At 46.3% G+C, this 47,197-nt stretch carries 46 protein-coding genes and 2 pseudogenes; 25 read left to right on the top strand and 23 right to left on the bottom strand.

Annotation, left to right across the window (positions count from 1 at the left end; translation table 11 throughout):
• Positions 1-628 precede the first annotated feature (628 nt).
• Positions 629-1,243, top strand: a complete 615-nt coding sequence (locus tag QUB44_RS21585) for a hypothetical protein (RefSeq protein ID WP_333370636.1) — start codon at positions 629-631, stop codon at positions 1,241-1,243.
• A gap of 70 nt (positions 1,244-1,313) precedes the next feature.
• Here QUB44_RS21585 and QUB44_RS31245 read toward each other — a convergent pair whose 3' ends face one another.
• A complete protein-coding gene (locus QUB44_RS31245; protein ID WP_445299916.1) occupies positions 1,314-1,697 on the bottom strand; it encodes a transposase in 384 nt (127 codons plus the stop codon).
• 301 nt (positions 1,698-1,998) lie between these two features.
• Complete coding sequence (locus QUB44_RS31240; RefSeq protein ID WP_445299915.1) at positions 1,999-2,250, bottom strand: helix-turn-helix domain-containing protein; 252 nt, start codon at positions 2,248-2,250, stop codon at positions 1,999-2,001.
• 168 nt (positions 2,251-2,418) lie between these two features.
• Between QUB44_RS31240 and QUB44_RS21580 the strand changes: the two genes are divergently transcribed.
• From QUB44_RS21580 to QUB44_RS21560, 5 genes are all read left to right on the top strand, one after another.
• Positions 2,419-3,000: a group II intron maturase-specific domain-containing protein gene (locus QUB44_RS21580; RefSeq protein WP_333370634.1), complete on the top strand. Its 582-nt coding sequence runs from the start codon at positions 2,419-2,421 to the stop codon at positions 2,998-3,000.
• Positions 2,931-3,110 carry an HNH endonuclease gene (locus QUB44_RS21575; protein ID WP_333370632.1) on the top strand — a complete coding sequence of 60 codons (180 nt, stop codon included), beginning with the start codon at positions 2,931-2,933 and terminating at the stop codon, positions 3,108-3,110. Before QUB44_RS21580 ends, QUB44_RS21575 begins: the two co-directional genes overlap by 70 nt.
• Positions 3,111-3,830: 720 nt before the next feature.
• Positions 3,831-5,474, top strand: a complete 1,644-nt coding sequence (gene ltrA / locus QUB44_RS21570; protein ID WP_333370630.1) for a group II intron reverse transcriptase/maturase — start codon at positions 3,831-3,833, stop codon at positions 5,472-5,474.
• A 143-nt stretch (positions 5,475-5,617) separates the two neighbouring features.
• Positions 5,618-5,767: a hypothetical protein gene (locus QUB44_RS21565; RefSeq protein ID WP_333370628.1), complete on the top strand. Its 150-nt coding sequence runs from the start codon at positions 5,618-5,620 to the stop codon at positions 5,765-5,767.
• 32 nt (positions 5,768-5,799) lie between these two features.
• Positions 5,800-6,507, top strand: a complete 708-nt coding sequence (locus QUB44_RS21560; RefSeq protein WP_333370626.1) for an ROK family protein — start codon at positions 5,800-5,802, stop codon at positions 6,505-6,507.
• A 178-nt stretch (positions 6,508-6,685) separates the two neighbouring features.
• Here QUB44_RS21560 and QUB44_RS21555 read toward each other — a convergent pair whose 3' ends face one another.
• Complete coding sequence (locus QUB44_RS21555) at positions 6,686-6,970, bottom strand: WGxxGxxG family protein (RefSeq protein ID WP_333370624.1); 285 nt, start codon at positions 6,968-6,970, stop codon at positions 6,686-6,688.
• Between the two features lie 292 nt (positions 6,971-7,262).
• On the opposite strand from QUB44_RS21555, the gene QUB44_RS21550 reads away from it, so the two are divergent.
• Together QUB44_RS21550 and QUB44_RS21545 are read left to right on the top strand one after the other, a co-directional pair.
• Positions 7,263-8,435 (top strand): histidinol-phosphate transaminase, encoded by a 1,173-nt coding sequence (locus tag QUB44_RS21550; protein ID WP_333370622.1) that lies wholly within the window; start codon positions 7,263-7,265, stop codon positions 8,433-8,435.
• Between the two features lie 53 nt (positions 8,436-8,488).
• The gene (locus QUB44_RS21545; protein ID WP_333370620.1) at positions 8,489-8,884 is read left to right on the top strand and encodes a VOC family protein; all 396 of its coding nucleotides are present in this window, start codon (positions 8,489-8,491) and stop codon (positions 8,882-8,884) included.
• A gap of 34 nt (positions 8,885-8,918) precedes the next feature.
• Here QUB44_RS21545 and QUB44_RS21540 read toward each other — a convergent pair whose 3' ends face one another.
• Positions 8,919-9,533 (bottom strand): hypothetical protein, encoded by a 615-nt coding sequence (locus tag QUB44_RS21540; RefSeq protein WP_333370618.1) that lies wholly within the window; start codon positions 9,531-9,533, stop codon positions 8,919-8,921.
• A 53-nt stretch (positions 9,534-9,586) separates the two neighbouring features.
• Between QUB44_RS21540 and QUB44_RS21535 the strand changes: the two genes are divergently transcribed.
• The 3 genes from QUB44_RS21535 to QUB44_RS21525 all read left to right on the top strand — a co-directional run bounded on the left by QUB44_RS21535 (position 9,587) and on the right by QUB44_RS21525 (position 11,863).
• Entirely contained in the window at positions 9,587-10,759 is a 1,173-nt protein-coding gene (locus tag QUB44_RS21535) for an RNA-guided endonuclease TnpB family protein (protein ID WP_333370616.1), read from the top strand.
• Between the two features lie 99 nt (positions 10,760-10,858).
• Positions 10,859-11,284, top strand: a complete 426-nt coding sequence (locus QUB44_RS21530; RefSeq protein WP_333199006.1) for a DUF2358 domain-containing protein — start codon at positions 10,859-10,861, stop codon at positions 11,282-11,284.
• Between the two features lie 165 nt (positions 11,285-11,449).
• Positions 11,450-11,863 (top strand): fasciclin domain-containing protein, encoded by a 414-nt coding sequence (locus tag QUB44_RS21525; RefSeq protein ID WP_333370614.1) that lies wholly within the window; start codon positions 11,450-11,452, stop codon positions 11,861-11,863.
• 189 nt (positions 11,864-12,052) lie between these two features.
• On the opposite strand, the gene QUB44_RS21520 is transcribed toward QUB44_RS21525, so the two are convergent.
• Complete coding sequence (locus QUB44_RS21520) at positions 12,053-13,519, bottom strand: glycoside hydrolase family 13 protein (protein ID WP_333370612.1); 1,467 nt, start codon at positions 13,517-13,519, stop codon at positions 12,053-12,055.
• A gap of 126 nt (positions 13,520-13,645) precedes the next feature.
• On the opposite strand from QUB44_RS21520, the gene QUB44_RS21515 reads away from it, so the two are divergent.
• From QUB44_RS21515 to QUB44_RS21500, 4 genes are all read left to right on the top strand, one after another.
• Positions 13,646-13,984 carry a hypothetical protein gene (locus QUB44_RS21515; RefSeq protein ID WP_333370610.1) on the top strand — a complete coding sequence of 113 codons (339 nt, stop codon included), beginning with the start codon at positions 13,646-13,648 and terminating at the stop codon, positions 13,982-13,984.
• 302 nt (positions 13,985-14,286) lie between these two features.
• Positions 14,287-15,576 carry a glucose-1-phosphate adenylyltransferase gene (locus tag QUB44_RS21510; RefSeq protein ID WP_333370608.1) on the top strand — a complete coding sequence of 430 codons (1,290 nt, stop codon included), beginning with the start codon at positions 14,287-14,289 and terminating at the stop codon, positions 15,574-15,576.
• A 624-nt stretch (positions 15,577-16,200) separates the two neighbouring features.
• Complete coding sequence (locus tag QUB44_RS21505) at positions 16,201-16,377, top strand: hypothetical protein (protein WP_333370606.1); 177 nt, start codon at positions 16,201-16,203, stop codon at positions 16,375-16,377.
• A gap of 519 nt (positions 16,378-16,896) precedes the next feature.
• Entirely contained in the window at positions 16,897-17,913 is a 1,017-nt protein-coding gene (locus QUB44_RS21500) for a J domain-containing protein (protein WP_333370604.1), read from the top strand.
• A gap of 168 nt (positions 17,914-18,081) precedes the next feature.
• Here QUB44_RS21500 and QUB44_RS21495 read toward each other — a convergent pair whose 3' ends face one another.
• The 5 genes from QUB44_RS21495 to QUB44_RS21475 form a co-directional block, all read right to left on the bottom strand.
• Positions 18,082-18,357: a DUF1816 domain-containing protein gene (locus tag QUB44_RS21495; RefSeq protein ID WP_333370602.1), complete on the bottom strand. Its 276-nt coding sequence runs from the start codon at positions 18,355-18,357 to the stop codon at positions 18,082-18,084.
• Positions 18,358-18,623: 266 nt separating this feature from the next.
• Positions 18,624-18,914 (bottom strand): DUF1816 domain-containing protein, encoded by a 291-nt coding sequence (locus QUB44_RS21490; RefSeq protein WP_333159422.1) that lies wholly within the window; start codon positions 18,912-18,914, stop codon positions 18,624-18,626.
• Between the two features lie 235 nt (positions 18,915-19,149).
• Positions 19,150-19,905: a DUF2993 domain-containing protein gene (locus QUB44_RS21485; protein ID WP_333370600.1), complete on the bottom strand. Its 756-nt coding sequence runs from the start codon at positions 19,903-19,905 to the stop codon at positions 19,150-19,152.
• A gap of 128 nt (positions 19,906-20,033) precedes the next feature.
• On the bottom strand, positions 20,034-20,627 hold the full coding sequence (locus tag QUB44_RS21480) for a pentapeptide repeat-containing protein (RefSeq protein WP_333370598.1): 594 nt from the start codon (positions 20,625-20,627) through the stop codon (positions 20,034-20,036).
• A gap of 94 nt (positions 20,628-20,721) precedes the next feature.
• Positions 20,722-22,134 (bottom strand): HD domain-containing phosphohydrolase, encoded by a 1,413-nt coding sequence (locus tag QUB44_RS21475; protein WP_333370596.1) that lies wholly within the window; start codon positions 22,132-22,134, stop codon positions 20,722-20,724.
• Between the two features lie 438 nt (positions 22,135-22,572).
• On the opposite strand from QUB44_RS21475, the gene QUB44_RS21470 reads away from it, so the two are divergent.
• Positions 22,573-23,310, top strand: a complete 738-nt coding sequence (locus QUB44_RS21470) for a DUF2993 domain-containing protein (protein WP_333370594.1) — start codon at positions 22,573-22,575, stop codon at positions 23,308-23,310.
• 237 nt (positions 23,311-23,547) lie between these two features.
• Positions 23,548-24,120 (top strand): DUF6658 family protein, encoded by a 573-nt coding sequence (locus QUB44_RS21465; protein ID WP_333370592.1) that lies wholly within the window; start codon positions 23,548-23,550, stop codon positions 24,118-24,120.
• 460 nt (positions 24,121-24,580) lie between these two features.
• Here the strand turns inward: QUB44_RS21465 and psb35 are convergent, their stop codons facing one another.
• On the bottom strand, positions 24,581-24,793 hold the full coding sequence (gene psb35, locus QUB44_RS21460) for a photosystem II assembly protein Psb35 (protein ID WP_333370638.1): 213 nt from the start codon (positions 24,791-24,793) through the stop codon (positions 24,581-24,583).
• Positions 24,794-25,004: 211 nt separating this feature from the next.
• On the opposite strand from psb35, the gene QUB44_RS21455 reads away from it, so the two are divergent.
• The gene (locus QUB44_RS21455; RefSeq protein WP_333370590.1) at positions 25,005-28,043 is read left to right on the top strand and encodes a glycerol-3-phosphate acyltransferase; all 3,039 of its coding nucleotides are present in this window, start codon (positions 25,005-25,007) and stop codon (positions 28,041-28,043) included.
• Positions 28,044-28,409: 366 nt separating this feature from the next.
• On the opposite strand, the pseudogene QUB44_RS21450 reads toward QUB44_RS21455, so the two are convergent.
• Positions 28,410-28,847 (bottom strand): annotated as a pseudogene (locus QUB44_RS21450) (transposase); the annotation flags it as partial.
• A 107-nt stretch (positions 28,848-28,954) separates the two neighbouring features.
• On the opposite strand from QUB44_RS21450, the pseudogene QUB44_RS21445 reads away from it, so the two are divergent.
• Both QUB44_RS21445 and QUB44_RS21440 read left to right on the top strand, forming a co-directional pair.
• Positions 28,955-29,089 (top strand): annotated as a pseudogene (locus tag QUB44_RS21445) (IS630-like element ISMae26 family transposase); the annotation flags it as partial.
• Between the two features lie 104 nt (positions 29,090-29,193).
• On the top strand, positions 29,194-29,511 hold the full coding sequence (locus tag QUB44_RS21440) for a hypothetical protein (protein ID WP_333370588.1): 318 nt from the start codon (positions 29,194-29,196) through the stop codon (positions 29,509-29,511).
• Positions 29,512-29,557: 46 nt separating this feature from the next.
• Here the strand turns inward: QUB44_RS21440 and QUB44_RS21435 are convergent, their stop codons facing one another.
• The gene (locus tag QUB44_RS21435; RefSeq protein ID WP_333370586.1) at positions 29,558-30,346 is read right to left on the bottom strand and encodes an SDR family oxidoreductase; all 789 of its coding nucleotides are present in this window, start codon (positions 30,344-30,346) and stop codon (positions 29,558-29,560) included.
• A gap of 221 nt (positions 30,347-30,567) precedes the next feature.
• On the bottom strand, positions 30,568-31,494 hold the full coding sequence (locus QUB44_RS21430) for a nuclear transport factor 2 family protein (protein WP_333370584.1): 927 nt from the start codon (positions 31,492-31,494) through the stop codon (positions 30,568-30,570).
• A gap of 218 nt (positions 31,495-31,712) precedes the next feature.
• On the opposite strand from QUB44_RS21430, the gene murG reads away from it, so the two are divergent.
• Complete coding sequence (gene murG / locus QUB44_RS21425; protein ID WP_333370582.1) at positions 31,713-32,777, top strand: undecaprenyldiphospho-muramoylpentapeptide beta-N-acetylglucosaminyltransferase; 1,065 nt, start codon at positions 31,713-31,715, stop codon at positions 32,775-32,777.
• A gap of 60 nt (positions 32,778-32,837) precedes the next feature.
• On the opposite strand, the gene ureG is transcribed toward murG, so the two are convergent.
• The 5 genes from ureG to QUB44_RS21400 all read right to left on the bottom strand — a co-directional run bounded on the left by ureG (position 32,838) and on the right by QUB44_RS21400 (position 36,335).
• The gene (gene ureG / locus QUB44_RS21420) at positions 32,838-33,434 is read right to left on the bottom strand and encodes an urease accessory protein UreG (RefSeq protein WP_333370580.1); all 597 of its coding nucleotides are present in this window, start codon (positions 33,432-33,434) and stop codon (positions 32,838-32,840) included.
• 37 nt (positions 33,435-33,471) lie between these two features.
• A complete protein-coding gene (locus QUB44_RS21415) occupies positions 33,472-34,182 on the bottom strand; it encodes an urease accessory protein UreF (RefSeq protein WP_333370578.1) in 711 nt (236 codons plus the stop codon).
• An 85-nt stretch (positions 34,183-34,267) separates the two neighbouring features.
• Positions 34,268-34,705: an urease accessory protein UreE gene (gene ureE / locus QUB44_RS21410; RefSeq protein WP_333370576.1), complete on the bottom strand. Its 438-nt coding sequence runs from the start codon at positions 34,703-34,705 to the stop codon at positions 34,268-34,270.
• Between the two features lie 430 nt (positions 34,706-35,135).
• Positions 35,136-35,627: a DUF4168 domain-containing protein gene (locus QUB44_RS21405; protein ID WP_333370574.1), complete on the bottom strand. Its 492-nt coding sequence runs from the start codon at positions 35,625-35,627 to the stop codon at positions 35,136-35,138.
• Positions 35,628-36,152: 525 nt separating this feature from the next.
• The gene (locus QUB44_RS21400) at positions 36,153-36,335 is read right to left on the bottom strand and encodes a hypothetical protein (protein WP_333370571.1); all 183 of its coding nucleotides are present in this window, start codon (positions 36,333-36,335) and stop codon (positions 36,153-36,155) included.
• A gap of 331 nt (positions 36,336-36,666) precedes the next feature.
• On the opposite strand from QUB44_RS21400, the gene QUB44_RS21395 reads away from it, so the two are divergent.
• A complete protein-coding gene (locus QUB44_RS21395) occupies positions 36,667-37,092 on the top strand; it encodes a DoxX family protein (protein WP_333167769.1) in 426 nt (141 codons plus the stop codon).
• A complete protein-coding gene (locus QUB44_RS21390; RefSeq protein WP_333370569.1) occupies positions 37,089-37,604 on the top strand; it encodes a DUF4385 domain-containing protein in 516 nt (171 codons plus the stop codon). Before QUB44_RS21395 ends, QUB44_RS21390 begins: the two co-directional genes overlap by 4 nt.
• Before the next feature lie 103 nt (positions 37,605-37,707).
• Here the strand turns inward: QUB44_RS21390 and QUB44_RS21385 are convergent, their stop codons facing one another.
• Together QUB44_RS21385 and QUB44_RS21380 are read right to left on the bottom strand one after the other, a co-directional pair.
• The gene (locus QUB44_RS21385) at positions 37,708-38,175 is read right to left on the bottom strand and encodes a regulatory protein RecX (protein ID WP_333370567.1); all 468 of its coding nucleotides are present in this window, start codon (positions 38,173-38,175) and stop codon (positions 37,708-37,710) included.
• 90 nt (positions 38,176-38,265) lie between these two features.
• Complete coding sequence (locus tag QUB44_RS21380; RefSeq protein WP_015177612.1) at positions 38,266-38,676, bottom strand: AbrB family transcriptional regulator; 411 nt, start codon at positions 38,674-38,676, stop codon at positions 38,266-38,268.
• A 954-nt stretch (positions 38,677-39,630) separates the two neighbouring features.
• On the opposite strand from QUB44_RS21380, the gene QUB44_RS21375 reads away from it, so the two are divergent.
• Entirely contained in the window at positions 39,631-39,777 is a 147-nt protein-coding gene (locus QUB44_RS21375) for a hypothetical protein (protein ID WP_333370565.1), read from the top strand.
• 516 nt (positions 39,778-40,293) lie between these two features.
• Here QUB44_RS21375 and QUB44_RS21370 read toward each other — a convergent pair.
• The gene (locus tag QUB44_RS21370; protein WP_333370563.1) at positions 40,294-41,991 is read right to left on the bottom strand and encodes a CHAT domain-containing protein; all 1,698 of its coding nucleotides are present in this window, start codon (positions 41,989-41,991) and stop codon (positions 40,294-40,296) included.
• A gap of 4 nt (positions 41,992-41,995) precedes the next feature.
• Positions 41,996-42,250 carry a hypothetical protein gene (locus tag QUB44_RS21365; RefSeq protein WP_333167776.1) on the bottom strand — a complete coding sequence of 85 codons (255 nt, stop codon included), beginning with the start codon at positions 42,248-42,250 and terminating at the stop codon, positions 41,996-41,998.
• A gap of 1,414 nt (positions 42,251-43,664) precedes the next feature.
• On the opposite strand from QUB44_RS21365, the gene QUB44_RS21360 reads away from it, so the two are divergent.
• On the top strand, positions 43,665-47,197 hold a 3,533-nt coding region (locus QUB44_RS21360; protein ID WP_333370561.1), incomplete at its 3' end, for a cadherin-like domain-containing protein.

Raw genomic sequence — 47,197 nt, 5'->3', positions numbered from 1 at the left:
TTGTTCCATACTTAGAAAGGAGACGACAATTATTTATCAATGCACTGTTCGGTTATTTTGTCAATGCGTAAGTCCTACTTATGATCAATCTTATGAGCTATAAGATTGCGGCATCGTGATTTTGAGCTTGGGGTATTGACACTCTCAGGTCTGAAGACACGCTAGATTCTTGAATAGACCAGCAACATGGGAAAACGAAGTACTATACCAGATCATATTCGCCATCGGAATGTACCAGTTCGCCTCAACTGAAGTGAGATCGCAGCCAGATTGCAAGAATTGCTCCCAGAGTCACACGTTACAGACCAGATTACCTTTTTGGCTCTGATGAAGTTCAGGCGAGCGGCATAAAATGACAAAGAGGCATCGTATTGGGCTGAATCTTGAGACTGCAAATGGCTCAAACCTTGTAAATAAAAAGGTTGTAAACATTCTCCAGACATTTGTAGCCCATAGCCATAAATGCTTCAATGGCTGTTGGCGTTACACAGCAAGGCCTGGAGGCAAGCTCAAGTTCTCCCCTTCGGGGAACTTGAGCTTAAGTTGTCACCAATGGGGTCTTCCTAGTAACGAGAAGCGCTCAATTAGCAATTAGCAAATTAGTAATTACATATTCTTTGGTTTGAAAATGTCTGTTAAACAATCACATTACGAGACTTTACTAGCAGAGTACAGCGAATCTTCTGCCGCGATCGCCCTGCTGAAAAAATATCGGGTTTACATGGAAATGATTCCGAGTATCCGCCGCGCCCATGAGAGTTTAATCACAATTCCTTTGCCAATTGCCCGCTTGCGAGACGGGGTTTCTTATGCCGGAAGCAGCGGCACTAGCATATCGCCCGGACAGGCAGTTTGTTTGCCCTGCGATTTGGCGATTTTGATGTGCGATCCTGAATGGAAAGTTAAAATTGGAGTGGAAATTTTGATTTTCATTCATCGTCCGGGCGAAGAGTTTTCTGAGTTGCTTGGCCGCTGGCGGCAGTCTCAAGTTTGGCTGGATAAAGGTTACGAATGGGTGATGCCGCAGCGCTACAGACATATTTACAGCGATGAAGCGGAGGCTGTTCATCCGCTATTTGTTTTGTTTGAGGAAACGCCGGAACTGATTCAACGGGGTTTGATGGCGGCTGGTTTGCCGTTTGTGGTGGAAAGTTTCGAGTCGGGGAGTGAGGAACTAGAGGAAGAAGAGTTTCTGGGTAGCGGGGAACTGGGAAGTATTGGTGAAGAGAGTTTTGATTTGTAGGGTGGGTGCGATCGCAAATAATACCAATTTCCTAAAGTTCTGCTACAGATATAGCCTCTAAAATGAATTGCTATCCCGTCAAAGAAGCAATGACTTCATTCATCAACTTGTTTAACTCTTTTTGCACCGCTGCTCTCAACTCCTCTATGTGTTCAAATCTTAACCCTTTTAATTGTCTTTTTACATACCCCCACAGTCTTTCTATTGGATTTACTTCCGGACTGTAGGCGGGCCCAAAGAGCAAAATTACATTTTCTGGTATACTGAGATTTAAAGAGTTATCAAACCCTCCATTATCTACTTGTATTATATGTAAATACCTAGGATACTTACTGGCAAATAGCTCTAATAATTTCTCAAAGCATACTATATCTAGATGCGTAAACTCGTAAAAAAACTCTCTCCTGTTAGTGTTTCTACTGCACCGTACAGCCAGAAACAAATAAAATTCCATTGCACTTTTACTTGCGATTGTATGCCTCGACCTGTTAACTTTCTTCTTTGAATTGTATGCAAACCAATTCGACTTTCATCTTCACTCCTATATCGCACTTTTCTCCATTGATTTAAAAAGCTCTCAGTCTGACGAGCGACTGCTTTTTATTAGAGATGACAGTTTTTTTAAATTCTTCTACTGCCCCGGTTTTCTGTTTTTAAATCACGGGATGCGGTACTTTTAATTTTCCTTTTAGTCGATATCTTGCCCACTAATGTACTGTCCTGTATGCCACTTTTACTTCACAGCAGCTTGTCAGCTATTGGTGTATTTCTTTGTCACTACTGAATCCTTCGGGTTCTTGTGATTCCTTTGATAATCTCTCGACAGTTTCAGGATTCATGATTCTTGGTCTTCCCGAACGAGGTTTCTGCAATAACAATTTTTCTATTCCCCCTTGTCGATAACTAGACAACCATCTTTGTACTGTGGTACGATGTTTCCCTAACCGTACAGCAGCAGACAATACGGTTTCTACCGTTTGGCTTTTGAGCCTATACAGAACTTTCAATTTTTCGTGGCGGTGAGCGTCTTTCTCTCTCCCCAGAAGAGCTTTTAGTTCTTGTTCTGTTTCCCGAATCTCAATTTTGACGCAGGAGTAACATTTTTTTCCTTGTGTTTGGGTACTAACTTACAAAAATGACCTTGACTAATTGTAGGACTACTTTAGGAAAAGGGTATGAGGGTACGCCACAGGGTGGGGTCATTTCCCCGTTACTGGCAAATATCGCCCTTCACCCCATCCCTGAAGGCGAGTAAGGTTCATCAAGAGGAGATTGGAAGAATCATCAGAAAACATAGGTGTGCGCCTCAAGCGGCATTAATCAAACACCTCAACCCTGTAATAAGGGGATGGGCTTCCTACTACGCAAACTCCGATGCCCAAAGCGTTGGAGTATTAACCAAACAAGATAACCTCGCATACCTGAAACTTCGTACATGGGGAAAACGTCGGTGTGAAAGCATCAACTCCGGTCATATTAAATACTGGACTTCCATAGGCAGCAATAACTGGGTATTCGCAACCAAGAACGGGGATGATCCCCTTCGGTTACTTAAACATAGTGAATTTGGCAGCAGTAGCACCAGCTATGTGAAAGTTAATGGCGATAAAAGCCCCTACGACGGCGACACAGTTTATTGGAGTTCCCGACTATTAAAAAACCTTGAAATGCTAGTCGTAAGGCTAAGTTGCTCAAGGAAAAAAAGGGTAAATGCCAGGAGTGCGAATTACACTTTTTTCAGGAATGGGATGTATTAGAAATAGACCACAAAATCCCTAGAGCACTAGGCGACAAGGATGAGTGGAAAAACCTACATACAACTCTTGCATCGGCATTGCCAGGATGGGAAGACTGCCAGCGATGGTAGTCAGAAGTCCTGTAATGACAAAAGGAAACACATTGAGTAACCGGATGAAGAAAAATTTTTAAGTCCGGTTTCGGAAGAGAGGGGCGGGATGGTAAGCGCGACCTGAAATGGTCGTTTTAGTACGGGGAGCCTACTCCCCTAGAGGATTCACACCCTCTACCCCTGTGTAAAAGACTCCTCATTGGAGTCCGGTCACGTCCCGGTATGGTAACAGAAAGGATGGAGTGCAGACCACAAAAGTAGCCGATACTGCAAGCCTAATGTGGTAATGGAGCAAAGGGGAGTTTTCATAAGGTGAACTAAAGTGAACTGCTGATTAAACTGCGTCATCGCCCAAAGAGCCAAATCAGGCTGACAGGCTCTAACCAAAAGGTATGTGGGTAGATTTATAGTTTTATCTTCTCTAAATCGTGTGAATATAATCCCACCGCAGAAAAGGCAGCACCTAAAAGAGAACAGACAACTAAAACGACAAAACAGGGTAAGTCCTACAGAGTCTACAAGAGGTCGAATACTTGTAGTAAGTCTGAGGTAACAAAGACTGAACTCTCCGGAGGATAGAGGATGAGTGAAAAAGCGAAAGACAGCCTGTAATCGGTTGTATAGAAGTTCAAAATTTGCTTCTGACCGAAAGGAAAAGCCGACTTCACTTGGGTTTTGTACGATAGATGAACTGACAAAGAAATCACATCTAATGATAAGTTAGATACCGCCATGCAAATGACAGTAAACGGACAAAAGAAGCAGCTAGAGAACTGGAGCGATATTAATTGGCGACAGATGACCAAGGTTGTTAGAAATCTACGTCAAAGAATCTTTCGTGTCCGTCAACTTGGTAACTTTCGCAAGTTACGAAGCTTGCAGAAGTTATTGTTACGAAGTTACGCCAACTTATTACTGTCTGTAAGACAAATTACTCAAACCAACACTGGTAAAAAGACTGCTGGGATTGATAAAGAGGTGATAAACACTCCCACACAACGAGTAAAATTTGTCCGTTCTTGGAAAGGAGGAAACTTCAAACCAGTACGACGGGTAGCAATACCCAAGAAGAACGGAAAAATGCGCCCTCTCGGAATTCCTACCGTAAGGGATAGAGTCATGCAGGCAATAGTAAAGAATATGCTAGAACCCGAATGGGAATCCCAGTTCGAGCCTAATTCCTATGGGTATCGACCTGGAAGAAGTTGTCAAGATGCAATTGCACAAAGCTGGATCAGACTAAACTCTAGTCCTAATGCTAGACATACTTGGGTTTTAGAAGCTGATATTAAGGGATTCTTCGACAACATTGCACATGAATCCATCCTCAAGAGTATTGGTAATATCCCTCACAGAGAACTAATAAGAGGATGGTTAAAAGCTGGATTTATGTTCAACGGGAAATACAACCCAACTGAGCAGGGTACACCGCAAGGAGGAGTTTTATCACCTCTGTTAGCCAACATCGGATTGCATGGATTAGAAACATTCATAAAATCCACCAATCCCAAAGTTGGTGTGGTGCGTTACGCGGATGACTTCATTGTTACCGCTAGAGACAAGGAAAGTCTTGAAAAGACCCAAATTCAGATTCAACAATGGATGTCAGAACGAGGACTTGAACTCAGTCCTGAGAAGACGATAATCACGTCAATGGAAGATGGTTTCAACTTCCTTGGGTTCAACCATAGACACTATAACGGTAAACTGTTAATCAAACCGTCCAAACAGAAAGTCCTCGACTTTTGCCAGCGGATTGGAGAGATAATCAAAGGTCTTAATGGAGCGACACAAGCAGCGGTTATAAGTAAACTCAATCCTATTCTCAGAGGTTTTGCTAATTACTACAAAGGGGTAGTTAGCAAAGAAACCTTCTCCTACATAAAATCAAGAGTGTGGGAATACCTTTGGCGGTGGTGCAAGCGTAAACACCCCAACAAAAACACCTCATGGGTACGGAAGCGTTACTTCCATACTATTAAAGGCAACAAATGGACGTTCGCCACTTATACTAGCGGCCGCCAGGGGAAAGAGAAGATTATTAGTCTCTACCCCATAGCAGACACGTCTATTGAGCGTCATATAAAGGTACGTGGTAACGCATCTCCAGACGACCCCTCACTCAAAGAATACTGGGAAAAACGTCACCAAAAACAAGGCAAATCACACTGGGAGAAGAACTCCAAGTATTACTTGGTAGCTCAGGCTCAAAATTGGAAAGGCCCTATGTGCGGTGAACCTTTATTCAATGATGAGGAGTTAGAAACCCATCACAGAGTGCCTGTGGCTCAAGGTGGACTAGACGACGTAGAAAACCTTGAACACCTGCACAAAACGTGCCATAAGCAGGTACATTCAAAAACCAAATTGAAACGGGCTTGAAGCAAAGCTTGAGCGCAGTGAGCTGGAAACTCTCATGCTGCGTTCTTAGGGGAGGGGACAGAGGTGACTCTCGAACCTTACCCGACCATCCCCCTCGACTCTAGCGTCTCACGTCCGGTTCTGAAGTAGAGGTAGGTGTAGAAATGCCCCTATCGACTCTAACAGCTAGCAGAAATTTTGCCGCTAACCGTCCCTCGGTGCAATTAATCGAATTAGAAGATGATCATTCTGTGGGAACTTTCCTAGCGGAAATGTGGGAAGCGATTCAAAAGTTTTGCCAATTCAAAAATTAAAATTTTACCAACTTGCAAGTCTCAACAATCAAATGACTGAACAAGATCGATCGACTCGCACCTTAGCCGTTGACATTGGCGGAAGCGGCATCAAAGTTATGGTGTTGGACAATGAAGGCGAACCCCAAACGGAACGCAGCCGTTTAGAAACGCCTCAACCACCGAAACCGGAACCCGTACTAGAGGCGATCGCCTCTTTAGCCAGCGGACAAGGGGAATTTGACCGAGTATCCGTCGGTTTTCCCGGCGTCGTGCGTCTAGGCGTCATCAAAACTGCAGTGAATTTAGATCCGTCTTGGATAGATTTTGACCTAGAAACTACCCTCAAAGATCGCTTGGGGAAACCTGTGCGAGTGGCTAACGATGCCGATATTCAAGGATTGGGAGCAATTGCTGGGACGGGGGTAGAATTAGTAATTACCCTTGGCACCGGTTTCGGTTCTGCCTTATTTGTCGATGGTGTCTTGGTGCCAAATCTAGAGTTAGGACATCACCCTTTTCGTAAAGGGGAAAGTTACGAACAGCAATTAGGGCGATCGGCATTAGATATAGTGGGTTCCAAAAGATGGAATCGCCGTCTGGAAAAAGCGCTCACCTCTGTGCAAAATCTCTTTAACTGCGATCGCATTTACATCGGCGGTGGCAATACTAAAAAGATTGCTTTTGAGTTGCCGCCACAGGTTAAAATAGTACCAAATGTGAGCGGTTTATTGGGCGGGATTGCTTTGTGGCGTGATTGAGTAAACTGGGTGGGAAAAATTCCCATCAATATCAAAGAAACCGGATTTTTTGCTCTGATTAAAGGCAATAATCCCGTCTTTCGGTAAAAAACCCGGTTTCTGAATCCACGATGGTTGATTAGGTTTTTGGCTTGTGCGTTAGCGGAACCCTCGAAGAGGATCGCCCTTTTAAAAAAAATTATTCGCCCATCGGATCGCGGTAGCGTTTGGGTTCATCCTTGCGAAACAGATTCGCCAAACCGAGGATGCCTAACAAACCCAAAGCACCCCAATGATTGTTGTCTTCTTGGCTTTCTTGAAGGGGAGTTCTGTCTAGAACAACTCCATTAGACTCAGTATTGTTCTGTGCCGGAGCTGAGTTAGTTTGAGCGGAGGCAGGCATAGCTGAAGGGAGAACAGCCAAACTCAAAGCTATGAGGGTAGCGGCGGCATTTTTAGATATATCGGAAGGCTTGACTTTCATACTCGGTTTCCAAATATCAGCAGTTACTTTATCAAAATAATCAATTTGCCGCAGCCGACGCATCAATCGAGCGACAGAAAATCACTTCCCTCTCTCCTCTTGCTTTCGAGATAGAAAAGGCTATATCCTAAGTTTAGACGCCTTTGATACAGCAGAAGTAAGTCGGCATTAGGCAGAAATTTCAGCAGGGAGGTAAAAAATGAAAATTTTTGCCTTCTTAATTTTTCTTGACTTTTGCCTTCTGCCTTGCTTTGTAAGGTGACAATCTAAATCAAAAGTTTAAAATCATACCATGCTTCCCTTTATCCGAAAAGACTTAGCCGAACTTACTGCATACACTCCCCATCCGGGGGGCGCGTCAGGAGAATCAGCACACTCGGAAAGTGTACTAGATCGCCTCGATACCAATGAATGCCCCTACGACTTGCCAGAAGAATTAAAAAAAAAGCTAGCTTGGACTTACCAGCAGTTAATTGAGACAAATCGCTATCCCGACGGAGGCCACGCAGCGCTCAAAGAGGCGATCGCCCAATACGTCAATGAATCAATCACAATCCCCCCGCTAGGGGGGGTTACACTGCCAAAAACCGCCATTACAGCCGACAATATTTCTGTGGGCAACGGTTCCGACGAACTAATTAGATCCATCTTAATAGCTACTTGCTTGGGCGGCGCAGGCTCTATTTTCGTTGCGAATCCCACCTTTTCGATGTATGGAATAATCGCCCAAACCCTCGGCATTCCCGTTGTGAGTGCTCAGCGGAAAGAGGAAAATTTTGAAATAGATATCGAGGCTGCTAAAAGGGCGATCAGCCAAAACCAAAATCCCCCCGTGCGCGCCGTCTTTGTCGTTCATCCCAATTCCCCCACAGCCAATGCTTTGACAGCAGATGAAATAGAATGGTTGTCAACTTTACCCGAAGAGATATTAGTAGTAATTGACGAAGCCTATTTTGAATTCAGCCAAAATACTTTAGCATACCAATTGCACTATCATCCGAATTGGATAATTTTGCGAACATTTTCCAAAGCATTTCGGTTAGCATCAATGAGAGTCGGATATGCGATCGCCCATCCCGAACTCACAGCCACCTTAGAAAAAATCCGCCTCCCCTACAACCTTCCCAGTTTCTCCCAAACTGCAGCCGAGTTAGCTCTAGCGCAGCGGCAGTTATTGCTAGCAACCATTCCCGAAACTCTATCAGAAAGAGCCAAATTAATTGCAGCGCTAACTCAGCATCAAAAATTGCAAGTTTGGCCGAGTGCGGCTAACTTCGTTTACCTGCGGGTGAAAACCGACGAGGGCGAATCTGCCGAACAGGAACACAAACAAATCATGCAGCAGCTAAAAGAGGGAGGTACTTTAATTAGGCATACTGGAGGAGGTTTGCGAATTACGGTGGGTAGCCCGGAGGAAAATCAGCGGACAGTCGATCGAATAGGAGAAATTTTTGATAACTCATAATATTAGGTATCCAGTTTCTGCTTAACACAAAAATAACTTTGGAGAAGATATATATGCTTCAAGGAAAGGTTTTACGGGTTGCTCGTCCAACGGATTGCCTCGATCGAGTTGTTCATTTCTACACAGAGGGTTTAGGGCTGCAAATCCTCGATGGTTTTGAAAACCATGAAGGTTTTGACGGAGTAATGGTTGGGATGCCAGGAGAAAGCCACCACTTTGAATTCATCCATCAACGGGGACATATTGTAGGTGGCGCTCCAACTCAAGACAATCTTATCGTCTTTTACCTTCCTAACCAACAAGAATGGCAGCAGGCTGTTGAGCGAATGAAAGCAATGGGATTTGAGCCTGTAAACTCCTACAATCCCTACTGGGACAAAGATGGAGTGACCTTTGAAGACCCAGATGGCTATCGAGTCGTTTTGCAGAATGCCGAGTGGAGCTTGTAGCAGCGCGATCGCAGCATAAGGTATCTACACCAATTTATAACTGATCATTTCCTTGCCGTGCCGCCCGAATGGTTTGGGGAAATACGCCTACTAAAAGTGCCAAAGCTTCATCGGGAATGTGTGCCACAGTTTCCGAATCCAAATATTGTTCAAACTGAGTTAAAACCATTTGTGCGCGTTCCAAAGCTGCCGGCTTTGCCGTTAACTGTTCCATTAACCGCACCCACTGCCGCCGAATTCCAAAAGCTTTCTGTATTTCTTCGGGAGATTGAGGGCAAACCAAACAAAAATCGCCCACAGGAATCGCCTGCTGAGAGTCAACATCAAAAGCGCCCCCAACGGCAGCCCCAGGCCCGGCAAACTCCGCGTGGAAATGTTTAATCAAAATTAGGCCGTTCCGGCGACGGCTATCTACCATCAACAGCTTGCCGCTGTTGATTTCTGCGAGAATTTCAGAGGAGTGGGGGTGTTCTGTCAAATCTGTGCCAAGGTTTCGATGTCGCAAGTCCGGGTCAGCAGAAAGGCCGAGGCGGACAATATAATTAGAGGTAAGATTAGAGCTGGTTGAAGTATCAATTTTTTTCTCCTCCCGCTGCCGATCGAGATTATCCATCGAAAATTGTGGGTGGAAACCCCGTGCTTCTAGCACGGCTTTACATTAGAACCTAGATATCTCACGGAATAATTGCTATAATGTGAGACATGACACAGAGAGCCTTTAAGTACCGCTTCTATCCCACGCCTGAGCAAGAAACCTTGCTCAGATGCACGATGGGCTGTACTCGTTTGGTCTACAATCGCGCCCTGGCTGTGAGAACACAGGCTTGGTACGACGAGAAAAAACGAGTCGGTTACAGCGATACTTCGGCATTGTTGACTGAATGGAAAAAGCAAGATGACTTGCAATTTCTGTCGGAGGTTAGCTGTGTACCATTGCAGCAAGGATTGAGACATCTTCAGAAAGCGTTCTCGAATTTCTTTGACGGACGGGCGAAATATCCAACCTTCAAGAAGAAACGAAACGGTGGGAGTGCAGAGTTTACCAAATCTGCATTCAAGTTCAGAAACGGGCAAGTGTTCCTTGCCAAGTGTTCTGAGCCGTTGCCGATTCGCTGGAGTCGAGAATTGCCCAAAGGCGCAACACCAACAACTATCACGGTGAAGCTCTCGGCTGCTGGAAGATGGACAGTTTCTTTGCTGGTGGATGTTGAGATTGAACCATTGCTTCCATGCTCCAACGAGATTGGGGTTGATTTGGGTGTCACAAGTCTGGTTGCTTTGAGTGACGGTGAAAAGATTGCCAATCCCAAAGGTTTTAATGCAAAACGCCACAAACTGAAGAAAGCTCAAAAGGCATTGAGTCGAAAGCAGAAAGGGTCCAACAATCGCCACAGAGCACGGCTCAAAGTTGCAAAGGTGCATCAAGAAATTGCTGATGCCAGAAAGGATTTTCTTCACAAGCTGACGATTCGATTGGTACGTGAAAATCAAACGATTGCCGTCGAAGATTTGGCTGTGAAGAATATGGTCAAGAACCGGAAGCTTGCTCTTTCTATCACTGACGCAAGTTGGGGTGAGTTGGTCAGGCAGCTTGAATACAAGTGTGACTGGTACGGTCGCACGTTGGTCAAAATTGACCGATGGTTTCCGAGTTCTAAGCGATGTGGCAAGTGTGGTCACATCGTTGAAAAACTGCCGTTGAATATTCGTGAATGGGACTGCCCGAATTGTGGCGCACACCATGACCGAGATATCAACGCCGCACAAAACATTCTTGCCGCAGGGCTTGCGGTGAAAGTCTGTGGAGCGAACGTAAGACCGGATAGGCATAAGTCTGATGGCAGTTGCGATGAAGCAGAAATATCTAAGAAGTGATTCTTGGAATCACCGTGGCGTAAGCCCGGTGAGGATGTCAATTAAAGTTATAAATTAATACTGTCACAAGGTGGTAGTTTGAGCGCGATCGAATATCAAATGCAGGTAGAACAAGCGGTAGACACCCTGAAAGCGGATCTCCCGACGCTTTTTGAGAAAGACATCTCCTACGACATCTACACAAAAGATGTTTATTTTCAAGACCCTGTTAACAAATTTAAAGGAAAAATCAACTATCGCATTATTTTTTGGACTCTGCGATTTCACGGGCAGCTATTCTTTAACGAGATTTACTTCGACCTGCACGACGTAGGTCAGACAGCCCCTGATACTATTGTGGCAAATTGGACTGTTCGTGGGACACTGCGGGTTCCCTGGAAAGCTCGGATTTTTTTTAACGGCTACTCTACTTATAAACTGGATAAAGACGGCTTAATTTACGAACATATCGACACCTGGGACAGAGAGCCCGGAGAGATTTTAAAGCAGTTTTTCCGCAAAGGGGAGGAGGCGACCCAAGTATAAGCCACAAAGGTCGATCGCGCCGAGCCATCAGGGCCGGCAACCGAATTAACTTATAATGGCTAAAATAATCATCATCCCTCCGATTCATTTTCTGCTATTTGTAAATTGCTAAAATGATTGTCGCCTCTGATTCATTTTCTGCTATTTGCACTCCTGAAAAACATCATGGCTGATATTGTCGAGACTGCCACAAATGCCGGTTCTTTCAAAACCCTCGTGACTGTTATTGAAGCGGCTGGTTTGTTAGATTTATTGCAAAGTCCGGGCCCCTACACCGTCTTAGCACCAACTGATGAGGCATTTGCCAAAATTCCTACGAACACTATTGCCTCTTGGCTGGAAGACATACCCAAGCTCAAGAAAATTCTGACCTATCACATTCTGTTTGGCGAGGTACTAACTGAGAACTTGCTTGAGTTAAGTTCTGCTGAAACAGTGGAAGGTTCTGTGGTAGGAATTGATACTTCTGACGGCATTAAAGTCAATGATGCTAAAGTTATCACTCCAGATATTCTTGCCGACAATGGCGTCATTCATATCATTGATGCGGTGCTAATACCAGCATTGGTTGCAGCATAATCAAACTTGTGGCATTTCTAAATTTAGTAGGGTGCTTATGGGCGCACCTTACATTTTAAACTAGAGAACTTACGCAAGTGTTACAATGAGTAAGATGCGTCAGAGTCCAAACCATCGCTCATCCGTCCATAACTCGGTCTGACGCACCCTAAAAGTCGATTGGATCGTGACACTTGCGTAATTGCTGAACTAATTATCCGAACCTAAAATCAATCCTGAGCGCCCCGGCAGCATCAATTCTAAAAGGCGAGTTTCCCCGTCACCTTTCCAAACAAACTCGCCTTTACCAAACAGCAATTTATCGTGAGGAGATTTCAGATTAGCTGGCTCAAAGCTAATATTAGCTTCTTCGGTCGCGACATTGACAGCAACAACTATTTCCTCATCCCCCAAAATTCGGGCAAAAACGTAAACCGTTCTTTCAGCAAACAGAATTTGGTACGAACCAGTGCGGAGGGCCGCGTATTTGTGCCGCAAAGCTATCAACTGCTTGTGGTAATCTAAAACATCAAGTTCCCAGCGAGCTTCTAAGGGAAAACCGCGGCGAGAATCGGGATCGAGAGCTCCGGGCAAACCAACTTCATCGCCGTAATAAATGCTAGGAGCTCCGGGAAAAGTTAACAGCAGCAAAGTTGCGAGTTCGACGCTAGCTTTATCGCCTCCTGCAATTGTTAACAACCTCGCAGTATCGTGACTGGCCAACAAATTAAGTTGAGTTAGCTGTATCGGCCACGGGTACATTTCCAAAACCTGCTGAATTTTGTCGCCGTACTCTTTAGCAAAAAGCGGCGGATAGGGATGGTAAGCACGGCCTTCAATTTGAGTTAAATCAACCCTGTCGCCCGCTGCAAAAGCAATAGTCGGTGCAGCAAAAAGATAATTCATTACCCCGTCAAATTGAGTACCGTCGAGCCATTCTGTCGCATCTTCCCAAACTTCGCCCACAATATAAGCTTCGGGATTAACTGCTTTAACTCGGTCTCGAAATTCCTGCCAAAATCCCGGGGTTTTAATTTCAAAAGGAACGTCCAGGCGCCAGCCATCGACGCCGAATTTAATCCAATATTCGGCGATTTCCATGATGTATTCTCGCACTTCTGGATTCTCGTGATTGAATACAGGAAGGGCTCGATTCCCATCCCAACCGGCATAATTAGCAGGAAAATTGCCGTCGTAGGCAGATAACGGCCAGCCTTCAATTTTAAACCAATCGAGCCAAGGAGAACCGGGGCCGTTTTCGAGGATGTCGTGGAAGAAGAAAAAGCCGCGGCTGGCGTGGTTGAATACGCCGTCTAGGACGATTTTGATATTGCGATCGTGAGCTGCGTCTAGAAGCTCTTTAAAAGCCGGATTGCCACCCAACATCGGATCGACTTGATAGTAGTCGTGGGTGTGGTAGCGGTGATTGCTGGCCGACTGAAATATGGGGGTGAAATAAATTGCGTTAATGCCTAAGTCTTGCAAGTAGTCTAGCTCTTCCATCACGCCCCACAAGTCCCCGCCTTTGTAGCCTTGCAGGGTGGGGATTGCGTGCCATTCTTCCCACATGAAGTTTTGCAGCATGCGTTTGCGAGGCTGTTTGCTTTTGGCGAAGCGATCGGGGAATATTTGGTAGAATACTGCGTTTTTAACCCAGTCCGGCGTTTGAATTTGCATACACTTTTTCTAGCTTTTACGGCTTAGGCTACAGTAGCAGAGGTTTCTAGGGAATCTAACTTTTGGTAGAGAATAGACACTTTATCCCATTTTGTCGATCGACAAATTGTAAAAAATTACACAAATTTGCACTCAATCCAAGATGGAAAACTGACTCTACCTAAAAATTTATCGTCCCGGCGGGCGGCGCTTTCTGACTGGTGTGGAGTCGGACAAACTCAGATAACAGGAGCGCCAGCCAAAAGAACCGGATCAAATTCCAGCAGAACCAGAGCGCGAAGAAGGGCTCATACAGAGCGTCAGCGGGCGTGGCGGCGCGATCATCGACCTGCCTTGAAAAAGAACAACAGCCCCATGAGCCTCGATCGAGAAATTGCCAAAACGGGGAATTTACCCAAAAAATTTGTAATTAACAGCCAAAACCCCGAACCTTATTCTTTTGTTAAACTGCCCTTATTTATTTAGGGGTGTTTTAACTCACAACTCCCAAATTTTTAAAATATCCATTATTGATTGAGGGGTATTTAAACTCATAACTCAAAAGCCATAACTCCAGCCCCGGCCACACTCCAACTCTTCTAAACCGGTTTTTTTTAACTCTTATTGAGGGTGTGAAGAAGTATTTGGATTAAACAACCCGGTTTGTGGGTAAGCGACTCAACTCATCACTCAAAACTCAAAACTTCCTTGCTCCCCCCCCTTGTCAAGAAGCCCTCACCATCCGACACTGTACTTGGAGAGTTAATCGACCCTAGGGAGAAAGTTCCTTGAAAAAAGTTTTAGCCATCATCCTCGGTGGCGGTGTAGGCACCCGCCTTTACCCCCTAACCAAACTGCGAGCCAAACCCGCAGTTCCCCTCGCAGGCAAATATCGCCTCATCGATATTCCTGTCAGCAACTGCATCAACTCGGAAATAGTCAAAATCTACGTCCTCACCCAATTCAACTCCGCATCCCTCAACCGTCACATCGCTCGCACCTACCAGTTTTCCGGCTTCACCGACGGATTTGCCGAGGTGCTCGCCGCCCAGCAAACTCAGGAAAACCCCAACTGGTTTCAAGGGACAGCCGACGCAGTTCGCCAATATCTCTGGCTGCTAGAAGAGTGGGACGTTGACGAATACTTGATTCTTTCGGGCGATCACCTCTACCGCATGGACTACCAGAAGTTTGTGCAGAGACACCGCGAAACCAACGCCGATATCACCCTCTCGGTTTTGCCAATGGACGAGAAGCGGGCCTCGGATTTTGGTTTGACGAAAATCGACGACAACGGTCGCATTATTTCATTCAGCGAAAAGCCAAAAGGCGATGCGCTCAAACAAATGCAGGTGGATACTACTAAACTGGGACTGACACCGCAGCAGGCTCAGGAAAGTCCTTACATTGCTTCGATGGGGATTTATGTCTTCAAAAAAGAAGTTCTGATTAAACTCCTGAAGGAATCTCCCAACCAAACAGATTTTGGTAAAGAGATTATTCCGAATAATGCAAAAGACCACAACGTTCAAGCTTATTTGTTTGACGATTACTGGGAAGATATCGGAACCATTGAGGCTTTTTACGATGCTAACTTGGCTCTGACAAAACAGCCTAAGCCGCCTTTCAGTTTCTACGATGAAAATGCGCCGATTTATACTCGCCCGCGTTTCTTGCCGCCGACTAAGCTTTTAGATACTCACGTGACGGAATCGATTATTGCTGAAGGCTGCATTCTCAAACAGTGCCGGATTGACCATTCTGTGTTGGGAGTTCGATCGCGCATTGAAGCTGGATGTACGATTCAAGACACTCTAGTCATGGGTGCTGACTTCTACGAACCCGACGCCGAACGGCATTCGAGTTTGGACAGCGGCGGCGTCGCCCTCGGTATCGGTGCAGATACTACAATTCGGCGCGCGATTGTGGATAAAAATGCCCGCATCGGCCGCAATGTTCAAATAATTAATAAAGACGGAGTGGAAGAAGCCAACCGCGAAAACCAAGGTTTTTACATCCGCAGCGGCATTATCGTAGTTCTGAAAAATGCCACGATTCCTGATGGAACTATCATTTAGTTATTAGTCATTAGTCATTAGTCGTCAGTCATTAGTTTTTTAAGTTAAAATCTGTTACCTCTCAGCAAGTGACTGATGATAAATAAGTAAATTAGTGACAGATCACCAATGACCGATGACTGATGACTGATGACGAAATTCATTCTTTTTTTTGTTGATTATTAATTTTCACCGCTGATGCGAGGTTGTCGAAATAGTTGGCTTTGTTTAAAGGCTCGCGCATTATCAATAAGCGACAGTCTCTGTTACTGTCTGCCGTGATATAGATATGTCCGATCGCCTGCGTCTGGCGAATAGCTTCTGATTCTTGTATTTGCGCTGGTAGCACGACTGACAAATGCGCTGCCCGTTTCTGAGTAACACAGAACTCTCGGAACTATCTTTCCAATCGTCGCAGCAGCCGCAAGGCCAACTTAGCAAATAATTCATAATGTTATGACCCTGGTAGCGTTAAAAGCTTATCGCTCTACTATCCTATCTTAATGTTTTATAAAAGTGTGTGATGTAGCTAACAGACAGGAGAGAACTTATGTTATATTACTTGGCTTAAAATCTATTCAGAGGTCGTAAAAATAAAATTGTATAGTACGGGTCTGGGGTGAATAAAAAACATCTAGAAATTTTGTGGAAGAACGGCGCAATTTAGGGTATTATATAGTCACAATTCAGACACCAGATTTGACCGAACTTGCTGATGAAAACCTGCTAAGATTGGGATTGGGTGATAAAGCTCATATCGAGAAGTTTGTAGGCGTAAGCCGGGGCGTAGCCATCGCACCGCGCCCCGGAAAAAAAGACTAAAAAAAGATCGATCGTCCGCGCCAGACAACCCTCCTGGACTCGCGCCCGCAACAGCAGCAGCTTTTCCCGCCTCACCTCAATCGGGCTGCCGCCTCCCGAAAGCCCTAAGCCTCATAACTCCCCAAAAGCTTGCGCCGCAGGAGTTTCACCGTCTCAAAGCTCACAGGTATAGCAACGGCTCAGATGGTAAAAACGTTCTTAATTGATGAAAGCATTGTTTTTGCTGTCGAATGCCAAAAGCATTTCTAGAGGCGGCTGCTCCGGCTCCCTTCAGCACGAGAGAGCCGAATGCTATAAAATCTTAAACAGCAGCGGAGTGCGGAAATTGCGATCGAACGCCAAGCAACAACCGAACTCGATCGAGTCCAAACCTTTGATAACCTATAATTTGAATGAGATGCCGCAGGCACTTCGGCTCCTGGCATTATACTAATGCGCCATCCTGCGGCTAATTTGGGATTTATTCTTTCTAACAACTAACAACTAACAAATAACAACTAATAAAGAGGGGATTGGTTAATGGCTGCAACAGATTTTAAAGACTATTACGCTATTTTGGGACTCAACAAAAGTGTCAGTTCTGACGAAATTAAAAAAACTTTCCGCAAACTAGCCCGCAAATATCACCCGGACATGAACCCCGGCAACAAAGAAGCCGAAGCTCGTTTTAAAGAAGTAAACGAAGCTTACGAAGTGCTCTCTGACCCTGAAAAACGCAAAAAATACGACCAATACGGTCAATACTGGAAACAAGCTGCCACAACTCCAGGCGGATGGCCGCCAGGCGGGGGCGGTACGACTGTAGACTTTGGCGGGGTTGACTTCAGCGAGTACGGCAGTTTTGACGAATTTATCAATGCCTTGCTCGGCCGCGCAGGTAGCCCGGGCGCTAGTGGTGGCCGCAACGGTAAGTGGAATTACAGTAACTACCGCACCAGCAGCGGCGGGCCCACCGGGTTTGGCGGCTTTGAAGATTTCGCGGGGTACGAAAACCGCACCGCCGGAAGCTCTCTCGACACCGAGGTCGCCATTTCCCTGACTCTAGGGGAAGCATTTCGGGGAACTTCTAAGCGAGTCGCCACGGGCGAAGTTTCGATTCCAGCCGGAGTGAAAACCGGCAGTAAAATTCGGGTAAAAGGCAAAGGCCAAGTTGACCCGTACAGCAAGCAACAGGGAGATTTGTACCTAAAATTAGAAGTTTTGCCTCATGCTTTCTTCCAGTTTGAGGGAGAGAATTTGGTCTGCGAAGTGCCGATAACTCCCGACGAAGCGGTGTTGGGAGCTTCAATTGAAGTGCCGGCGCCTGAAGGTATGATCAATGTGAAATTTCCCGCCGGGATTCGTTCGGGTCAGTCTTTGCGGTTGCGGGGCAAAGGATGGCCGAAACCCAAGAAAAACGAGCGGACTGATTTGTTGGTAAAAATTGCGATCGTGACACCGAAAGAAATTAGCACTGTAGAACGCGAATGCTATGAAAAAATCAAAGCCAATCGCACTTTTAATCCCCGGAGCAATTTAAACCAAGCGCTACTTTGAAAAAACTTGCATTGCTCGTACAAAACAAAATTAGGAAGAGGAGCGAATCATCCCTTGGGTTTAGGCGGGTTTACAAATATCCTGGCTCTGAACTCATCGATATTGGTGAACCCGCGCCCGAGGAGATTTAGGTTGATAAACCTATTCATAGTTGAGCATTCCACTTTCTCAAGACTCTTCGCTAGCTTTTAGCTGACTTGGTTGGCGACCTTGCTTGATGTTGATGCTAATGTTTTTAGCTCCTTTCTTTTCCAAGTCTGTGATGTAGGCGTTAGTGTTATTAGAAGCTTCATCCTTGCTGTCGTAGGGGCCAAAGTAATAGGTGTGCTTGGGCGAATCTGTGTCAACTTCCACCCACCACTCGCGACCTCTACCGCTGGCCATCGGTTGAGTCAGTATCGAAACCGCCGCCAGGAACATACCGAACATATAAATTTCAAACATAATTCACCTCTGCAACAAGTTAAGCAGTGTTTACTCTTCTCAACTTATCCGGGCAAATAACTTGATCGGCTCGTCCTTAGTGCTGATTTGACGCAGGTAATTTTTGAGAGTTGGTGCTGTCTAAAATCAGCATTTCGGTGGAGAAGAGTTTTAGACTGGGTGGCTGTAAGTGACTGCTAGACATACAAAGTCGGCAAGGTAAGGAGTAGAAGAAGAGTGTGTTTATATTATTGTTGAGGTTTGAGTTAACTCAAAACTCAACATCCTTAAATTGCTACAGTTTCTGAGAATTCTTCTTCGCAAATGGTAAGATGCGAAGGCTGACAGCGTTTGATGCGGATGCTAAGCCTTTTGGCTCCCTCGCTTTCCAAGTCTTCTATGTAGCCGGGAGTATTGCTGGAAGCTTCTTTGTCGGTGTCGAAGGGGCCAAAATAGTAGGTACAGTGGGGCAAATCGGTGACAATTTCTACCCACCATTTCTCAGACCGGCGGTGGTTCGACCCGGCAAATACGGACAAGACTGCGACGTAGATACAAAATAAATAAAATCCTAGCATCTTTATTCTTGAGGGTGGTTTAATTTATTATTTAAATCTATCAAAATAATTTGCCCGACCGAATCAACCTCAGTGCTGATTTTGCGTCGATCGACTTTAGATGTGAGATTTTAGATCTTAGATTTTTCTTCCCATCTAAAATCTAAAGCAAAACCCGCCGGTGCGGGTTGTTTGCTAACTGAAAAATGCTCTTTTTCCAAACTAGATGGCTGGGCAAACCTCAGCCTGCTGAGGTTTAGCGCTTGCCTTTGGGGAACTGTTCGATACCAGCCCAACCGTAGAAAACCAGCTCGTCGTTCTGAACTCGGCAGCGGTCTACTCGCAGTTGAGTGCCTTCTAAGGCAAATTTGTCTAAGTCTAGCAAGTTATTTACGTGGGCAATTATAGCTTGACCCAAGTCTACTGCTTGCCCGTCACCGCCGTAAGTAACGCTGACAAATTGGATTTTACGTCGGTCTTCTACTTGCAATTGAGCTGTAATATCTATGTTGACGGGTTCGCTGGCCTCGCCTACGGTAATTTCGGACTGAAGCCGGATTGATTTGTCGGTTCCGAAGCTGACTTCAGTGTTTTGAAAGTTCAGAGATTGCTCTTGGTACTTCAGCTTCTGGAGTTTTTCAACTACAAAAGGTGTATTGAATGAGGTGGTTAAATCCGATCGACTTAAGACTACTCGCATATTTGCCTGGGTAGGCTGCCGCAATTTCACTTGACCTGCAAAAATCGCTCCAAAATCAATGGAGAGTGCTTGCAGGTAGAGTTCCATCACTTCTATGCGAAGGCCGTTGTACATCAACATACCTTTGCCAACGAAGTCGAAACCGTCGATGCTTCCCTGCAAGAGTTTGGCTACTGGTTCGACTCGGATGTTGGCCTCGGCCTTTTCTGAACGCTTGAATAAGGCTGCGATCGCAGCTCCTGCTACTTTACTAACAAGGCGATCGCCACTTTGACCTTGAAAGGATGTACTGCTAAACAAAGCTGCTACCATTTATTCGTTTGCTCATCTACAGTCGCCATTATAACCCTATATTAAGAAATGTAAAAATCGCTTGTGCTTATTCACTTCATAAGCAGATCTTGTTTTTTTGTCGGTCTTCTAAACAACATTGTTGAAATTTAAGGGCTCAGGGGGGTGCCTTGGAGACAAGCGCGATCGAGCAAAGCTCCATCCCAAAGGGTTTGTTCGATCAACGCGCAAAGCAAATTAGCCCCCGTCAGGTTAGCGCCGCGCAGTACGGCTCCATTCAGGATCGCTTCTTCCAAGTCCGCTCCCGACAAATCAGCGCCGGACAAATTGGCATTGCTCAAATCGGCGGAGTGCAAAATTGCGCGAGCCAAAGCAGCGCCCCGCAAATCGGCACCGCGCAAATCCACACCGCTCAAATCCAAATTGCCGATGGATGTCCCCGTCAAAAAAGCACCCCCAAAACTTGCGTCGCGGACTAAAGCGTTAGCGAAGGAAGCTCCCCGCAAATCGGCATTGCGAAAATCTGCGCCTCGCAAGTCAGCGCCGCTCAGGTCAGCGCCTCGGAGGTTGGCTCGCAATACGGCCCGCTGCAAGTTAGCGCCGGCGAGATTAGCTCCACTCAAGTTGGCTTGAGACAAATTAGCACCGGCGAGATCGGCTCCGGCTAAGTCTTTGCCGGCTAAATCAGTGCCGGCCAACATCAAAATTTTGCCTTTGCGTATGGCTTCGAGGTCATTAGTCATTAGTCAGTTGTCAGTTGTTGGTTGTCAGTTGTTGGTTAACAGTCAACAGTCAACAGTCAACAGTCAACAGTCAACAGTCAACAGTCGAGTTATTTTATAATGCCGGAGCGGTCGCGGTCGTTCGATCGCCCAAATCCTCCAACCACACGTTAGGCAGTTGGCTCGGACGGTTCGGTAACTGCATCAAACCCATTTCTGTCAGTCTGACGACGTTGCTGAGACTTTCAACTAAAGCCGGATCGAAGCGAGTGCCCGACAGTTTGCGGCACTGTTCCAAAGCTTCGCTCAAACTCAAAGCCGGACGATCGCCACGCGGTTGAGTCAATTCTTGAAAATCAGCCACCAACCCCAAAATCCGCGAAGCAACGGGTATGGTTTCGGCTCGCAAACCCTCTGGTCTGCCGCTGCCGTCCCAATATTCGAGTTGGTGCTTGACAATTTCCGCCACAGGTGCTAGTTCCGGCATTGCTTGCAGCAATTGGGAACCAATGAAACTGCGATCGCGCCAAAATGAGAAAGTTGCTGGGTCAAAAGCATCGGGAGTGCGATCGAACACCTCATTCGGGGCCGAAACTAAGCCGACTCGAAATAGCAATCCAGCTAGCCGCAGCCTCCGCAACTGCAAAGCCGGCAAATCCAGCAGTTGACCCAAAGTTTCCGACAAAGCCGCCACCTGCAAAGACGCTGTGGGGTTTGCGGTATCGCGTTCGTCCACGCGCTGCGCCATCCGCAGAAAAGCTTGAAGTTTGTTAGCGTTCAAATTGCGGCTGACGCGCAAAGCTTGACCTTCCAATTCCCACAACTCGCGGGTTTGGCGGTTAATTGCTACCATTTGCTGCTGAGAACTTTGCAGGTAAGTGACTATCCGCGATACCACACCACTAATGTCTGCCAAGGGCGGACCTTTGGTAGCCAGGATTTCGTGGTACATTTCCAGCAAACTGTCGGCCAGAGGAGAGTTGTAATGTCGCGTCTGTTCTATAAAAATTTCAGCAGCAGCCGACACCAAAGACTGGTCAAACGACCACAAACCGTAGAACTTTCGTTCTGTATCTACTTCGGGCTTGCCTTCTGGCAAGTATTCCTGGTCTGAAAGTTCGCGGCAAAGCACCATTGCTTTGTATGTCGGGGCGAGGATGATTAAATTCCATTCTTGGATTAAAGGGTCGCTCTCATCGAGATTTATTAAAGATACATTTTCTAATTGCCCGGTTTTGTGGGTAGCGAAACCGCTGTCGGCTACTGCACCGATGACAACGCGCCGAGAGGCATTAGCAATATCTAGGTAGCGATCGGCTTCCTGTAAATACCATTTACCCTGCTGAAACGTTACCAAAACTAAGGGTTGGAGTTCGCTTTTGTCCCCGCCACTGGTTTGCAAAATGTGGTCTTCTAGGGCGTGACATAGGGCTACTAGGGTGTTTTTGAAGTATACCCCGTAGCTAGAAGGCAGTTTTCCGTCGGGAAGTGTAGCTTGTAGTCTAGCGAGAGTTGATTCTGAATTCATTGCAAAAAGCGGTGCCGGCTCTTATTTATTGTAGCGGGCGATCGAACTTCTCGAAAAGACTTTTGGCAAAAATCCGAGTTTTTTATTTTTCACCGCTTCGCCACCGAGTCAATCGATTTTAGATTTTAGATTTTAGATTTTAGATTTTAGATTTTAGATTAAATAATTGAAGCATTGACCCCACCGATAAATTCGGGGGCTCCTTTATCGAATACAGGTTTTTTATTTCTGGACGGATGAATCACGTGGCGGGTATCCTGGATGCTTGATTTTCAATGTAGAGTGCGCCGAACAGTACCTGATTAATTTTAGCAATTTTCTGGAAACCCTCTGTCTTTGGCTAAGTTTTTTTCAGACGAGAAACCTGCCGAGAGGAAGACGCTAACTTTATTAAGTATTAACTACTATTTTTAAACAATATTATTAGGAATTCTGAGCGTGCTTCAACAAAATAGGAATTTAGGGGAACAGGCGATCGACAAAGTGGCCGAGATTGCTATTGCTAGCAAATTAGACGAATCCGAAACTTTGTCTGTCACAGTTAACAGCGATCCTGGCCAGCTAGCCCAGGGAGAAGTAGAGGCCGTTGCCGTGGAGGGCAAAGGATTGGTAATGCAACAAGATTTGCGCGTGGAAGAATTGCAAATTCACGTCAAGGATATTGCTGTCAATCCCCTGACCGCTATGTTTGGCAAAATTGAACTGAACGGGCCTGCCTTCGGTGGGGCGCGCGCAGTTTTAACAGAAAGCGATATCAACCGCGCTTTTAATTCCGAATACATCAGCAGGAAACTGAAAAACTTACAAGTTACTGTTGACGGACAACAGCGGACAATAGACGTTAAAATTATTGAGTGCCAATTGCTAGCCGGAAAAATCGCTTTAAATGCTGAGGTATTGGTGCGGGAAACTTCCTCCACGGAAAAAATTTATTTTACATCACAACCTCAGATTGCAGCGGGCGGTTGGGCAATTTCTCTTCAAGATGTCGAGTATCCCGAAAACAAGGAATTTTCGCCGGAGTTAACAGAAGCTTTGGCGGACAAAGCTGGTGAAGTTTTAAACTTGCGAAATTTTGAACTTGAGGGAATGTCCCTGCGAATTCAGCAGCTAAATGTGGAAGCTGGTGTGCTGACTTTGCAAGCTGAAGCGAAAGTCGAAAAATTCCCAGATTAGGAGCTTGTAGGGTGGGTCAAAAACAAAAAAGCTCTTCAATTCCAGCAACTATTGGAACTGGCGCACCCTACCATTATTATGCTTGGCTTTGGAAAAATCTCCGCAGTTGATGAAATCCCTCTAAAGTTATAAAAAAGTCGGTAGCAACCCGCACCAAAATATCACCGCCGTTAGAGGCAGGCATGGGGAGTTCACTTTTACTCTTGACAAGTAGTAGTAAAAATTTGGAAAAGTTTTGTGAACACTGTAACTGCTTTTTTTAAAAGACTGCGTATCGGTCAAATTTTGACTGTATTTATGGCAGGTGTGCTGCTGTTTACCAGCACCGCTTGCAATTCGGGCGATGTTAGAGGTGCTCGGCCCGAGAATCCTCCCGTTCAAGCAGGAGGAATGAATAACCCTCACAAGGGTGGCGGTGATGGATACACGAATTATAAAACATCCACCGATCCTAAAGTAAATCAGTCGCCTGCTAAAGCAGAAAAGAATCGGGCTGATTTGTCGATCGTGGGCGATCGTCTCCTGGCCTCGACTACCGCTGAATCTAATTCCTCAAAGCTGCTTTATCCGGGTTCTGCACCGATGGAAACTGACAAGTTCGACTCCGAACTCGGCGGAGATAAAACTCTCTTAGAAGCGCCAGACGGACAGCCGGCTAAGGCTCAACCCGTATTCGATCGCACCGATCCCGATGCCAATATTTTAGAGAGAGTAGGCGCCGCCTTTAAGGATGCTTCTGGTTTCCTCAAAGATAGCGCTGAAGATGCCAAGGAAAGCTCGGTTACGAAACTCAATCCGCTGCAAAAATAAGCTAGCAGAACTTGCCCGGTATCGCCGATTTGTAGGGGCTTTTTCAGAATTGCCCCTACACAATATTCACAAGACTTACGCAGAACTTCTATTCTATATTCAGTCTTGGACGTAGAATCTGTAGGTGCGCGGCACGCACCTTACCCTATATTAATCCTCTAAAATTACTTTTTTCGTAAGTCCTGTACATGTAGGGTGCTTATGGCGCACCTTACGTTATATGTATCGTGTAAAACTACTTATTTTTTTCGTAAGCCCTGTATATGTAGGATGCTTATGACGCACCTTACCGATATTTTATATTTTAGATTGGGGATGGGAAAATTATAGGACTTGCGCCAAAAATGAAAATGTGAACCATTGAAGTTGCCGCGCTCCGGCTAGCAATGACAATTGGCAATGACCGAGTTTTCTCATTAATGGACAAGTCCTGCTTTTATCCCTCTAAAGAAACTTTGTTTTATTTACCTTTGGAGTCAGAAACATCAGCAATCAAATCGTCTTTATCAACTTTCGGTACAAAATCGGGGCGTTCTTTGGCTTCCCAACCGGGTGGGCGCTTGGAGTTGTACCAGGCGATCGAGCCGATCGTAGTTGCGGCAATAAAGCCAACAACAAGAACTGCTATTGGAATGTTCAAGCTGACACTTGATTCCGGCACTGGCTGCTGCATCAGCAGCTCAATCATTACTCGCTTGATGGGTGCAACAACAACTGCTATGGGAGTGGTCAAGCTGAGATCTATCATTAGGCTAAATCCTTATCTACTCTACTTTTACATTATTTTAAGTGCTAAGGACGTTTGGTTGATATATCTGAAGGCTGAAAAAGTGGCAGAATTGCGGTCATAATGTTTAGAGCTTGAAAATAGGAGAGCTGATTTTATGCCGTTGGGGACAATAGCATTGCTGTTGGCTGCTAGCTTCAGCCTGGGTGCTTTACCGCTAACGGGATGGGCGGTGCGAGTGTTTACCCGCCGAGATTTGAGGGCGCTGGGCACGGGGAATGTGGGGGTGTCGGCAGCTTTCATTCACGGGGGGAAATTAGCGGGAATTGCTGCGGTGTTGGCGGAAATTGCCAGAGGTATTGTGCCTGTTTTGGCGGGGCGATTTTGCTTCCCGGATGCACCGGCGATCGCGATCGCCCTGTTAATTCCTCTAGCTGCGGGCAGATATGCGATCGCCCGAGGTGGAGGCGTGACCAACGCTGTTTGGGGTCTTTTGGTATTTTCGCCGCCGGTGGCTGTATCATCGGGCATTTGGGGGCTGCTGGTGTGGGGTTTGGCACAGCGGTGGTGGGGTGAGGGCGATCGGGCGAGACTCTTTGCTTCCCGTTGCGGGTGTCTGTGCACCCCAATCTGGGTTTGGGTGTGGCGACAATCAATGCCCGAATTTTTAGCAGCCGCAGGATTAGCTTTGTTGTTAGCAGCAATTAATTTCAGTCAGGGTGATGATATGTCTTTATCTAAATCTGAGCAATTGTTTTCTCTTGATGACTCGTTAGATTCTGCAATCTGCGGCGATAAAGCTGCTAAATTGTCTCAACTGAAACGCGCCGGTTTTAATGTGCCCTCTGGTTGGATATTATCACAAGAAGCGGGCATCGGGCATCGGGCATCGGGCATCGGGCATCGAGGAAATAGTGATGAATTGTCAATTCCCAATGCTTCCATTCAAAATCTAAAATCCAAAATCCAAAATCGAATGATTGTGCGTTCTTCTGCAGCGGGAGAAGATGGCGATACCAGTTCTGCAGCGGGACAATATCAAACTATTGGCCCTGTTTTCACTGAAGCAGAATTACTCGATGCAATTAATCGCTGTCGCCAGTCTTATTGGACTTCCGAAGCTGTGGCTTACCGCCGCCAACGACAACTCCCCGACACCCAAATGGCTGTATTAATTCAGCCTTATATTGACAGCGAATTTGCGGGAGTCATGTTCAGTCGCAATCCTTTAGATGGCGGTTCCCAGGTAATTATAGAAGCTTTACCGGGAGGAGCCGAAGCTGTTGTTGGCGGACAATGTACTCCGGTGCATTTAGAAATTGATTTTAGTACACCTGAATCATTAGAAAGAAATTTAACTGAACTTAAAAGTAATTCAATTATTGCTCAATCGATTTTAGCAGAATTGGTGAAACAAGCCCAAGCGATTGAAGAATTTTTTCACGGAATTCCCCAGGATATTGAGTGGAGTTGGGACGGGGAAAAAATTTGGATTTTGCAAAGCCGTCCAATTACTAATTTGCAGCCTTTTTGGACGCGCACTATTGCAGCAGAAGTGATTCCCGGTGCAATTCGTCCGTTAACTTGGTCGATTAACCGGCCGCTGACTTGCGGGGTTTGGGGAGAAATATTCAAGGTGGTTTTGGGCGATCGCGCGATCGGCTTAAACTTTAACGAAACGGCAACTTTGCTTGGTTCTCACGCCTATTTTAATGCGACTTTGTTGGGCGAAATTTTTCGGATGATGGGATTGCCAGAGCAGGGTTTGGAATTTTTGCTGAGAGGGCAAAAGATGGGCAAGCCGCCTTTGGGGAAGATTTTGCCTTCTTTGCCCGGTTTGTGGCGTCTGGTGCAGCGGGAGAGGGCGCTGAATGCAGAATTTAAGGGCGATCGTATTTCTATTTTTCTCCCGGCATTGCAAAGTTTGGATAAGCAAGAAGGAAGTTCGGCAACGGATTCTGTAACGGATGTAACGGATGTCAGTCCGATGGAAGAAGGAAGAGGGAAGAAGGAAGAAGGAAGAGGTTCTAGCGAAGAAGAAATATTAATGCCCAATGCCCAATGCCCAATGCCCGATTATCAATATTTAATGGAATTGTTGGAGAGAGCGGAGCAAATTCAGGAGTGGCTGAAACCGATTACTTACTACAATATATTAGGGCCGATAGGGCTGGCTATTCGCAAGGCAATTTTTCGCGTTGATGATGACTGGCTGGCTAATGACAGCGCTCCTGAAATTGCTTCTGTGCGAGCTTTACAGCAGTTGGCTCAGAAATTGCGGCAATCTGCTGTTTCGCAGCCTGACGAAACTGTTTCAGTCGCACATTTAGCACAGACATTTGCGGAAAGTCCGGCTTTACAAGCTGATTTTGAAAAGTGGCTTGATATTTACGGATATTTGAGCGAAGTGGGAACTGATATCGCTGTTCCTACGTGGCGAGAACAGCCGGAAATTTACCAAAAACTGCTAATAACTATGGCTCAAAAAGCCGAAACTAATTTAGTCGAAAAGCGGAAAGTAGGCTTGACTTTTGGGCAGAAGTGGCGACTAGATAAATGTCAAGAAAGAGCACTTGTCAAAAACGAAATTAGCGAAATTTACGCGCGGTTGTTGGCTCACCTGCGCTGGACTTTTTTGGAGATAGAAGCTTGCGGATTGGCAATGCAGGTGTTTCAGGAAAGCGGGGATATTTTTTATCTGGAATTTGGGGAAATTCAGCAGTGGATTCGCAGCGGTGCAAGTGTTTCGTTTAAGGATACAATTAGGGAAAGGCGCGATCGCCTGGTAGCCGATCGCGATCGCCCGATTCCCCCCGTGGTCTACGGCAATTTGCTGCCAAATTCTCAGAAAAGGGCGATCGAACTTGCAACATCGGAAACTAATATCATGCAGGGAATTCCGGCAAGTATCGGTCGTGTCGAAGGCTTTGTCAAGATTTGCCGCACCGCGAGCACAGATTTAGGAGAAAATGCGATCGCAGTAGTCCCTTACACTGATGCAGGTTGGGCACCGCTGCTATTAGGAGCAACAGCAATTATCGCGGAAGTTGGCGGCCAACTATCTCACGGAGCAATAATCGCTCGCGAGTACAAAATTCCCGCAGTTATGAATATTGCTGAAGCTACAACTCGCTTGCGAGACGGTCAAAAAGTGCGAGTAGATGGGTATCTCGGCACTGTAGAATTGCTGGAATAATTAGGGCTTTCTGAATAAGTTAAGAAAAATCGCGATGCCGGCAGCCGGCGGAGCCATCGCAATTGATGGGTGATTCTAGTTCGGCGAAACATAATTTTTTGCTTTCTATAACTTGTCAAGTTATAGTTTTTGATAATAACTGACCCGTAAATAGGTGTGATTTTCGGTTATTGACATAAAAACACAAAAAAAACCAGTGTTAACCAGGTAGAAAGGTTGATTACTAAAAAATTAATAGCAATGGCTGTACCAGAAGTATTAAGTAATTGGACAGAATTAATTACACACTGATTCTTTGCTAATTTTTTACTAGACAAGGCTTGTAGCCCATAGTTTTGTGTAATTAATTGTGTCCTACTACTTATCAAGTCTTGCCATCACGCGATTCAAGCTGAATCTTCGTTTACGCAAGTCCCAAATTTGCCCTCAATAGAGTTACGAATTCTCTCATCTTCCCAGGCTTGTTTCTTTGTTTCCTTACTGACATTTGCTGGTGGTCTTCCTAGCGAAGACCCACTAATTCTAATTCTTCTTTCTTTACAGCAAGCTCGGTTTTCCCTTGTTAGATAAATGCAATCTGCATCGACTGATTCACCAATAGAGTATCTTGTGTAACTTTTAAATGCTTCTATTTTAGCTTTTAAGTCCCCCGATTCGTTAAAATTATCCAAACTCATCCGGTCTCAACATACATATCCTGATTAAGCAACTCGCTGACAGTTTTGCTCCAAACTCTACAGCTTTCCCTCTGACAATGGGACGGATGTGGGATTGGCTTAACCTTACTATAGCTTTTTTTACAGCTATGAGGTACTTTTGGTAAAGTAAAAGTATTTAGAAGAAAATCATCAATGCAACCGTATTCACTAGATTTGAAAAAAAAAATAATAGAAGTGAGAAAACAATAAAATATCTCAATAAAAAAACTAGCAGAACGTTTTAAGGTAGCCAAGAGCTTTGTTCAAAAATTACTAAAAAGAGCCCAAGAGACAGGAGGTATAAGTCTTCTTGCTCAAGGAGGAAGTCCACCCACCAAATTTAAGAGTCCAGGAGATTTTGTTATCTTTCACCGATCGTGTCATTGGTTTTCTCACCAGATGGTCTTGGATTTTACATTCTTTATCTCTAAGCTGTTCAGCATTTAATTTTTTTGCCTGAAAGCCAGGGTGCAAGGAGTCTAAGCTTCAAAAATCCCAATTTAAATGCGTATCAGCTTATCACATCTTTAAAAAAATGGTATTATCCTGTGTGGCGAGGGGGTGCGATCGCCAAAAAAAACCCGGCCAAAATTGGTCGGGAGTTAATTAATCAGGGTGCATCTACTAATTTAGTCTCCGGCCTCACAGCACCTCTTTCAGGACATTTTGGCAGAATTTTAGAGAATTTCTGGCGAGGGGGTGCGATCGCCAAAAAAAACCCGGCCAAAATTGGTCGGGAGTTAATTAATCAGGGTGCATCTACCAATTAAGCTTCCTGAGAATATGAGCGCAATCCGGACACTTACCACTAAAAACTCACAACTCTTTTCGGTGAACCAGAGTTGCACTAGCTTGGTCTGTCGGAACTAACAAAATTTCGCTAATATTGACGTGGGGCGAGCGCGTCGCGCAAAAATACACGACATCGGCTACATCGTCCGCAGTCAGCGGTGTCAATCCTTGATAGACATTTTTTGCTTTTTCTGAATCGCCGTGAAACCGGACATTGCTAAATTCTGTTTCCACCAAACCGGGTTCTATTTCCGTCACCCGCACTGGTGTTCCCAAAAGGTCTTGTTTCAACCCTTCGGAAATAGCTCTCACTGCTGCTTTGGAAGCGCAATAAACATTACCTTTCGGATAAGCTTGGCGGCCTGCTATTGAGCCGATATTCACTACGTGGCCCCGTTCTCTGCTTACCATTCCCGGCACGATCGAGCGAGTTATGTAAAGCAACCCTTTAACATTGGTATCAATCATTTCTTCCCAATCTTGAAAGTTACCTTCGTGCAGTTTGTCTAAACCACGGCTCAATCCCGCATTGTTAATCAGAATATCGATGTTTTTCCAGGCATCGGGAAGCGCAGCTATCGCCGATTCGACTTGAGGGCGATCGCGCACGTCCAATTCTAGTAAATAAATCTCGTTCGCCGACGCGATGGATTTTGTTTCTACAAGTTCGTTTGCTAGTCGATCGAGCTTTTCAAGACGGCGGGCTGCTAAAATTAGTTTTGCTCCACCTTTGGCAAATATCTTGGCACAGGCTGCTCCAATACCGCTACTCGCACCTGTAATGAAAACAATTTGATTTTGGATAGAAATCATTTTTAATAATAAGGAAGATGTATTAACCGCAGAGGGCGCAGAGGGCGCAGAGAGAGGAAGTAAGAGAAAAAACTGAGTTTTTAGTTAGTATAAAATCAAGTCGGGTCAATTAACCATAATTCTTGTAGGGGCAGGTTTACCGGGTTTTCTCATTGGTATTAGAGATTTTAATTAAACCGCCACTACAGAAATTACTCAAATAACCCATAACACCTATTTTATTACTTGACAACCCGCAATCGCACACTAACTGTGGCAATTCCACCTTGTCGCATCAAAACTGCTGAAACCCACCGATTTTCAGGCGTAGCCGGAGCTTTACCTACTTTAAAAATTCCCCCGGAATTTAGCAACTCCAGCTCGACTTCTGAGGGATTAAAAAAGGTTTTTTCGGTAATGGGTTCCTCCAAAACAGTCCCTATTAAAATATCATCGCCGATCGGCTCTCGCACAATGGCATCAAAATAGTAATCTTCGCCCACCTTAACTTGCTCCGGCACATTCACTTCAATTGTGGGAGGATTTTGGCCCGAACTAAGCTGAGTTTGTTCTGCTAAAATCTCTTGACTAACTATTTTTTCACCTTCAAAGCGCTGCTGGGAACGCATGGTAGCTTTGAGAGTTAATTCTCTGCCATCCTTTTTTTGAGTGCCGGCAATTGTAGTTACGGTTTCAGCGACAATGGCGCTACCTTCGGTGTTCCAAGATTTGATCTCGGTGCGGTAATTTAAACTCGGATATCGATCCCAGAGTTGGGTAAGGGCTTTTGCCATGCTTTGGCTGTTTAACCCGTCAGAATGAGTGAAATTCTGGCTGTAAAATGCCATAACTGCTTTGACATCGCGCCGATTGGCCGCTGCGTCAATTTCTGTTAGCAGTTTTGTGAGTGAGGCCGGCGCATTTGCAGGGGTTTGGGCGATCGTTCGGGGAGTCGCCGCGATCGCACCGATCGCTCTTACCGCACTCGGATGCAGCACGCCAGCACTTACCACTGTTAAACATAACAACATTTGAGCGATCGACTGCCCGCAGTTAAAGCCAAAAACGATCGCCCGTTGGCGCAGCCCTCGAAGAGGATCGGCTTTTTCGTCCCGACGGCTGGAAAAATACTGAGATGCACTTGGCACTAAATTCAAAAAATTACGCATTAGGTGATAATTTGGTTATTTGTCAGGAGTCGTGGCGCGGGCAACTGTTCGCCTGCAACGAAAACTGACAACGGAAGGACGGACACGGCACAATCTAATTTTAGATTGCTGATTTAAAATTGGCTGAAACTGCCGGAATAATAAGCATAATAATCTAAAACCTCAAATATAAAATCGATTAACCTGTGGAACTTGTACTTGTAAAAGAAACAAAGACCTTGACAAAAGCCCCCCTTCGGTTGTTGGTTGCAGCTAGCGGCACTGGTGGACATTTATTTCCTGCGATCGCCACCGCTAGTCAGTTGAACGACTGTCAGATCGAATGGCTGGGAGTCCCAGACCGCATGGAAACCGAGTTAGTTTCATCCCTTTACCCCCTCCACACGATCGCGGTTGAAGGCTTTCAGCAGCGATTTGGACTAGGTACAGTGCGAATTTTGGGCGGACTCGTCGGCTCGATCCTTCATGTGCGGAAGTTGCTCAAAGCGGGAAATTTTCAGGGAGTCTTTACTACCGGCGGTTACATCGCAGCACCTGCAATTCTAGCGGCTCGTTCTTTGGGTTTGCCGGTGATTCTCCACGAATCTAATGCCATTCCGGGGAAGGTGACACGCTGGTTTAGTCCTTTGTGCACTGCTGTGGCGATCGGATTTGAAGCAGCAGCCCAGCATTTACCCCGCGCGAAAACCGTTGTTGCTGGTACGCCCGTGCGATCGCAATTCCTGACTCGCCAACCTCTAAATTTGCCAATTCCTGACAGTGTACCTGTAATTTTAGTCATGGGCGGCTCTCAAGGTGCTGTCGCAGTCAATCAGTTAGTGCGCCAGTGTGCTCCGGCTTGGTTTGATGCTGGTGCTTGGGTGGTTCACCTGACAGGAAATAATGACCCGGATGCTGAGAGTTTGAAACACGAGCAATATTTGTCGATGCCATTTTACGACAATGTGGCGAGTTTGTTGCAGCGAGCGAATTTAGCAATTAGTCGATCGGGCGCGAGTGCTCTGACAGAATTAGCAGTGACGGGCGTACCTTCTATTTTAATTCCTTTTCCTCACGCGGCTGACGACCACCAAAGATTTAATGCGGAAGTATTTGCTAAAGCCGGCGCCGCCGTGGTATTCCGTCAAAGCGAACTGACAGCAGATGTGTTGCAAAGCAAAGTGTTGTATTTGTTAAGAGATTCCGAATATTTGGCAAAAATGTCTCAAGCAGCTTCTGAATTAGCAGTGAGAGACAGTACAGAACGTTTGGCTAATTTGGTCAAACAATTAGTGGTGAGGTGATATTTTTTAGGAGTTTTAAGCGGAGATGAACGCAGATGAACGCAGATGAAGACTGATGTTTTACGCGATATGGCAGTGGATGAATTTAACTACCGATTCTAATCCTTCTTTGGTCTTCAGGTTAGTAAAAACAAAAGGTTTGTCGCCGCGCATTTTTTTCGCGTCCCGCTCCATCACGCCTAAATCTGCTCCTACATAAGGGGCGAGGTCTATTTTATTAATTACCAACATATCAGATTTAGTAATGCCTGGCCCGCCTTTGCGGGGAATTTTATCGCCTGCAGCGACATCGATTACGTAAATTGTTAAATCTACTAACTCCGGGCTAAAAGTTGCCGCCAAGTTATCGCCGCCACTTTCGACAAATACTAAATCTAAATCAGTGAATTTTTGTTCTAACTCTTCTATCGCTACTAAGTTAATAGAAGCATCTTCGCGGATGGCTGTGTGGGGACAGCCTCCCGTTTCTACGCCCAAAATTCGATCGCTCTCTAAAGCTTGACTGCGAACCAAAAACTGGGCATCTTCCTGAGTATAGATATCATTGGTAACTACAGCAATCTGGTATTGCTGCCGCAGCGCTTTGCACAAAGCATCCAGTAAAGCAGTTTTGCCCGAACCAACCGGCCCAGCAATTCCTACACGAAAAGCACCCATAGCGATTTTAGATTTTAGATTTTAGGTTTTCAGATTTTTAACTGCGAAACAACCGAGTGTACTGAGTTTCGTGCGCCATGCTAGCCAGTCCTAATCCCCAACTGCAACTCCCAAGCTCATCATCTTCTAATTTTAAAACTTCTTGCGCCGTACAGCTAATTTGAAACTGCAAATCTAACAGTAACTGTTGACCGGCTGTTTGACCGAGGGGAATCAGTTTCACGCCCGCACTCGCCAAATTGGCAGCCCAACTGTACAAATGTCCTAACACGGCCGCTTCTTCTTCAATCTGCCAGGTTGCCGCGGCAATGCCAAAGCCGATCGCAAAATTACATGGATTGCCACCAAATTCCACCAAATCTTTTACAGATATCGTTAATTTAGAAGGTACGGGCGAGCGCAAATCCAGCAGCAACCTGACCAAAGTCCGCCCCATTTGCCAACTTTGCAAGCGCAACTCTTCTGTTTCCTTAGCAGCAGTAGCCCAAGCATTCCAGTAATTCAAAGCCGTCAAATCCCCTATCTGTGCCGCCCTCAAAGCCCGTACCACCACAGCAGCTTCTACTCGTACAGCCCCGAATTGCAGCGAATTTTCTAACCAATTCCTCAAAGTAATCTCGCTGTCGATCGCACCGGTTTCTACCAGACTTTCGATTCCCTCAGAATAACTATAAGCTCCCACAGGTGCAAAAGCTAACTGCAACAAAGATAAAAGTTGATTGTTGAGGGTTGACTGTTCACTGTTCACTGTTGACTGTTGACTGTTGACTGTTGACTGTTATTTGTTGGTTACAAGGCCCAATGCCCAATTCCCCATTCCCCATTCCCCATTCCTAATGGCTGTGCCCGTAAGCGCCCATTTCTGGCTGAAACGGCACAATTTCCTCTGTTACTTCCAAACCCATTTTTTCCAGCATTCCCTGCAACACAGGGTCGGGAGAAAGCCTTAAATAATTATCGGCAACTTCTAAAGCTACGTGACGGTTTCCTAAATGATAAGCCGCCCGCATCAGTAGCAGCGCAGTTGAGGCCCGCGCTGTCAGCACCGATTCGGGTTTTGCACTTACCAGTACCAAACAGCTACCGTCTTCCGACTGCAATAAATCCCGATCGCGCAGTACCGTACCTCTGGGCAAACTCAGGTGCAGCCTTTCCCCCGTCTCTGTTTGGAATCGGTGACGGCTGCGAGTGCGATCGTCGGCTGTCATCGGTAAAGTAAAGCTGACAATAGCATCGGGATTTGCAGGCAAATGTTTGGTGAAAGTTAGCATTTTTTTATTCTATTCCTCAGAGCAATTCACTTGACATTGAGTTTTTGAGGAATATCTTTTTTATAGCCGAAGGAATAAGGAAGACAGAAGTTCCAATCTTCAGCTCATGTTTCAGGAATTAAAAACGTTTTAATGGTCTTGGCGATCGCTATATCTCATTGCGATTTACAGCAAGTTGAAAAATATTCATCTTTCTGACTACTCCCGTTCTGGCATTGTTACCAAATTTATGTTATTTTGTCAAGCACTTAATTGCAGACGATCGCTTTTTTTTCAAAAAATTTTGCCTACCGTCTAGGAACTCGAACAATTTAAATCTCCAATATATTGTTGGGGGGAGGTAGCGCTTAGGCATCCTGTCTGCCCTGAACAAGCTTTTATGGAGAAGTCTAATAGAACGGGAGAGGAAGAAAGACTCAAACCCTCAAGCTTATTGATTGCCCGCTTGTTGCAGTCGCAGGAGCTCGGCTTGAATTCGCTGTTTGACTGCCGGGTCCGCTTGCTGGAGCAAAGTAAGCTGGTTGAAGCGACTAACTGTCAAACCATTGGTTTCGATAACTTTTTTAGCTTGTTGGCAATAATTCACCGCGATGCCGCGAACACCACCAGACAACCTATTGATTTCCTGAGTTTCGTTGCACACTACTCTGGGAACCGAACCCCCAGCCATTCCTTTAATTTCATTATAAGCTTCCACCCGTCTCGGTTCTATTGCCAACACAGCACGAGCGTAGCTAGTAATTTCTTCGCTGCTAATTTCTTGAGCTTGGGCTGCGGCTCCGAAAACGAGGCTTGGGGATTGTCCATACAAACCGGGCGCCCATCCGCTAGCTAAAGCTGCGGCAGAAAAGATGCCAAGCAACAGCGATTGTCGCAGCATCCGGTTTATGCCAAATTTAGAGGTGTTTAGTGAGGTGTTCATGGTCGTCGGTGATTGATTGCGTGTAGATAAAAATGACACAGCGCTTGGAGGCTCAATCTTTTTGAATAATGTGGTGGGTAAAAAGTTCCTGCTGTTGGTGACTATTTTGAATTCCAGCAGGAAAGTTGGGGAGTTGCTACGACGATCGACTTTTTAGCAAATTCGATAATTTCATTCTAACATCTGTGGGAAGTTGACAAAATTCAAACTTTAGATAGTAATTTTAATTACAGAGCGTTACCGAATTGCCTCTCCGAATAATTCTAAAAGCGCAAATATTAAATAATTCTAAAAGTTATTGACAAATTACTCGCCTTAATTACTCTCATCAAGGTACGCCCTGGCAAAGCTATCTTCCCGCAAGGGTTCCCGTTCCCCGTAGGGGTTCCCGTAGGGTAGGGTAGGGAAGGGCCTGGAAGGCTAGGTCAATCGATTTTAGATTTTAGATTTTAGATTTTAGATTAAAGAATTGAAGCATTGACCCCACGGATAAATTGGGGGGCTCCTTTATCGGATACAGGTTTTTTATTTCTGGACGGATGAATCCGGGGGCTTGTATCTTGGATGCTTTCGGTCAAAGTTAGCAGCAATCGCACTCATCAATTGCGGCGATGATTTATTTAATGTTAAGCAGTGGTGCATTTGTCGATCGAGAAAATCCGCCACTGGTTTGGCGGCTGACAGAGCCAGAGCGGGAACAAAAATCATGTTTTACTACCCGAAGATAGAGACAGCAGCAGGGAAATAGACATTAAAATATTGTTATCAAAATGCGCGCTATCTGTTTTCGCCAGTCAACGCGCAGGTCTTCGATTCCAGTTCTCGCTTCCTCCAGTTTGGGGCTGTGAAAACTTGTCTGGGAGTTACCCAGAAACCTGGTTTTTCTACGAAATAAAATTGTTAGAGCCACCAGCAAGAGCAGACAAACCCGGAAATCTGGAATTTTTGACCCACAGTTTTCTTGTCATCTCGACCGCAGATAGCGAACTTTGGCAAGCCTTCTCGCAGCAATTTAACAATTATTAATTACCCATTGCCCATGAAAAGTCAAAAAGAACTTTGGCGAGTTATCCTCGCAGTAGCTATCAGTATTGTAGGCGTGCTGCACTTTGCAGTACCCGCACCTTTTATCAGAATTGTGCCACCCCAGCTTCCTTACCCGGAAGCCTTGGTTTATATCAGCGGTTTTTTCGAGATTTTGGGGGGAATTGGGCTGTTAGTTCCTCCTGTCAGCAGGGCGGCGGCGTGGGGATTAATTGCCTTGTTTATTGCCGTGTTTCCAGCTAATATTAATCAAGCCGTCAACAACATTCCGATAGAAGGGATTCCCCACAACCAATTACTGTACTGGTTGAGGCTGCCTTTTCAAGCTGTCTTCATTGCTTGGGCCTGGGTTTATACCCAACCAGACGAAGGTAAACCCCGGGCTTCTATAGTTCCAGATAGAACAGAAAACGCCCGATGAAGCAGTTCGACTACCATGCGGATTTTAAGAACATCGACTTTCGACAGCACCCGGAACTTTATCGGGTAGGGAAAGGAGAACAGGGAGTGCTGTTGGTTGAACCCTACAAAGAAGAAATTCTGCCTTTCTGGAGAGTTAAGACTCCTGAAATTGCCAGGGAGTCCAGCAGCAAAATTTACTCCTTGTTTTTAGAGTATCTCGATCGCGAAGATTTTGTTGGGGCCGACATGGCTCGCAAGTTCTTGCAGATGGGGTATACTCGATCGCGTCGCTACGCCAACCACAAAAGCGGCAGAAAATACCAGCAAAACCCTCAAAAGCTGAAGTCTGTTGCTGAGCAAAGCGCCGCTCGAAAAGATATTTTGCCACTACAAGCAGATCCGGTGAAAGCAGAATCCGCCGCCATTTTTCAAGAGAAATGGATGCTGGCCAAAATCAATGAGAAATATCTCCAGCTTTTAGCCAGACACCGGCAGATGTACGAATCTTATTTAGTCAAGTCTGAGGATTGACATACAGTTACAAAAACTCAGAAATCACAATTTAGCCCCCAGGCAGTAGTAAAGTTGTGCTTGACTATTTGGGGGCCGCATTGATCGAGGGTTGTCCTATAACTTACTCATCATCTTCTTCCGCCTGCCACTGCCGCCAAATTTCAAAGGCATTAAAGCCCCTGTATTGCAGGTAATTCAAGACTTTGCCCTTGGTTTTCGGATCTGCTTTACGCCAAGTATCGATCTTGTATTTCCGCATGACTTTGGCTTTTAATTCGGCCAGTTTTTCTGCTTCGGAGTCCTGATTTTCGGCAATTTCTTCTTCCCAGACTTGCTCGAACAAATCGTTGGTAATTCCTTTTTGCAGGCACTTGCGCTTGATGGCAGACTTACCGTATTTGCCTGCAGCAGAGGCGATCGAGTTTGCCACCAAGCGAGTGTCGGACTGATAGCCGCGGTCTTGAATTTGCGCGATCGCCTCCAATATTTCCTCATTGCCAAAACCTTTCTCTTGCCCCTTTTTGCGAAGTTCAGAGGCACTGTAGTCTTTGCGGGACAAGAGAAAATAGAAATAGTCAAGACAGCTCATCAGTTAAATCGAAGGGTGGCGCGCAAATACTCGTGTAGCGAATGCAAAATCCAGTCGCCTTGCCCGAGGCTGACTGCATCGCGATCGCCTTTATTCTTCTGTATCCTCCTCTTCATCATCCAATTCCACATCCGGTCTGTCCACATCGATCTGAATCAAGCGAATGTGCTTGTATCCGAGCTTAATTTCAAACTCGTCTCCGGGCTTTAATCCCATTTCTTGGGTATAATTTGCCCCGATCACGATCGAACCATTCTTGTGAACGCTAGCTCGATAACTCGCTTCTCGTCCGCGTCCGTCTGCTTTAGACTTCTCTAGCTCAATGCCCTTAGCAGCTAACACTGCATCGTAAAACTCAGCCAGATTAATCCGGGTTTCTCCACTTTTGCTGACAGTGAAGTAGCCGCAAAGCTTTGCAAGTTCTCTGCGCGGCAAATCACTGCCTTTGATTTTTTGAAGCAGACCTTTTCCTGTTAAGGGTGCTGTAGCTGTTTCTGCCATTGACCGTACCTCGCTTATTGGACTTTACTTATATCAATTACAACACATTAGATTAACTTTGTTTCACTGTCAATACTAAGAATTCTGAATATTAAGATTCTGGATAAATTTCTGCAGCCTCAAGACTGGGGGTGCAAGTAAGGATGCTCGAAGGGCGATCAATTTGCCGATCGTGGCCCAAATCCTTGCGTAAGCCTCAGAGCGATCGCGCGGGAAATTATTGTGGCAAATTAAATGCTTTACTTTTTTACACTAAAGTCTGTTCCCTGCATTCACCAATCCCTGATCGAGTCTGTGGTCAAGGTAAAAACAAGACAGCCATGAATCGAAATACCTAGAGCGCGGCCGCTGCAAATCTGCCGAAAGCATTTACCGGCCGGGGTTAACTTTTACCTCAACAAGGGGAGACAGCACTTGTTCTTGATGCCCCTGCCAGCTACTTGCAAAACCAGTTTACAAAAAGAATCCAACTGTAGGCCCGTGCTCCAAACCCTTATGGAATAAGTCATTCCCAATTCTTCAATCTAAAATCTAAAATCTAAAATCTAAAATGGTATAAACCCTATTTTTCGGGCTGGAAATCCCCTCAAAACCCCAAATACCAACGAGCAATCTTCTATTAAGGTGTTGGGCATATAACTTGCACAGAACGCAGTCTGGGGAAGGCAATCCGGTAAAAATTGCAGGAAATTTTACCGATTCGTTGAACGGGTTTAAGCTAAAACCCGACTCAATGGGCGCGGCGGCAGAAACATCGGACAGCAACTAGGAGGGGAATAGTTTTGATCGGGCGAGATTGCTTCGCGACTCTTAACACTTCGCCACGAATCAGTAGATGTCTAGGGGGAACTAGGAAAAATCTTCCTCCTCCGGCCCCAAGGCAGAGAATTTGAGGTTACTTCCACAGGGGAATTGAGAAAGAGCGAGTTAAATGCACCACAGCTTAAATGTTTGATGCACTACAAATTAGCAGCGGTTCCCGACAAGGAGTTTTTATGGAAATGTATTGGTTTCCACTCGTGGCCTGTAAACGGCAATACTCTCAAAATTTATGCACCAACTGGAGGGGCCCGTCAAACTCACAGCCGCTTCCATAATTAATTATTGTAAAATAAGCGCGCTGAGGGTGAGGACGTTCTTAATTGTGGCAACTCTGGCTTTTATTGTCTTGTGCCGAATGACGAATGCTCCCGCTGCCGAATCAGCCAGCTCAAAAACGCATACAAGCCACCGACTCCTGTCGTGGAGAGAGCAAAATTTTAGAGTCTTGTTCCTGTTCCCAGATTCATCTGTGGAGTAAATCTAAAATCTCCAATTGTTCGACTCAGGGCTCAAGCCGAAGTCTAAAATCTACAATCGCCTGACGAATTTCATATCAAACAGTCCCGGACTTACTCTCTCGACGAGAAACCCGGTTTCTTCCTAGATGCTTGGTTGCGCTGCTGCTTATTTTCGGTAAAAACCGACTTGATGAAGGTAAGTCCGAGATTTGATCGAGCAGTATACTTTTGATCACTTTGCCAGCGGCAGCCTATAACGAATGACCAGCAAAAACCCCACCCAGTTTGGAGCCAGGCCAAGAGGGTCTACATTCAGCATTGCAGTCGGCGATCGCTTTTAGTGACGTTGTTGCAGGTAATTTTGCGACAGGGGAGTCCGTACCGCCGGCAGTAACTCTTCAGGTTTCGTGCCTCGCTGGTTCGAGTACCGCCACCCAAAAAAGCCAGCACTCAAAGCAACGGGCAACAAGCAAAGCATCAGGGCGACAGATTTTTTCAACCCCGGTTTTTTTAACGGTTTCTGAGTCGCGGCAGCGGCGCCAGTTGCTTGGATCGCCGAACATTCAGAATTAGGAATAGAGGACGGCGAAGCCGTCGGTGAGTTCGGTGAATTAGTAGCCTCGGCTCGATCGTTCTGGTGAACCCAATCCCGACGATCTTTTAATTGGTTGGGATATTCCCAGACTTCGCCGTCAGAATTGTCTGACTCATGCGATCGATTCGCTGAGATTGGGGGGTATTGGGCGATCGCCGAAACCGAAGACGGGGCCTTCCATTCTGTACCCGCGAGCGCTGGTTGCGTTCCCGACGCGATTATGTGCACCATAGAACCCGATGTCGCACTGTGGGCTGGGCCGCCGGTCAAATAGCCGTCAAAGTCCGGGTGCTGGTAGAGAATGGGCAAAGCCCAGTATAGCTGGTGAGAACCGTAGGCAGAAATTAGCCCAGCTCTGGCCCGGCTCAGGCTGAGATCGACTGGATAGCCTTGATTGAGGTTGCGGTAAAACAACCGCGTCAGAGTTAGGGCTACATCGTCGGGGATGCTTTCTGCCATTGCTAGCACTGCCGGAATGCCCCGCTTGACTAGAGCTTCGGTTAAGTTCCGTTCCGGGCTGTCGTCCGCGAGGTCTGAGGGGTCGCCGTAGGCGCCGCGGCAGGAGTTGAATACGGCCATCTGAATACCGTTGTTAACGAGCAATCCAGCTAAGTCGTCGCCACTGAGGGTTTCGGTTAAGCCGGTGCGGCTGCTGACTAGGTAGAGTTCTCCACCTCTGGAACCTAAGTTGCTGTGGCCTGCGTAGTGCAGGACTTGGTAGTGTCCTTGTTCTAGGGCTTGGGTAAGTTGTTCTCGATCGGGCTGTTCGAGAATAGTCAGTTGAATTTCCGGGGAGTGGGGGCTGTTTTTGAGAGGATTACCCGTGCGGTTTTCGAGTTCTTGTTGCAGGTGGAGCACTTCTCGCTTGAGCTGCAAGCTGTCTCGATCGCTCGGAGAGGCGATCGCCATTAAAATTTTTAGTGGCCCGCCACTAGGCAGTATCCGGGTTTGCTTGAACAAACTTGTACCTGGTTGGTAGCGAGAAAACACGACATCGGTGCCGGTTGCCAAAGGGCGATCGCCGGCGTGCAGAACTTCCCACGGCAGACGCGGCAAGCGTCGGCCTTTGAGTCCGAGTCGCAGTTGCAGCACTTCTCGGCGGTGCTGGGCGATGCCTTGAGCGCAAGTCCAGCTATCGCGCAAGTTTCCTTGAAACAGCCCGCTGTATAATTGTTGCCCCAGGGCTACTAAATTCGGCGCACAGTTGTGTCCCGAACGGGAGATCCCGCGACCCGCAAAACTGCTTCCCTGTACTGCTTTTCCCTGGAGCAAGCCCACCAGCGGGTCGTTCATCAGTTGAGCAGACAGTGCAAGCCATTCGTCGATCGGCCAGCGGACTTGTTGTTCGGCTAAGGGTACACCGGGTGCAACCCTTTCTGTCCGCACTAGATATTCGTCGTCCCCAACAGGGGTGACTGAGAGTTGAAATTCCTGGCTCACGGATTTAGCGCCCTCCCGCCTTAATTCTGAATTTGCCTGCGTCTTTGTGGCTAGCAATAGCACTCGGCAACATATTTTTTACTCTTTTAATCAAAGTTTCTGAATTCGCTTCCCCCGATCGGGCGATCGCTAGGGTCATATATATTTGTTCAAACACTTTGAGGATATAAAAGTTGTACTTTAATAACAGTTTATTAGTTTTGATTGCCCTGTGGCTCGATGAAAGCCGAATTTTCTCCAATCTTGCTATCTTTGACATTTTGCACCTCTACCGCAGACCCCTTTAGATTCGTCGTGAACTTGAGTTTCTCATTGCTGAGTAAAGTTAAATTGGAGGCACTTTACCAGGCGGATCTCTAGTTCTTATTAAAATTACTTCGGCTCTCGCCAACCGCTTTCAGGGTAATATCGCAGGCAAAGTTGAGTATTTCTTTTTTTTTTGCGATCAGTCGATCGGTCTTTACCGCTTATCCTCTACCACCAACCCCCCATGTGTAATCTTGATTTTGTGTCAATTAATTAATTGGTCAGCCCTGGGTTCTCATCCGTAAGCCCTCCGCCCTCATCCTTAAGACCTCAGTGGCGATCGGTAATCGATAGTTGACGATCGATAATTGCTAATAACTTATTGCTAATTTACCGCTTTTATGATATAGAAAACTTTTAATTTAACTCTCTTAATTTAGTTAAAGTTAAGCAGCAAAAATAAACGTAAGCAGCCAAGAACTCTCAACAATACAACGGCAATCAAATTATTCCGGTACTCTCCAGCAACCATCATTTTTGGCATCTAGAGGATTACGCCTCATCAGGCCGGTTTCTCGGAGAATTATTGGATTTGGTAGCCAAGCCTCTACAAAGCAACTGGGTTTCGCAGCCTCGCCGTGGGTCATTCTCGCTCAAAATGCCGATCGAGCTTGCAACTGTCACCAAAAACTACTTCTGATCCTTTACTATATTTTGGTAAATTTTACAATCAGTCTTGGGATAGATATATTTCGACAGAACTCTTAGTATTGATCAAAAAAAATCTCTGTTGGCGAGTTTTTCTCGCTGCGAGAGAAAATAGTGCAACAACTAAAAATTAGAACAAATATTTGCCCGGGCGAATTATCTAAATTTCTAATTAATCATCGGGAACTAAAATTAGGAGGGTGCAGTCGTTTAGTCAAGAGATTCAAATCCTAAGTCAGGGAAGGATTTGTCAAAGCTGGGAGTGTTACAAAAATTTAATACACCAGCCTCGATCAGAAAAAAAGCAAGGGTAGAAGTTGGGGGATAAAGGTTTTGGGTAGTTATTTAGGAGTTGTCAGTTGCGAGTTTAAATTCAGCTAATTCACTGTAGAAATTACTTAGAGAATCTACAATCAGGGGCCCTTCGGCGCAGCTTACTGTAGAAATTACCGAGAACATCTCAAATGCTCGGCGCTTCGGCGCAGTAATTACAGTGTAGGTGGCGGATCAATTAATTTTGGTACGCAATTGCAGAATATAAAACTCGCAACAGAGCGAAAAAAACCTTGCGGTTTAAGTGGCATCTATAAAAGATAGAGATGAGGAAACTAGCTCCTCTAGCAGGCGAAAGCATGAAGTTAAAAATTTTTCTTCTGCTGTCTCCTGTTTGCTGATAAATTGATTCTAAGAACCTTACCTTTTTTTGGGAAACATCAACAATGGAACCAGATGCAATGTTGTTAGAAGAAGGACCGGGAACACTTTTTCCCGTTCAAGATGAAACACAAAAGCCTGTCGGGGATTTAGGCGACGACAGCTCTACAATTTCCGATGAGGATTTAGCCCAGTTAATTCAGGTAGCGCTCTCCGAAAACACTGACGGCCTTACCACCACATTTCCAGCTCTGTCTAACGGCGTAGTGGAAGAAGGTACTACTGATGACAGCCAAATGGCGGAATCTACCAGCGTACTAGAAGAAGGTGTGGGCGACATAGATGACTTAGACGATGGCAGCGGCATCGAGCCCGGAACCGTCGTCGGTAGCGATGACGATGACCTCATTGTCGCCACCGGCGAGCAGGATAAGATATTCGGCAAAAGAGGCAAGGACGAAATCAAAGGAAACCGTCGCAAAAAAAATAAAATCTTCGGCGGTAAAGATGACGATGATTGCGAGGGCGGCGATGACGACGATGAAGTAAGAGGCGATCTGGGCAACGATACCGTCATGGGCGGCAAAGGCAAGGACACCCTTAACGGCGGTAAAGATAACGATACCGTGATGGGCGGCAGCGACGACGACATCTGCGAAGGCGATGACGGCGATGACTTGGTGCACGGCAACCAAGGAGATGATGACGTTGACGGCGGCGCCGGCAGCGATACCGTCTATGGCGGCAAAGGCGACGACGATTGTGAGGGCGGCGAAGGCAATGATGCCGTCAGGGGCGACACAGGCAACGACAACGTTAGCGGCGGCGACGGCGACGATACCGTTAACGGCGGCAAAGATAACGATACCGTTAGCGGCGGTGTAGGCAGCGACAACTGTGCAGGCGACGACGGCGACGACAACGTTAGCGGCGGCGACGACGACGACAACGTTAGCGGCGGTGCCGGCAACGATACCGTGATGGGCGACGACGGCGACGACAACGTTAGCGGCGGCGACGACAACGATACCGTGATGGGCGGTGACGGCAGCGATAACTGTGCAGGCGACGACGGCGACGACAGCGTGATGGGCGGCATCGGCGACGACAGCGTTAGCGGCGGTGCAGGCAGCGATAACTGTGCAGGCGACGACGGCGACGACAGCGTGATGGGCGGCGACGGCGACGATAGCGTGATGGGCGGTGCCGGCAACGACGTTTGCAGTGGCGACGAGGGCGACGACAGCGTGATGGGCGGCGACGGCGACGACAGCGTGATGGGCGGTGCCGGCAACGATACCCTCGTTACTGGCGGCGGCAATGACATGGCAGACGGCGGCGACGGCGACGACAGCGTTAGTGGCGGCGGCGACGGCAACGATACGCTGATGGGCGGCGACGGCAACGATACGCTGATGGGCGGTACTGGCAACCATACCTGTATAGGCGGTGCTGGAGCTGACGTTTATGTCGTGAGTAACAGTAACTCTCAGGCAAGTGCAGTCATCACTGACTTCGAGGACGGCAGCGACCAGTTTCTGCTGTTTGGCGACTTGAACTTTAGCAGCTTGACCTTTATACAAATCGGTGTCAATACCGAAATTCGGGTCAATAACTTCGCCTTGGCGCTATTGTTGAATGTCAACGCAACGCTGATCACTGCGGCCGACTTTTTGGGAGTTAATCCTCAAACTCCAACTCCAACTCAACCTCAAACTCCAACTCCAAATCAACCTCAAACTCCGATTTTTAACCCTGCGCGAGTCGAAGCTAATAATGGCTTGATTGCTGGTTCTGACGGCGGCGCGCAAACTATTACTTCTGAGTTGTTGCGGTATGTCGATGACGAGCAAGGTCCTGGCGGCACAGTCTTCAAGCTAACCGAGCTGCCCGATGCTACAACCGGCCAACTATTGTTGAATGGAGTCCCAGCACAAGTCGGTTCTACCTTCTCTCAAGCAGACATTAACGCAGGCTTGTTAACTTTCAAAGCGGCAGTAGGTTTTTTCGGTGCGCTTAGTTTTAGTTTTGACGTTGACAACGGCAAAAGAACTCTCATCAACCAGCGTTTTAGCTTGGATGTCCAGCAAAATGTCTTTAAGTTTGGTGGCACTACAGCACCTCAAGTTATTGTCGGTTCTGCAACGCTGGATAACGACATCGAAGGCGGCGATGGTGACGATAACATTACAGCCGGCAAAGGCAAAGACAAAATCATCGGTGGCAAAGGCAAGGACACAATTAAAGGCGGCGATGGCGATGACGATATAGACAGCGGCGATGACGATGATGATATCGAAGTTAGCCTAGGCAAAAACAAAATAAAAGCAGGCAAAGGCAACGACAAAGTTAAAGGCGGGGATGACGATGACGATATCGACGGCGGGGATGATGATGACGATATCGACGGTGGTAAAGGCAAAAACACACTAAAAGGAGGCTTGGGTAAGGACAAAATTCAAGGCGGCGATGACGATGACGATATCGACGGCGGCGATGATGATGACGATATCATCGGTGGTAAAGGCAAAAACAAAATAAAAGCAGGCAAAGGCAACGACAAAGTTAAAGGCGGCGATGATGAGGACGATATCGACGGCGGTGATGATGATGACGATATCGACGGCGGCATCGGCGATGACACCGTAATAGGCGGTGCTGGGAATGACACATTAACTGGAAATGAGGGCAATGACACGATCGAAGGCGGTCTAGGAACCAATAATCTGAGTGGGGGTAATGGGAAGGATACCTTTATTTACCTCACTTCCCGCCAAGAGATTCAAACAGTTGTAGAAGCTGACTTTATTACTGACTTTAATGTCGATGACGATGTTTTACAGCTTTCTACCGCAGCTTTTGGTAATCTCAGCGTTTCTAGTTTGACCCGACTGGAGATTACTGCTACTTCTACTGTTGGGTCGATCGGCAGCGCTAATTTGCTCGACTTTAGTGCTGATATCACCGTTAACAGCATCACCAGTTTGCAAGCGCGGTTTGTAGCTTTGGGTGGCAACTTAGACGCGCCTACTTTCTGTCAGTTTATAGATGCCGAGACCGGCCGTGCTGTACTGGTATTTAATGTTGCGGGGCGCTTTGAAATTGTGACCAGTTTCTCAGTCAACATTCGCCTGCAAGTCAGTAACTTTGTCTTCATCGGCGAGCCACTAAATGTTCCTGTCGGTACTGCTGGTGCTGACAATGTGAATTTCGGCACTTATCCGGCTGCAGTCAATTTCGATGGTTTAGCAGGCGATGACAACATTGTCGGCAGCAATTTTAACGATACCATCCTCGGTGGCGACGGCAACGATACCATCACCGGCGGCCTCGGTTTGGATGTCATAAGCGGTGGCAGTGGTGCGGATCTGTTTGTTTACAGGACAACTAAAGAAGGCGGCGATAAAATTTCCGACTTTACTGTTGGGGTGGACAAATTCGAGTTTAGCGCGAGCGCTTTCGGCAATTTGACTACGACTAACTTTGACGGTGTTAGCGGTTCAAATCCTGACATTACTGGTCAAGAGTTAGTGATTTTCACAGGCGGCAGTTATGCTTCTTTGGAAGAGGCACAAGCTACAGCCGTGGGCAATTCTAC

It is taken from the genome of Microcoleus sp. AT3-D2, from assembly GCF_036705715.1.
Classification (GTDB): domain Bacteria; phylum Cyanobacteriota; class Cyanobacteriia; order Cyanobacteriales; family Microcoleaceae; genus Microcoleus.
Note: the sequence above shows the minus strand (reverse complement) of the source record. Positions and strands in the feature narration are given on the sequence as shown.

Bases quoted from the DNA above. Each gene is read 5' to 3' on its own strand.
- QUB44_RS21520 (WP_333370612.1), bottom strand. From the start codon at position 13,519: ATGCAAATTCAAACGCCGGACTGGGTTAAAAACGCAGTATTCTACCAA.
- QUB44_RS21455 (WP_333370590.1), top strand. From the start codon at position 25,005: ATGCCGTTGGGGACAATAGCATTGCTGTTGGCTGCTAGCTTCAGCCTG.
- QUB44_RS21375 (WP_333370565.1), top strand. From the start codon at position 39,631: ATGCACTACAAATTAGCAGCGGTTCCCGACAAGGAGTTTTTATGGAAA.
- QUB44_RS21475 (WP_333370596.1), bottom strand. From the start codon at position 22,134: ATGAATTCAGAATCAACTCTCGCTAGACTACAAGCTACACTTCCCGAC.
- ureG (WP_333370580.1), bottom strand. From the start codon at position 33,434: ATGGGTGCTTTTCGTGTAGGAATTGCTGGGCCGGTTGGTTCGGGCAAA.
- QUB44_RS21435 (WP_333370586.1), bottom strand. From the start codon at position 30,346: ATGATTTCTATCCAAAATCAAATTGTTTTCATTACAGGTGCGAGTAGC.
- QUB44_RS21400 (WP_333370571.1), bottom strand. From the start codon at position 36,335: ATGATTTTTGTTCCCGCTCTGGCTCTGTCAGCCGCCAAACCAGTGGCG.
- QUB44_RS21545 (WP_333370620.1), top strand. From the start codon at position 8,489: ATGCTTCAAGGAAAGGTTTTACGGGTTGCTCGTCCAACGGATTGCCTC.
- ltrA (WP_333370630.1), top strand. From the start codon at position 3,831: ATGACAGTAAACGGACAAAAGAAGCAGCTAGAGAACTGGAGCGATATT.
- QUB44_RS21585 (WP_333370636.1), top strand. From the start codon at position 629: ATGTCTGTTAAACAATCACATTACGAGACTTTACTAGCAGAGTACAGC.
- QUB44_RS21395 (WP_333167769.1), top strand. From the start codon at position 36,667: ATGAAAAGTCAAAAAGAACTTTGGCGAGTTATCCTCGCAGTAGCTATC.
- QUB44_RS21550 (WP_333370622.1), top strand. From the start codon at position 7,263: ATGCTTCCCTTTATCCGAAAAGACTTAGCCGAACTTACTGCATACACT.
- QUB44_RS21565 (WP_333370628.1), top strand. From the start codon at position 5,618: ATGCCCCTATCGACTCTAACAGCTAGCAGAAATTTTGCCGCTAACCGT.
- psb35 (WP_333370638.1), bottom strand. From the start codon at position 24,793: ATGCAGCAGCCAGTGCCGGAATCAAGTGTCAGCTTGAACATTCCAATA.
- QUB44_RS31245 (WP_445299916.1), bottom strand. From the start codon at position 1,697: ATGGAATTTTATTTGTTTCTGGCTGTACGGTGCAGTAGAAACACTAAC.
- QUB44_RS21555 (WP_333370624.1), bottom strand. From the start codon at position 6,970: ATGAAAGTCAAGCCTTCCGATATATCTAAAAATGCCGCCGCTACCCTC.
- QUB44_RS21405 (WP_333370574.1), bottom strand. From the start codon at position 35,627: ATGAACACCTCACTAAACACCTCTAAATTTGGCATAAACCGGATGCTG.
- QUB44_RS21500 (WP_333370604.1), top strand. From the start codon at position 16,897: ATGGCTGCAACAGATTTTAAAGACTATTACGCTATTTTGGGACTCAAC.
- QUB44_RS21535 (WP_333370616.1), top strand. From the start codon at position 9,587: ATGACACAGAGAGCCTTTAAGTACCGCTTCTATCCCACGCCTGAGCAA.
- QUB44_RS21495 (WP_333370602.1), bottom strand. From the start codon at position 18,357: ATGTTTGAAATTTATATGTTCGGTATGTTCCTGGCGGCGGTTTCGATA.
- QUB44_RS21385 (WP_333370567.1), bottom strand. From the start codon at position 38,175: ATGAGCTGTCTTGACTATTTCTATTTTCTCTTGTCCCGCAAAGACTAC.
- QUB44_RS21560 (WP_333370626.1), top strand. From the start codon at position 5,800: ATGACTGAACAAGATCGATCGACTCGCACCTTAGCCGTTGACATTGGC.
- QUB44_RS21480 (WP_333370598.1), bottom strand. From the start codon at position 20,627: ATGACTAATGACCTCGAAGCCATACGCAAAGGCAAAATTTTGATGTTG.
- QUB44_RS21525 (WP_333370614.1), top strand. From the start codon at position 11,450: ATGGCTGATATTGTCGAGACTGCCACAAATGCCGGTTCTTTCAAAACC.
- QUB44_RS21490 (WP_333159422.1), bottom strand. From the start codon at position 18,914: ATGCTAGGATTTTATTTATTTTGTATCTACGTCGCAGTCTTGTCCGTA.
- QUB44_RS21380 (WP_015177612.1), bottom strand. From the start codon at position 38,676: ATGGCAGAAACAGCTACAGCACCCTTAACAGGAAAAGGTCTGCTTCAA.
- QUB44_RS21580 (WP_333370634.1), top strand. From the start codon at position 2,419: ATGAGGGTACGCCACAGGGTGGGGTCATTTCCCCGTTACTGGCAAATA.
- QUB44_RS21390 (WP_333370569.1), top strand. From the start codon at position 37,089: ATGAAGCAGTTCGACTACCATGCGGATTTTAAGAACATCGACTTTCGA.
- QUB44_RS21530 (WP_333199006.1), top strand. From the start codon at position 10,859: ATGCAGGTAGAACAAGCGGTAGACACCCTGAAAGCGGATCTCCCGACG.
- QUB44_RS21365 (WP_333167776.1), bottom strand. From the start codon at position 42,250: ATGTCAAAGATAGCAAGATTGGAGAAAATTCGGCTTTCATCGAGCCAC.
- QUB44_RS21485 (WP_333370600.1), bottom strand. From the start codon at position 19,905: ATGGTAGCAGCTTTGTTTAGCAGTACATCCTTTCAAGGTCAAAGTGGC.
- QUB44_RS21430 (WP_333370584.1), bottom strand. From the start codon at position 31,494: ATGCGTAATTTTTTGAATTTAGTGCCAAGTGCATCTCAGTATTTTTCC.
- ureE (WP_333370576.1), bottom strand. From the start codon at position 34,705: ATGCTAACTTTCACCAAACATTTGCCTGCAAATCCCGATGCTATTGTC.